Raw genomic sequence first — 57,671 nt, forward strand, 5'->3', positions numbered from 1 at the left:
GCAGGTCTGGCTTGATCTAGCCCCGGACATGATGCGTATCCAACGACAGACCGTCGAGCATCCCTTCGGCACGATAAAGGCCTGGATGGGAGTGACTCATTTCCTAACGCGCACTATCGAGCGGGTGAGCACGGAGACGAGCTTGCACGTGCTCGCCTACAACATGAGCGGGTTATCAAGCTAATCGGTTCAGAAACGGTTATGAGGGCGATGCGGGCGTGAAGCCCGCCCGGGGCGGACGGGTCCTTGCAATACGTTCAGCTCTGATCTGACCTTTGTGGTGCCGCGATCGATAAGCTGCGATCTGCTCTGAGAAAGCGTGCCGTCAAATTTCCAGCGGCTACGCGTTTTGACACATTCTGGGCCATCTACGGCCGCTCGTCGAGAGAGACATTTGGACGTTGGTTCCACCTTGGTAGAGTACGTTGGATGGTCGTGAAAATTCGCGGGCCAGTGTGCGCTTTCACGTAGGCGGCCAGCGGGCAGTTCGAAATGAGCCCGCCCAGGGCCGCCTGACAACTAACAGTGCACCCGCGTTTGTTATCTGGGAGTCCGCGATCAATGAATGTGACTGCCGCCGTTTACGTCGATGGTGGCGCCCGTCACATAACCTGAAAGATCGGATGCGAGGAAGAGACACGCGCCGGCAATCTCGACGGGTCGTCCAGCGCGCTGCAATGGGATGCTCATTTCGATCTCTTTCTGCCTCTCCGCAGTCATGCCATCCAGCATCCCAGTTTCCGTCATCGACGGACACACGACATTCGCGCGAATTCCCAAGGGGCCGAACTCGCGGGCGATAGTGCGTGTAAGGCTGATCACGCCGCCTTTGGAAGCGGCGTAGTGCGCACCGCCGACCAGCCCACCGCCACGTTGCGCGGCCACTGAAGCCACGTTGACGATCGTTCCGCTCTTGCGCTCTGCGAATACTTCCAGCGCGCTCTTGCAGAGATTAAAGGCGCCCTTAAGGTTCACGCCCATGATTCGATCGTAGTCGGCTTCCTCGATTGTCAGCATGGACTGCGCCTTTACAATCGCGGCACTATTCACGAGGCAGTCCACCGTTCCGTAGCGCGAGAGTGCCTCCTTAAACAGTTGCCTGCAATCTGCACTATTCGCAATATCGCAGCGGATACCTGATACATACGCGTTGCGTCCGGTTTTGCTGTCAATGGAAGCTTTGATCTCGCTGGTGATGATGTCGTTCATCAAAATATCGACGGCGATGATCTTTGCTCCGTGCTCCGCGAACAGCTCTGCCACGGCATAGCCAATCCCTCTGAGCGACGCCGCGCCGACGATGACACAGACCTTGTCTTGTAAAAGCATGTTTTTACACTCCAAATGCTGCCAGTGCGTGTCGCACGAGCGTTAACGTTTAATATCCAGGTGCCGTGTCTCAGGACTGGCAATGATGGCGATCAGCGAGGCGCCTATGACAACTGCGCAAAAAGCGGTAATTACCCAGGTCTGTCCGCCCGCATGCTGAAGCAGCCATGCGCAGATAAAAGGTGTGGGGCCGCCCACCAGCAGATTCGCACCGGTATATGCAGCGGCGGAGCCCGAGTAGCGGACGTTCGTCGGGAACGGTTCCGCAAAGAGAGCAGGCTGTACTCCGGACTGGATCTGAAGCGACCCGACAAACGCCGCTATCGCGAAGAAGATGACGTACCAGTTCTTCGTGTCGAGCAGCGTGAAATAAGAAAGCGCGATCGCGAGCGTCAGCACCGATGCAATCAGCATGGTCGGCTTGCGGCCAATCCGATCGCTCACGGCACCGCCCAATATCACCGTAAATATTGCTATGAGGTTCGCGCCCATCAGGCAGAGAAACGCGGTCTGAGTCGGAAGGCCCAGATTCTTTGTGATGTAGCTGAGCGAGAAGACAGTAATCACGTAGAAACATGCTGTAGGAGCGCACCAGATTATGAGCAGACGGAAAATCGTCCCCGGATATTGAGCGAATGCCTTCACGAGTGGCACGCGTTCTTCCGCGCCTTTGGCGTGCGCCTGAATGAAGGCGGGGGTCTCCGAAACCCGCAGGCGAATATAGATTCCGACAACGACGAGCAGGAAGCTCAAAAGGAAAGGGATACGCCACCCCCACGCCTGGAATTGCTCCGCACCGAGCGTGCTCGTCAGCACAAACAGCATTCCGCTCGCCAGTGCTGCGCTCAGGGACGAGCCAGTGTTAATGAACGATCCGTACAGTCCCCGGCGGTTCTGCGGAGCATGCTCCATCGTCATCAGTTGAGCCCCGGTCGCCTCGCCGCCCAGCGCGAAGCCTTGCAGGAAACGTAGGAGTACGAGACACAATGGTGCCGCGAAGCCGATGGTAGAGTAGGTCGGCAGGCAGCCAATCAAGAACGATGCGGCTCCCATGAGCGACAACGTATAGAGCAGGATGTTCTTTCGTCCAATGCGATCACCCAACATTCCGAAGAAGAGCCCACCAAGCGGGCGTGCAAAAAACCCAATCCCAAACGTAGCGAACGCGGCGAGGATTCCGATGTTCGGATCCATTTGAGAAAAGAAAATCTTGGGAAAGACGGTTGCAGCGACCGCGCCGTAGGCGGTGAAGTCGATCCACTCCAGCGCTGAACCGACGGTACTCGCGACGGTTGCGCGCTTCGCCATCGAGTTCTTTGGAGTGGTTGGCGCCTCCATGGTTAATGTGTCTGTCATCGGGATGTCTCCTGGTGGGTGATTGATTTGCTTTATAGAGAAATGGCTGAGTAATCTCGATCAGGAATGTCTGGGTTAAGCGTTGGTCACACCCAACCGGGGAAACGGGAGGACAGAGTTTCCTGCGAGAGGCGCAGCACTTGATCCTGACCGTCTACCGGAGATGGATCCGTCGCTGCACCTGGCGCAACCTAGCGCCCGAATACATTCGGTTGATGCACTTCGATCACGTTTCCATCGGGATCCTGCAGGAAAACCTGGTGCCAGCCCGCGATCGCCCACCGGCCGTAATCGGAATATCGGATGCCCTGTTGATCGAGGCGTCGCTTGAAACCCTCGATGTCATCGGTGCGGAAGCAGAAGTGTCCACGCGCCATAGGATTGACGATCTGGTTCATCTTGAAACCAGTATCCAAGTCGCGCTCGGCCCAGTGAAACTCGATGTCCCCATCGCTCAAAAAATCGACTTTGCCGTTGTAGCCGGTGGTGGTGCTCTCGGCGTTAACACGAGCGTGTTCCTCGTCGTTGATCGTGCCGAGATCGAAGAGGGTTTGATAGAACTTGGTCAGCCGCGGAAGGCTGTCAGTGCACAGATTCAGGTGGTGGAATTTGAAGTTCATGTCGGGTCCTTATCGGTTCGAAATGGGTGGCACCGCGCGTGGCGGTGCTGTGATTTGCTCCAGGGAGCTACGCACCTTCTCGTCCCTCCCGAGGCACGCTTGCCTTCAGTGAGGTGGCTGAATTGCGCCGGCCCCAGAGCGTGATGTCAAGGTAAATGGTTTCATAGGTGAAGTCAACTATGCATAGGTGCAAACACCTACAAGTTTTTTCAATGAGTGATCCTCCATTCCCCCTTAGGGCGCTGGAACCCACGCCCTACATCATCTGATGTCCAAGGCTGGGCTTTGCGCGATCAGTATGCGATGCAGCGTAGCCGACGAACTGGGCGTGAGTCGGAAATGCGGTCAATGCCGAGGGGTTGACCAATTAGGGAAGAAATCGCAGTTGAAAATCGTAATTTCACATATAAAATGACGATGATAGACGGAAGTCGTCAGTGAACCATCGCGTGCCGCAGGTGTGCCGGGACGATCGGGGACGATTGTGCGAGTTCACAAGTTCATTTCACGCGGCCCGCTTTTCCAGCCAGAGGGCTAAGCGATCCAATTGCCGCAATAGAGGAATTTGCTATGAAAGACGATTTCAGCGTGGCTGAGAAATCAACCGAAGCCAACGCAAGAAGCTATTCCGCGCCTGCGCTGGAGAAGGGCCTCGATATTCTCGAGGTGCTTTGCCGCAGTCAGAGTCCCGTGTCGCTGAAAGACCTCGCTGGGCAGGCGGGCAGGAGCGTGGGCGAGATTTACCGCATGGTCCTGTGTCTGGTAAACCGCGGCTATGTGGCTCAAGTCGACGACAGTTACACTATTACGACCAAGCTTTTTGAGCTTTCGCAGCTGAATCCGCCGACTCACAAGCTGCTGCTGGAGGCGACGCCGATCATGAACAAGCTCGCCAGCGAATTGGACGTGTCGTGCCATCTAACGGTGTATAACCATGGCAAGCAGGTGGTCGTTGCAAAAGTCGATACGCCCAGTGGCATGGGGTTCAGCCTCAGGGTTGGCTCTGATCTGGATGTGTTGATATCCGTCTCCGGTCGGGTGCTCGTTGCCTTTCAAGACAACGAGACCAGGAATCTGCGAATTGCCGAGTCGCTGCAGCGCAGGGCTGACCAAGAGGACCCACAGATTGCGGTCGTCCTCGACTTCATCCGCGAGTGCGGCTATGAATCGTCACCTAGTTCGCAGGTGCGAGGGCTGTACGCTGTGAGCTTCCCTATCCTTGACTCTCAGGGTCACGCGAACGCGGCGCTCACCGTCCCCTACGCCGAACGGATCGACCAGGCGCAACGCAAACCAATTGCAGTCATACACGAGGCGCTGGCTGAGGCAGCCAAATTGCTATCTGAAAAGATAGGGTGCCCCTCGCGATAGTCAGGCCCCGCTCGAGCGGGTCGAAACCGGTACGCGGCTGACTTATGAATGACCGATACCCTCTAACAGGAGAGCTGATCCACGGCTGTGTGCGGCCAAGATCCGCTCCGACTAGGCGCGGGACTTAGCTTGTGATGGTCCGCCAATGCGCGCGCAGAGCAGACGTGCTGTCTCTCCCAACGCATCTTCGATGTCGGAAATTGACTTGCGCCGCGCCTGGTCGATCCGTTCGGCGTAGGGAACGGTCAGTGCAGCGATGGCATGGCTTTGTGAATCAAGGATCGGGTAACTCACAGCGTATAGTCCACGAACCTGAACGCTGGGCGCGGATTCATACCCACGTTCCTTGATGAATTCAAGGAGGCCTTCGATTTGCGGATCTGTCTGTTCAGGGCGTCGACTGAGCGACTCGTCGATACGAAACTGTCGGGTTTCACGATCCTGAAACGCGAGAAGCACCCGGCCGGATGCGGACACCAGTACGTCCAGCTCGGAGCCCACCCGCACGCTGAAACCCATTCCACTTGGCGTGTCCACCTTGGCGATAACGATCTGCCGGCCTTGTCCGTACATCGTCAAGTGGCACGCCTGATCGAGCTGGCTCGCGAGCTTTTGCATAAGCGGCCGCGCCTCGGTGAGCAACCGGTGCGTGGGTGGATTGTTGTGCGAGAGTTCGAATAGCTTCGTTGTAATGTAGTAGCTATCGTCAATCTGCGTCACGTAATTGCGACTCACCAGAACGGCAAGCATCCGATAAATTTCGCCGACACTACGTCCGAGGTGATGCGCAATCTCTTTCTGTGGAAGTGGCGTTTCTGTGCGGCAAAGCATCTCGAGAATATCGAGGCCTTTCTCGAGGGCGGGCGCGGAATAGCTGCGGCCTTCCGCTTCAGGCGCTTGCGCGGTGTCAGTCAAATCATCCTTCATGGCGGCCCTTCTGGATTTTCGCGTTGCTGCCGCCCGGTTTTCCCCACATTCACTTCACGGTAGGCGGCGTTTCATCATCGAAGCCTTGGCGGCGCCTGTCAAATCGATATGGCAGCGCTCAAAGCGGAGCCGGTCACTTTACTGGATCGGCTTGCTCACTTCAATCATGTTCGCGCCCTCACTACAGTGTTGTCGCGGGCGCTACGTCGGCCTTGCGCTCCGCGCGAACGCGAAAAAAGTCAGCTGTTCAGGCCTGCATTCGTGCTTTTTCACTGTTTTCCGTCATCAGCGAGTCGTTTGTGGCCGTTTCCCGCATTCATCGGGCAATTCATCCAGCCAAAGCAGGCGCGTTGTGTTCGAGCGGCGCAGTGACCAATCGCTACGAACTTCCAACCACTCGTACATTGCTGATTTTATATACGAAACATGACATAGCGTTAACCATGGCTTACGTTAGTTCGATAAGTGAATATAATCACCAGTGAAATAATAAATTCATATATGCAATATAGACGTTGCTGGCGAGAATTGAAACACGCCGGCATAACCCTCAAGGCTAGAGAGGAATCGACAGATGTTTGATAACGGCGAATATCAGCCGGTAACGCGCAGCGAAGTCTGCTCTCTTTCCGCGGCTCGGCGCGTTGCTGCGATGCTGGACCTTCCGACCGAGTCCATCTCAGAAGGCGATCCGCTTCCGAAAGGTTGGCACTTTTTGCTAATGGCCGCCGACACGCGCCGCTCGGACCTTCGGAGCGATGGTTTCCCAGGATTGGGCGTGCCGATGCCCGACCTTGGGTTCACGCGTTTGCTGCTCGGTGGCCGAAGCACCGCGTACCACACTGAGATCCCGGTTGGCGCGAAGGTGATTCGGACCAGCGGGATCACGAGCCTGACGCAAAAGAGCAATGCGTCCGGGCCGATGGCCGTCGTCATCATTGGTCATCAAATTCGACTCGAAGGGGCCACCGAAGCCGCCGTCACTGAGACGCAGACTTATGTCCTGCTACCGGGTCAGTCACGCTTCAAGGAGTCGGTGCAGGCGGTTCAGCCCATAACAGCGGCGAGGACGCAGGTTGTTGTGCCTGACGAAACCCTGCTCTTCCAGTACTCAGCGCTGGGCTTCAACTCGCACAAGATTCACATCGAAAAGTCCTATGCGTGCGAGGTCGAGGGTTTCCCTGATCTGGTGGTCAACGGTGGTCTGACGACGCTCCTGCTTACCGAGTTCGCGCGCAGGGAACTCAAACTTGACCTGCGCAATTTCAGTATGAAAAACGTCGCGCCTCTCTTCTGCGGCCGGCCGATCACGCTTGCGGCCGATCCTCACGGTGAAGGATGGACCCTGAAAGCATACGACGACACAGGAAAACTCGCCGCTGAGATGGAGGCTAACGTCAATGAGTTTTGAACCGCTGAAGGGAATCCGGGTTCTTGATCTGACCAGTGTGGTGGTCGGCCCGGTATGCAGTGCGAGACTTGCACAATACGGTGCCGAAATTATCAAGGTCGAAAGCCCGGATGGCGATCTGATGCGTGGCCTGGGCGGACTATCGCCGACAGGCCAGCACTCTGGCGCATACCTGCATCTGAATCGCGGCAAGCGGAATATCTGCTGTGACCTGAAAAAGCCTGGTGGCAAGACGATCATGGAGAAGCTGGTCGCCTCCGCTGACGTCATCATTGCAAACATGCGTCCTCAGGCACTCAAGCGCCTGGGACTCGATGCGAACACTATCCGAGAAAAGCACCCGGACAAGATCTACTGTCTGATTACCGGTTACGGGACCAACGGCCCCTATGCCGGTCATCCCACCTACGACAGTGTGGTGCAGGCAGCCACGGGCATGACCGGCCTCACGCTTGCACGCGACGGCGTGCCCGCTTACGTGCCCATGCTGATCTGCGATCACGTCGTGGGCGAAATCGCAGCCGGGTCGATTCTTGCCGCCATCATGAATCACAAGGTGACGGGCAATGGCTCCAGCATTGAGGTTCCAATGTTTGAGACGATGGCTGCATTCGTGTTGCAGGAACATTTGGCGCAGCAGAGTTTCGATCCGCCTGTCGGACCGCCGGGCGACCTTCGTCTACTGAGTCCGCACAACAAACCGGTGAAGACTGCGGACGGCTGGGTAGCTTTCACCATCAATACCGATCAGCAGGTCCGCGCATTCTTGAAAGCGGTCGGGAGAGACGAACTCATCGATGACTCGCGTTTCGCAACGGTCGCTGCTCGTGCGCAAAACGTCGCGGAGTGGTTTGCAATTCGAGGTGCTCCACTGACCGACAGGACGACAAAGGAGTGGCTTGAGATACTTCAGGCAGCAGATATCGCCGTTAAACCGTGTCATACGCTCGAAACCCTGCCTCACGATCCGCATCTTGAAGTGGTCGGGCTGCTGCAGTACGAGCAGCATCCGACCGAGGGCAAGACAGTGGCGATCCGGTCGACCATCAGCTTCGACGACGCCTACCCGCCGCTTCGATCGTTCTCGCAGCCACGCGGGTGGGAGACGCTTGCTGTTCTTGAGGAGATCGGTTACTCGTCCGGCGAGATAGAGAGCTTGCTCGCGGAAGGGGCCGCCGTCGCGAACGTCGAGCAGCAAAGCTAACGCCGATGAAATGGGGATGGCCGGCGGTAGCCTGTGGTGATGACCGAGGTTGAGCGATCGTGCAAGCCAACTTACTATCTGGATGAGGACGAGCATGACTGAAGCATTTTTGTGCGACGCGATTCGTACCCCGATCGGCCGTTATGCGGGCGTGCTCTCGTCGGTGCGCGCCGACGATCTCGGCGCCGTGCCGCTGCGTGCGTTGATGGAGCGCAACAAGGATGTCGACTGGGACATGGTCGAGGAAGTGATCTACGGTTGCGCAAACCAAGCGGGCGAAGATAACCGAAATGTCGCGCGCATGTCGTCGCTGCTCGCGGGCTTGCCCGAAGGCGTGCCGGGCACGACCGTGAACCGCCTCTGCGGCTCGGGCATGGACGCGATCGGCATCGCAGCGCGCGCGATCAAGTCGGGCGAGGCGAGCTTCCTGATTGCTGGGGGCGTGGAGAGCATGAGCCGCGCGCCGTTCGTGCAGGGCAAGGCCAAGTCCGCGTTTTCGCGTCAGGCCGAAATCTACGACACGACCATCGGCTGGCGCTTCGTCAATCCGCTGATGAAAAAGCTGCACGGTGTCGATTCGATGCCGGAAACGGCCCAGAACGTGGCCGACGACTACAAGGTCAGCCGTGCCGATCAAGACGCGTTCTCCGTGCGCAGCCAGCAGAAGGCGGCCCGCGCGCAGAAGGACGGCACGCTCGCCCAGGAGATTGTCGCGGTGACGATTGCGCAGAAGAAGGGCGATCCAATTGTCGTCTCGAAGGACGAACATCCGCGTGAGACGAGTCTCGAAGCGCTGGCGAAGCTGAAAGGCGTAGTACGTCCGGACGGCAGTGTGACGGCGGGCAACGCGTCTGGCGTGAACGACGGCGCGGCGGCGCTGATCCTCGCGGACGAGGGCAACGCGAAGCGCTTCGGGCTTGTGCCGCGCGCACGCATTTTGGGTCTCGCAACCGCAGGCGTGCCGCCACGCGTGATGGGCATCGGCCCGGCGCCCGCGACGCAAAAGCTGCTCAAGCGCCTGAATATGACGATCGACCAGTTTGATGTGATCGAACTGAACGAAGCGTTCGCTTCGCAGGGCCTTGCGGTGCTGCGAATGCTCGGCGTTGCCGATGACGATCCACGCGTCAATCCGAATGGTGGTGCGATCGCGCTCGGACACCCGCTTGGCATGAGCGGCGCACGACTTGTGATGACTGCGAGTTACCAACTCCAGCATACCGGTGGCCGCTTCGCGCTCTGCACGATGTGCATCGGCGTCGGGCAGGGCGTTGCTATCGCCATCGAACGAGTCTGAGCGAGCCATGAAAAACGTTGAAGACGCGAAGATTGGGATCGTGGGCGCGGGAGCGATGGGTCAGGGTATCGCCCAGATCGCTGCGCTTGCGGGTTTGGAGGTGCGGCTGATGGACATCGATGCCGCCGCGTCAGCACGCGCCATCACTGCGATCGGCACCATGCTCGACAAGCTCGCAGCCAAAGGCAAGCTCACCTCGGGGCAGGCGCAGGCGGCACTGCAGCGCATTCAGCCGGAGGACTCCGTCGGCGGACTTGCCGATTGCGATCTGGTGGTCGAGGCGATCGTCGAAAAGCTTGAGGTGAAGCGGCTCCTGTTTGCCCAACTTGAGGAAGTCGTGCGCGACGACGCGGTGCTCGCTTCGAACACGTCGTCGTTGTCCATCACGGCGATTGCCGCGGGTTGTCGTTACCCTGAGCGGGTTGCAGGCTATCACTTTTTCAACCCGGTGCCGCTCATGAAAGTCGTGGAAGTGGTGCGCGGACTGCGCACCAGCGATACCACGATCGAGTGGCTCGCATCGCTCGCCGCGCAACTGGGACACACGGCGGTCCGCTGCCGGGACATGCCGGGTTTCATCGTCAACCATGCAGGGCGCGCGCTCAACACCGAAGGCTTGCGCATCGTCCAGGAGGGCGTGACCGACGAAGCGACCGTCGACGCCATCGTGCGTGAGCAAATGGGTTTTCGAATGGGACCCTTCGAACTGCTTGATCTCACAGGTCTTGACGTGTCACATCCTGTGATGGAGTCGATCTATCGACAGTTCTATGACGAGCCGCGGTTTCGGCCATCGCCGATAACGGCGATTCGTCTTGCGGGCGGTGTCCTGGGACGGAAAACCGGCTCAGGGTTCTATGAGTATGCGCAAGGCGCGAAGCTCTCGAAACCGGCCGTCCTTGAACCGAATGCCCCGCAGTGGAAAAGCGCGCCGGTCTGGGTGAGTGGTCGACACTCGGACGAAGCCCGGCTCGTGCGCGATTTGCTCGAGAAGTTAGCTGTCGAAACGGAGTCGGGCAGTGCTCCCAGCGACAACGCATTAATCCTGGTTACGCCGCTCGGGCACGACGCGACCACAACCGCAATGTCCGAATCGCTCGATGCCACACGCGTGATCGCGGTCGATACGCTGTTCGGCTTCGATGAAGGCATTAGGCGCGTCCTCATGCCTACTCCGGCAGTCCGGCCGGACATGCTCGCGAGAGCGAAAGCGCTGTTTGCAATCGACGGCTCGGCAGTTTCCGTGATCCGTGACTCTGGCGGCTTTGTCGCCCAGCGCGTCGTCGCCAGCATCGTCAACACTGCGTGCGAAATTGCCCAGCAGCGGATTGCCACGCCGGCTGATATCGACGCGGCCGTCCGTCTCGGACTCGGCTATCCGCTCGGACCACTGACGCTCGGCGATAATATCGGCTCCAAAAGGATCATTGGGGTGTTGCAGGGGCTTGTCGAGGTCTATGGCGATCCGCGGTACCGCCCGGGCGTCTGGCTGGCGCGCCGAGCGGCGTTGGGACTGCCCCTCTCGCTAGTGGACTGAGGCGGCACCTCGATTGCCAGCCATTTGGGTACCGCATGGGCGGCATATATTGCAGCGCAGGCTGCCAGGCCACGGTGAAGGAGAACGGCGCATATCTGGACCTTGTCTGGTTCGTCTGCGTCGAACATGCGGACTGTGGACCGAGACTCGGCTCTTGGCGTAACCAGCCAAACCGGGGACGAGCTCGAACGGCCAGTTCAGCCAGTTAGCCGCCGCTGATTCGCTCCCGGCTTCAACGTGTCAGATGGTCAATTCTGTTAAGAGGTCTTTTTTATCCCAATGATTAGGTTCGTTTAAATATTGAAGGACGAGAATTAAACCGTCATGACGGGTCAACTGGATAGCGGACAGGGCAAGGTTTTCTAATCGTTCAATCTCGATAATCACGTTCCTCACTGCCACCTGCTGCGAGGCATCGACCGGGCTATCGATCTCGGCGACTTGCGTCAACATCTCGCGCCGTTCTACAGTTCGATCGGTCGCCCTTCGATTCATCCAGAATTCGTGATCCGCATGCTCATGCGTGGGCTACTGCTTCGGCATTCGCTCCGAGCGCAGGCTGTGCGAAGAGGTCCCTATCGGAGATTGAACTCACCTATGTATCTGTGGACAGGCGGACCCGCTTCGCCGGGGGAAGCTGCAGCGCCGAAAGATCTATTGATACGCTTCAGGATCTCCGCATATTCAAGCAGGTGGTCAAATATGCGAGCTTCACGGCCGCGGGAGTGCCGCCGGATGTAGCTAAGCGAAGGTTTCGCGCGCCGGTCTTAGAGTGCGCTTGCGCACCCGTCTTCTGCATATAACAACCCGTCGTATCGCGCTTACCGAAGCTGGCGAGTGATGCCGTGCGCCTTGCAACATATTTATTTGTTCACGCTATCATGACCATTTCAATATCAAACGAAGAAGCCATGCCTCGATTAAATACTGTCTCTGATTTCGTACTCTCAGGTGTTTCATTACGCCAGTCCCTTTACAAGGGAGAGTCGGCGTTCGAATTGAAGATGCTGTCCTCTTCCTACCAAGATCCGGCGAAGGAACAACTGAGCGATCGAGACTTCATGGCATGGCTCCCGATTGATTTTCGCAACGGGACAATAGAGGTCGATCTCGCCAGCGACTTGGCGCCCGACGCGCCCGACTATGCAAGGGGCTTCATTGGGCTTTCATTTCGAATTGACGACGCAGCGCGATTCGAGAGCATTTACCTGCGCCCGACAAATAGCTTGGCTGACGATCAGGTTCGGAGGAACCATACGGTGCAATATGCTGCCTACCCAGACTTTAGGTTTACTCAACTTCGGACTGATTCCCCGGAGAAATATGAAACTTATGCCGATATCGCTCTCGGGCAATGGATTCACATGAAAATCGTGGTGGACGGCAATCGGGCGCAACTTTACCTCGATCACAGCGACAGGCCGGCGTTTCTCGTAAATGATCTTAAATTCGGGAGCGCACAGCGCGGTGGCGTCGGCGTTTGGATCGAATCCGGCACGGTCGCGCATTTTAGAAATCTGCGCGTCACGAATTTCAACTAGGGCCGCGACCGTACATATCGAACGGGGAATGCGGTTCGAAGACAGAAGCAACGCTGGTGACGATATTCTTCATTACAGGGTCCTTTGTTGTCGGAAATTTTTGCGCCCACGTGTGTCACACTGACGATCGCCCACCACAACAAATGCTTTTCAATTAGGATAACTTTGTACGTGAGACGAAGCTGGTCGTACCCAATGACCGTTGGGCTGGTTTTAACGGGAGACGATGACGTGCTGTTAGGCGCGCTTGGGTGCGATCCGTGGGATTGGAACGAGTAGGCCGGATGCGATGTAGCGGTCGTCTGACCAGGCGCAGCCTGGCCTCGGGGAAGCATTCAGACAGGCAACTTAGGTTATTCAGGCGACCGCGAAAATCGGCTTGGACGAAGCATCAAGGGATACCTTGCTAGCTGGTGCCATCCCCGCCATTTGCTGCCGGTAGCGGATGAGATCGCGGATAGTGATGAGGGGCAGCCCATGGAGTCGCGCAAAGCTCTCCAACTGTGGACGGCGCGCCATACTGCCATCGTCGTTCACTATCTCGGCAAGTACACCGCCTGGTTGCAAGCCGGCCAGACAAGCTAGATCGACGGCAGCTTCCGTGTGTCCGGGCCGCTTCATCACCCCGTCGCGAACTGCACGAAGAGGAAAAACATGGCCTGGGCGAGTGAAGTCGGCGGCACGGCGTGCGGGATCGACAAGTGCCCGAATCGTCGCGGCGCGCTCGCTTGCCGAGATTCCGGTAGTGGTCCCGTGACGGAGGTCGACCGATACAGTGAAGGCAGTGCGCATGGAATCAGAATTCTCTTGCACCATCGGCGGAAGTTGGAGTTCCGATGTCCGTTCGCGGGGCAAGGCTACGCATAGAATGCCACTCGTCCAGCGTATCATGAAGGCAACGGTCTCAGATGTCGCCATCTCTGCTGCGACGATCAGGTCGCCTTCATTCTCGCGATCTTCATCATCGACAACAATCAGTGGGGTGCCGTTGGCCATGGCCGACAGCGCTTCTTGAATTGTGGTACTGGTCATTTCGCCATCGCTGGTGACGCGTGCAAGGTCCATCATGTCTCCTGTTGAGGTGTGTTTATTCTCAACAGGAACATTGCAGATAACATGCCAGTCGGTAGTTCCTTGAAAATCAATGGGTAGAGTGGGGCAGCACTGTTGCAGATGACGCTCATTGCGACAGTCACTGTCGCGTCATCCCCTTACGTCGGTGCGATTTCGTCATCGGGACGATCGATCCCGAGTGCTCTCATTTGCCGATGTAACGTGGATCGCGAGATGCCGAGACCAGTTGCTGCTTCGGACACGTTCCACTGACTGCGTTCCAATGCTGTCTCAATTGCATTTCGTCTACCGCGGCCCGTTGCCGACATATCTGTGCCACCGTGGGCATTCAAGGGTGGCGGCAGATCACGTTGACCGATCACACCATCGGTATCGACTGCGATGGCGAAGCGGGCGGCATGGTGCAATTCACGGAGATTTCCCGGCCAGCGATGTGCCGAAAGCGCACGCCGAGCTTGCTCATCGATGCATGGCGTGCGTTTCCTTGCATTCTGCGCGGCCTGTTTAAAAACCTGCTCGAACAGGTGGTGCCGGTCATCGCGCTCCCGCAGGGCGGGCAACCGAACAGTCGCCCCGGCCAACCGGAAATACAGATCTTCTCGAAACTTCCCTTCGCGAACGAGCTGGGGAATGTCATGCAGGCTTGCCGCCACCAGTGCGAAGTTCACTCTCACCGGACGTGTAGCACCGATTGGAACGAACTCTCCATCGGATAAGACCTGCAAGAGTCTCGTCTGCAGCCCGAGGGGCATGTCGCCGATCTCGTCAAGAAAGAGCATTCCACCATCGGCATCAAGCAAGCGCCCTCTGAAACCTTGGCGAGAGGCGCCCGTGAACGAGCCCGGGCGGTAGCCAAAGAGCTCGCTTTCGATCAGCTCAGCCGTGATTGCAGCGCAGTTGATAGAAACGAACTTCGCATCGTCGCCACCCGTGTCCATATGAATGGCGCGTGCCAGAGCACTCTTTCCCGTTCCCGTCTCGCCTTGCAGCAGAATTGGAACGCGGTTGGCAACGAGCCGACGAGCAATCTCAGTTGATTCTCGAATCCCTTCATCGTCTCCAATCAGCTCGTCCAGAGATGGACGAGCTGATGCAATTTCATTCCCTGGACGCTGAGCTCGCAGGGGAGATGCAACTGACGAGGCGCGGCGTCTGTTCTCCTCCATGCGCAGATATACGCGGCCGTTCACAGTATCGAGCGCGGCGGTCGGCTGAGCCGCGGCGTCGAGCCACGCCTCCATGCCTTGTACGCTCGATAAAGGTTGTCCTATGAGCGGGAGCGCCCGATTGCGCAACAAGAGATGCGCGGAAGGCGTCGCTTCGACAATGTGACCAGTCGCATCCAGCGCCACACGCACTTCGGCGGCTGTGTCACAAAAATCGTTGTGCTTGGATAATCGTAGGATGAAATTATCTGCGTTACGTCGGTCGAAATAGAGATTTTCGATGCGACGCGCGGATGCCGAAACGATGTTTCGTACTATCGCCTGCGCCAGATGGTCAGAAGGTCGCAATGTTGTGACATTGAGCACGGCGATAATCTCGCCAGTCCCGCCGAAAATTGGGGCAACGGTACAGCTCACCGTTTCCAATGACGATGCGAAATGATCTCCCATCACGACGGACACCGGGCGTTGTTCCCGGAGGCAAAGGCTCACGCCATTGGTGCCCTGAGTTTCCTCCATCCACATGGAGCCTGGTAGTACCCCTGCAGCATCGCAGGCATCGAACGTAAACACATTGGAGCGAAAATCTAGCGCTACGCCATTCCCGTCGGTCAACATTACGACGTAGTCCTGCTCCGCAAGCACCTCGAAAAGTCGATGCACTTCTCCCTGCGACAAGGCGAGCAGATCTGCGACAGGCTCCCGGTGATCCTTGAGTTCCGGCGCGGTCAGCACAAGGGGACGCCCGATCCGATCAGGACTCAGGCTATGCAGCGTAACGCAGCGTTCCCACGACACAGGGACGCTGCCGTCAGAATGTGGTCCAGCTTGCAATGGGTGACGCTCGACGGCCGTCAACACCGCGCGATTATGGCGATCTGGCTCCATTGACATTGTCTCCCTATCCGAGCCTTGTGGCTCGTGTCGTGTATAGGCATGATACATGCCCGCCGGCATTTCTTCTCGATGCTGACAAACGCCACGTTGCATGCTGGTTCCGCTCAGAACGGCCAAACGGCCGTTGATATTCGTTTCTTCTTTGGAAGGACCCTTGTTGTGCTCATCTACGACCGCTTAAATGCCGCAATCGCTAACATTAAGCTTAGCGAACGGCTCTGTTGGGGTTCGCCGCAGGTGATGCTTCGTCATTAAAGATGCTCAAACATTCGCGATGGTAATTGCTCGTACGTTCAAGTACTGGTCCAGAGCTTCAGGACCGCCTTCGGATCCGAACCCTGAGTCCTTCACTCCACCGAACGGCATCTCGGCGGAGGTCGCAGCGGCCATGTTGATCCAAAGCATTCCAATCTCCAGGTTTCGCGCAAGCAAGTCTGAGTTTTTCAGCGAGTTCGTAAACGCGTAGCCCGCAAGTCCGAACGGAAGGCGATTGGCCTCCGCTATCGCATCCTCAAGCCTGCAAAATGGACGAACCGCCGCGATTGGACCAAAAGGCTCGTCATTGAATATCGCCGCAGATGTCGGTACGTTGTCGATAACGGTAGGCTGCCAAAAATTACCCGTTTTGCCGATGCGCTTGCCACCTGCCACTATTTCCGCACCTGCGTGGATGGCGTCCTCCGTGAACAGGGCCATTGCGTCAAGTCTACGCCCGTTGGCCAGCGGTCCCATGTTTGTGTCCAGGGCCAAACCATCCCCGACTTTCAAACTTCCGGCGTATGAAGCCAGCGCGCACACGAAATTTCTATGGACGCTCTCATGCACGAGAAAACGCGTTGGCGATATACATACCTGACCTGCATTACGGAACTTGGCGGCGCCAACCGTCCTGACCGCTAGGTCGATATCAGCGTCCTCGCAGATGATCACTGGCGCATGGCCGCCGAGCTCCATGGTCACGCGTTTCATATGTTGGCCCGCCAGCCCCGCAAGCTGTTTGCCCACGGGAGTCGAGCCCGTGAACGTTATCTTGCGAATCACGGGGCTGGCAATGAGATGGCGGGAGATTTCTGCCGGGTTACCATAAACGAGACCTAACACGCCTGGCGGAATCCCGGCGTCAACGAACGCTCGGATAAGCGCCGCCGGTGAGGCAGGCGTTTCCTCCGGTGCTTTTACGAGGATAGAACACCCAGAGGCAAGAGCGGCACTTACCTTTCGCACCGTTTGGTTGATCGGGAAATTCCACGGGGAAAATGCCGCAACTGGGCCAACCGGATCCTTCACTACCATCTGCCGAACGGAGAGACTCGTTCGTGAAGGAACGATGCGTCCATAAATGCGAAGGCCTTCTTCAGCGAACCAGTCGATGATGTCCGCCGCCGCGAGGCACTCGGCTCGTGCCTCAGCCAGCGGCTTCCCTTGTTCGAGGGTGAGGTGCCGGCTAGTCGCGTCGACTTGACTGCGCAAGGACGAAGCGGCGTCGTGCATGATCCTGGCTCTCTCTGAGGCCGTCATCGAGCGCCAGCGTTCGAAACCTCCCTGGGCGGCCGCGAGCGCTCTGTCGAGATCGGCTGTGCCCGCGTAGGCAACTTGCCCGATCTCTTGGTCGGTGGCTGGGTTTAAGACGGCCTGGGTTCGCCCGTCTTCTGCATCCTGCCACCGCCCGTCTACATGGAGTTGTGTGTTCAAGTAGTTCATGAATTATGCATCGGGAGGAGGACGTTGAAGCGAGAGCCATCCTGACCAGCTTTCGTGTTGCTTCTGGGCGAACAACAAGCTGACAGGATGACCGTGTGACCGAGACCCGGATACGGCTGATCTGCCAGGTACACCCATTGCGTTGTCGGAAACGATCGCATCGTCGTATCGCGGTCAGACAAACAACATGCCGCCGTCGATCAGGAGCGATTGTCCCGTCATATAGTTCGAGTCAGGTCCTGCGAGCCAGGAAACGAGCCCGGCAACATCACCGCCCGTCGAGACGCGGCCCAGAGCGATTGCTTGAGCCATGGCTTTCATCGATTCGCCCTTGCCAAGCTTGTTGATGGTGCCGAGGTCGCGATCAACCTCAACCCACATCTGCGTGTCGACGATACCAGGACAGTAGGCATTGACAGTAATGCCATGACTCGCCCATTCCTGCGCGGCCGTTTGAGTTAGCGCGCGGACGCCGAACTTCGACGAACAATAAACGCCAAGAAGCGGAAACCCTTTATGCCCAGCGATGGAACAGGCACCAATGATCTTGCCGCCCGTACCTTGCTTGATCATGTGCCGGGCCGCTTCCGTGTAACACAAAAAGACGCCCCGACCATTGACGGCATGTACCTTGTCATATTCTTCGGGCGAGACATCGAGAAGGGCCTTGGTCTGCACAATTCCCGCGTTAGCGACCATCACATCGAGCGATTCCAACCGCTTGGCCGTATCTTCAATCATAGTTCGGACCGACCGATGGTCGGAGATATCGCCGTACAGACTGATTGCTTTGACGCCTATTGACTCGATCTGATTGCGGGTGTGCTCGAGTTCCTTTTCCATCGAAGGAAGATCTGAGACCGCAATGTGGAAGCCATCTTTGGCAAGCCGAAGAGCAATGGCTTTTCCGATGCCGCGCGCGGCACCGGTAACGTGTGCAACTGTCATGGTTTGTCTCCTTGATTCGAATAGATCGAACTTGACGGCTTGATAACGACCAAAGCGCAGGAATCACGCCGTTGGATCGACGAGCACTTTCATCCTTCGCCCGGCGCGCAATTCCGCGAAGCCCTCCGTCAGAACACTCGTCAGCGGAACAGTTTCCACCCAGCCGGTCGTCTCGTAGTGGCCTTTCGACATGAGGTCAATAACGGCCCTATAGTCGTCGCTGGTGTAACAGATCGTTCCTTGGATGCGTCTTTCACGTAGCACTGCGCTGAGTAACGGCGTCTGTATGGGCTTGTCATAGATTGCAACGCTGACCAGAGGCCGACGTTCGCCCAAGCAGTCAAGGGCTGAAGCGACGGCTGCCGGGACCCCTGCTGCGTCATATGCAGCGTCCACGCCATCCCCGTTCGTCTGTTCAGCAATTAACTCTGTGACGTTCACGCGGTTCGGATCGAGTGTGCGGGCGCCAAGCGTTTCAAGGGTCTTACGACGGAATTCGGATGGTTCGACAATCTCAATCTCGGTGAGACCCATACTGCGAAGTGCGAACCAGAGACCAATACCTATTGGACCACCCCCAAAAATAAGCGCCCGGCTTTGATCGTTGACCTCACCGAGCTTTGCTGCGTGATAGGCGACAGACATGGGCTCTACGAGAGCACCCATTTCCACCGGCACCGTTTCGGGAAGCTTGTGGACCATATTGCGTGGAACGACCGTGTATTCGGCCATTCCGCCGTCCGCCATCAACCCATGGAAGCCTATGCAGTTGCATAGGTTGTAGTAGCCGCCTCGACACGGTCGACATCCTCCGCACCGATAGATGGGTTCGATCGTAACGCTGTCACCTTCGTGTAGGTCGGTTACACCGAGGCCTACCTCAGTGACGATGCCAGAGAACTCGTGGCCGAGGACAATCGGGATTTTCTTTCCAGTCAGTGGGTGTGGGTCCACTTTCGGCACGAATATTGGGCCGTCGTAGTACTCGTGCAGATCAGTTCCGCAAATCCCGTTGCGACTTACCTTAATCTTGACAGTCCCTTCAGATACTGACGGCTCAGGAACATCCTCAATCACCAGGTTATTGTTGCCGTAGTAAACCGCTGCTCGCATGCTGTCTCCTGTTTCCGTGCCCCGGTGCTAGAGGCAATAACTTGAACGTTGTGCGAGAGGTCCATTCAAACTGGGCCTCTCGCAACGTGCTCATTGCAAAAAGCATCATTCAGGTTCTGATTCTTTTATGCCGGCTGTGCGGCTTTATCCGATTGAGTTGCGGCACTACGCAGACCAGGCATGACTTCGGTCGCCAGACGCCGCATCGATTCCCATTCCCACTCACGGTTCTTCCCAGATCCGTCCATCGAAGCCATCATCAGGCCGCCAAACGGACCCACTCGCTCCCTGAAAGCGACGAGCTTGTCGAGAACGGTCTGCGACGATCCATAGATAACCATGCTGTCGATCAGTTGTTCTACTGTCACCTCATCGTCTGGCTGTTTCGGGTCGTCCTTCATCACCGCCGTATAGTCAACGGCCTTCAAGATTCGCCACATGTAGTCGAAGTAGTAGTAGCTACTTCCTTTGGGATCCATCACGCGATCACGCGCTTCTGCGTCGCTTTCAGCAATCACCAGATTGCGCGCCACACGCCAGACATCACCCGATGGCTCACGACCGATCGCGTCACAACCTTCCACGTATTTCTTCCAATGGCTGGCAACGACATACTCTGGGCAGAAGTTTGCTGTCATTGCGCCGAAGCCCCGCATTGCAGCAACCTTGACACTGCCTGAGAAGGGCGACATCGCTGTCATCGAGATCTCTGGATGAGGCTTCTGAAACGGCTTGGGCATGAAACCGACGCCTAATTCGGGGATCACCGACTTCTTCAGCGAGACGTTCCAGTGTTTCCCCTGGATGTCATAGGGGGGATCCTGCGACCAGATCTTCAGGATCGTGTCGATCGATTCCATCATCCGTTCGGTGCGATAGGCAGTATCCTCGACGTCAAACATTTCCATGTCGCTGGAGAGACCACCGGGGCCGATGCCGAAGATGAACCGCCCCTGTGACATATGGTCGAACTGTGCGACTTCAGCTGCAACGAGCGCGGGATGATGGTTCGGCAACGCGATGACGCCAGTGCCGAGCTTGATCCGCTTCGTTTGGCGAATTACTGAAGCCAACAGGATGAGCGGCGAAGCAATCGGCTCAGTGGTGCAAGAGGTGTGTTCGCCAAAAAAAGCCTCGTCAAAGCCGATCTCGTCGGCGTAGATCACCTTCTGAGCGTTTTCTTCGGCGGTATCGCCCAACGAACGAGTGGGGGGGTGAAGCGGCATGCCAAACAGACCGAGTTTCATATCGTCTCCTTCTCAGTTGTAGCGAGGCGGTTTGCCTCGAAAATCAAGTCATGAATCTTGGGAAATAAATCAGGCGATTGCTGCTTCACGCGAGACGCCTGCGCTGGCACCGTTGAACCAGAGAAGCGGATCAACGTCCTGGTCGAAAAGACGAACACCGGTGACTCGGCCGATGAAAAGCGTGTGCGTGCCGTAATCGACGTGGTGATCGAGTTCGCAGAAGATGGCCGCCGGTGCACCGGTGAGGTAGAGCAGGGAGCTGGTCCCTTCGCGCCATTCGTCCGAGGCAAACCGTTCGCTGCGTCTGGAGGATTGCGAGAACGGCGGCAGAAGATCCAGGTGCGATTCGCCGAGGAGGTTGATGCAGAAGTGGCCCGTTGACTGGACTACCGGGTGCAGGCCTGAGCTGCGATTGGCGGCGACCAGCATTGAGGGCGGGTCCATCGACACGGGTATGACGGCCGAAGCCGCCATGCCATGAGGATTGCCATGACTGTCTCGGCTCGTTACCAAGGTCACCGATGAGGCGATACGGCGCATTGCAATGCGAAAGTCACCTGCAAGCGCCGGATCAAACATGGCGTCGTTAAGATTGGAGGTCTGGCTCATGAGGTCACCTCGTCAGTGAAGGGGTTGAAGGCCCACCACATAGAGCACGACCCTTGCCAACTGGTTCTGTCTTGTTAAATCAATGACTTGGGTTCTTCCGATATGTCGCAGATGCGACACCATGCGACACCGCGGGACACCGCTGTCGCGCGCCAAATTCGGCCGCCGCTTTAGCTCTGATGCACCCCCGTTCATGCTCGACCATTAGGTGTTTAATGGTTAACCAGGAATACGCTTTGAGCCCTGATGGGAGCTTGCTGCACACACAAAGCATCCACGTTCTTCGTCAAAAGTCGCGGTCGTGCTCCGTGCTTAGTGGCCACCACTACACTGCTCAATGTTCAGCACAGAAAGCCGCGACTATGAGCGCGGGGTCGAGGAGAATCTCAAATGGGCATTCGGTATCGGCGGGTGCGGCCGGAAAAGTGATCGCAGCGTCCACCGTTGGAGCTAGAAAATCCTTGCTACGCGAAGTCGTATGCTCGAACTGTCTGACTTCGCGGCCACCTCGGCTTCGAACCGGTGCTGAAGTTGGGGCATGCAGAACTGACGTCCTGGCCGCTAAGGGGTGCAGTGGGGTTGGAGGATCCAACTGCGCATCCAAAACCGCTAGTTCAAGCGGAAACTCTCCGGAGTGAGTCTGCTCTCGTGGGGGTCGGCCTTGCGACACCCGATCCCGCACGAATCAAACTTTAGACGCGCATGTCTGCTCCCGAACGAGAGGACTAGCTTTGTTTGAGGTACTGGCAACTACGGCATGTTCGGCGAGAAGTTGTTCGATTTCGATTGAGAAGTATCCAATCTCTTCCAGAACTTCGGAGGTCTCCCATCCGCGCGGCTGTGAAAATGTTCCTGGAGAGGGATAGGCGTCATCGGAGCTGATGGTCGACCGGATCGCCATTGTCTTGCCCTCGGTGGGATGGTCTTCGTGTTTAAGTAACCCGACCGCATTCAAATGCGAGTCCAGAGGTAGGGTCTTGAGCGTGTGGCAGGTCTTGACAGGCATGTCCGCCCGCTGGGTCTTCTCCCACAGTGGCCATGTGCGCGCCACTGACCGACAGCATCCTTTCCCTTGCGTCTGCGGCACTATCGCGGGCATCGGTGTTCTCATGGGACGGGCGACCACAGATGTAGATTTATTTGCTACCTGGGTGGCGACTATCTACCTGCGGCCCGCGCTATGAGCTTTGTCAAGCATAAACTCTATGAAGGTTAGCGTCGCGCGGGTGTGGTGGCGATTGGGCATGTAAAGCATGTACATGTGAGTGCCGAAAATGCTGAGGCGCCACTGGTCCAAGGCAGTGACGACGTCGCCTCTAATGATGTCTTCCTGGACCACATAGTCCGGCACGATACCAACGCCAAGTGCAGCGAGAATTGCCTTACGCAGGAACAAGAAATTCTCCGAAATAAGGCCCGGCTCAAGCAATACCTCGTGCCTATCATCGTGCAGATAAGCAGCGACGCGAAGTTGGCGTCCGACGACAGCAGAAGTGATCAGGGGCGCAGTGCGGAGGTCTTCGAGACGGACCGGCATGCCGTGTTGCTCCGCATAAGCAGACGAGGCGCAAGCGACATAACGCACTGGCCCCAAATCGCGCGCGACGAGGTTTTGTGGTGGGTCTGACATGACGCGTACTGCAATGTCCACTTCATCACGCAACAAGTCTTCGACCCGGTTCTCGAATATCACGTCGAGCACGATGCCAGGGTATTGACGTCTGAACTCTATCAACCAGTCGGACATGACGATCTGCCCGTAGCCGCTTGGCACTGAGAGGCGAACGCGTCCCTGGAGACTTTGGCCGAGTGTTGACACAGATTCGTTTGCCGCAAGCAAAGCGTTCTGGATAGTCCGGCCGTGTTCGTAAAGCTTCAGCCCGATCTCGGTCGGTTCGACCCGCCGCGTTGTCCTGCGCACCAACTGTAATCCGATCGACTTCTCGAGATTGATGAGGTGATAGCTGACATTTGCTCGGCTCATTTTGAGTCGGCGCGCGGCCTCGCTGAGGTTGCCGGCATCAAGAATCTCGACCAACAGGGTAAGGGAGTGTACGTCCACCATCTACCTCAGTGTCAAAAAATACTTGACAGTCTGTCAATGACTGATGTGATTGTCAATTCCTGCCGTCGACGTGAGAATCATCGAAACGCTTCGCAAGCTAGGGATACACGGCCGATGACGCCATCCATCGCTTCTCAATCAGTCGTCGTTACGCACGAGCTCCATGGAAATATTCTGCTTGTCATCGTCGACAATCCGCCCGTCAACGCACTGGGCGTCGAAGTGCGACAAGGTCTCCTGGCCGCGGTCGAAGCAGCAGAAATGAACGATGCCGCGCGTGCAGTGTTGATCATCGGTGCGGGCCGCAATTTCATAGGTGGCGCGGACATTCGCGAGTTTGGCAAGCCATCGCGACTCCCGACGCTGCCGGACGTCTGCAATGGCATCGAGTCGTGCCGTAAGCCGGTTGTCGCGGCGATTCATGGCGCAGCGCTTGGCGGAGGCCTGGAGGTGGCTCTGGCATCACACTATCGGATCGCGGTGGATGGTGCGAAGCTCGGCTTGCCGGAGGTGAAACTGGGACTGTTGCCCGGCGCGGGAGGCACTCAGCGCGCACCACGCCTGATCGGCGTTGAGGCCGCATTGTCCTTGATGCTGAGCGGACGTCACGTTGGTGCACAGGAGGCCTTGAGCCTCGGTCTCGTCGACCGTGTTGGCCAGAGCGACGACATCCTCGCGGAAGGACTCGCATACGCGCAGGAGTTGCTTCTGGCACACGCACCGGTTCGTCGCACACGTGATGCACTGGGACTCGCGCATGGAGAGTCAAGCGCTCCCGCGCTCTCCGCGGCACGAGCAGACATTGCAAGGAGTTCGAAGGGTCTTTTTTCGCCGTTGAAGATTGTCGATTGCGTCGACGCCGCCGTAACAATGCCATTTGAAGAAGGTCTGCGCTTCGAGCGGGAGCAGTTCCTCGCATGTCTGAACAGCCCGCAACGTGGCGGCCTCGTGCACGCATTTTTTTCTGAACGCGAAGTGCAGAAGGCGCCTGAGACCCGCACCGCGGTGCCACGCCCGATTCATGCTGTCGGCGTGGTCGGCGGCGGCACGATGGGCGCAGGCATCGCAGTTGCATTGCTCGATTCAGGATTGCCCGTCACGATGATCGAACGTGACGACGCATCGCTCGCACGCGGTCGCGCACACGTCGAAAAAGTCTACGACGGACTTATTGCAAAAGGTCGCCTGACAGACAGCGAGAAGGGAAAGAAGCTTGCTTGTTTTACCGGCAGCATCTCCTATGACGCGCTCGCGGGCGGCGATATGGTGATCGAGGCCGTATTTGAGGATATGGCTGTCAAGCAGGCGGTCTTTGCGGAGCTAGAGCGCGTGTGCAAGCCCAGTGCGGTGCTCGCGACCAATACGTCATATCTGGACATCGACGCTATCGCCGCCAGCATTTCTCGCCCTCAAGATGTGGTGGGCCTGCATTTCTTTTCTCCGGCGAACATCATGAAGCTCTTGGAGGTCGTGGTGCCAGCACGTGTCAACGCTGAGGTCGTCGCAACTGCGTTCGACCTTGCGAAAAAGCTCCGCAAGATTCCGGTGCGAGCCGGAGTGTGTGATGGTTTCATAGGAAACAGGATTCTCGCGGTCTACCGCGCGGCCGCTGACCACCTGATGGAGGATGGCGCCTCGCCGTACCAAATCGACAAGGCGGTGCACGACTTCGGCTTTCCGATGGGCCCTTACCAGGTCATGGACCTTGCTGGCGGCGACATCGGCTGGGCTACCCGCAAGCGCCGCGCGGTCACGCGAGATCCGAACGCGCGCTATGTGCAGATCTCGGACCGGCTGTGCGAACGTGGCTGGTTCGGCCAGAAAACCGCGCGCGGTTTCTATCTCTATCAACAAGGCAGTCGCACGGGTACGCAGGACCAGGAAGTCAAGGCCATCATCGCTGCGGAGCGCGAACGCGCGAGCGTCACGCCGCGCACTTTCAGCCATGAGCAGATCATTCGCCGCTACATGGCCGCGATGATCAACGAGGGTGCGAATGTTGTGCACGAGCGAATCGCGCTGCGTCCACTCGATATCGATGTCACGCTGATCAATGGTTTCGGCTACCCCCGGCATCGCGGGGGGCCGATGAACTATGCGGACACCGTTGGTCTCGCGAACGTGCTTGCCGACATCCGCGAGTTCGAAAAGGAAGACCCCTTGTTCTGGCGTCCGTCGCCGCTCTTGGTGAAGTTGGTCGAAAGCGGAAATAACTTCGCCAGTCTGAACCAAACTGCGTGATTGTTGCGCGTTCACATCTTCGAAGAGACTTATCCAATGGACCTGAATTTTAATCCCGAAGAAGAAGCATTTCGGCTAGAGGTACTGCGTTTTTTGAGCGAACGGCTGCCGCGGCGCATCGCCGACAAGGTACATGCGGGAAAGCGCCTTACGCGCGATGACATGGCCGAGTGGCATCGAATTCTGAATGACAAGGGCTGGCTCGCAAATCACTGGCCACGAGAATATGGTGGCCCCGGCTGGAACGCGGTGCAAAAGTTCATCTTGGAGAACGAATGCGCAATCGCCGGGGCTCCACGCATCGTGCCCTTCGGCGTCAACATGCTCGGACCAGTGCTTATCAAATATGGAAGTGAAGCGCAGAAGCGCTACTGGCTACCACGCATTCTCGATGGATCTGACTGGTGGTGTCAAGGTTACTCCGAGCCCGGTGCAGGGTCCGATCTCGCGTCGGTACGCACGACAGCAGTGCGACGAACCGATAACTGCGGAGACTACTACGAGGTGAATGGCCAGAAGACCTGGACGACACTCGCGCAGTACGCAAACATGATCTTCTGCCTCGTGCGGACCGCCACGGACGTGCGCAAACAGGAAGGCATCAGCTTCCTGCTAATCGATATGAACACGCCGGGCGTCGAAGTGCGGCCAATTATCACCCTGGACGGCGAACACGAAGTGAACGAAGTGTTCTTCACTGACGTCCGGGTGCCGGCAGAGAATCTCGTTGGAGAGGAGAACAAGGCCTGGACTTACGCGAAGTACCTGTTGACGTACGAGCGAACGAATATTGCGGGCGTCGGCTTTTCTGTAGCTGCGCTCCAGCGCCTTAAGGGAGCTGCGCAAACGGTCAAGCGCAATGGCCATCCTCTCCTCGATGATCCGCAATTCGCTGCGCGGCTGGCGCGCGTCGAGATAGACCTTCAGAACATGAAGACGACCAACCTTCGGGTGATTGCAGCCGTCGCAGGCGGCGGAGTACCCGGCGCCGAAAGCTCGATGCTGAAGATCCGCGGCACCGAGATCCGCCAGGAGATCTCGTCGCTCCTACGTCGCGCGATGGGTCCTTATGCGCAACCGTTGATCGAGGAAGCGCTTGAGGAGGGCTATGACGGTCCGCAGGTCGGCCCAACTGAGGCCGCTAGCGCCGCATCGCAATATTTCAACAATCGCAAGCTGTCGATCTTTGGCGGCTCCAATGAAATTCAGAGAAGCATCATCTCGAAGATGATTCTCGGGCTGTAAAGGTACCTCAATGAATTTCCAGCACACTGAAGAGCGCCGGATGCTCGCGGATTCGCTTAACCGTTTCATCGCCGAACAATATGGCTTTGAGACACGCGACCGGATCGCGACTTCCGATGAGGGATTTAACGTCGACATGTGGCACCAGTTCGCCGAGTTGGGCGTGATAGGGGCGTTGTTTGATGAGGAGGACGGCGGCTTTGGCGGAGACGGCTTCGACGTTGCCGTTGTATTTGAATCCCTTGGGCGCGGACTTGTCGTTGAACCCTTCCTGGACGTGCTGATCGTCGGGCGTGCGATTGCGCAGTGCGGCAATGAAGCACAGCGCATGCAGATTGGGCGGATGATCGAAGGAACGCGCATTGTCGCTCTAGCGCATGACGAGCCTGGTTCTCATTATGAGGCGTCGCAGGTAGCGACTCGTGCGGAGAAGTACGGTGAGGGCTGGCTTTTAAATGGCGCGAAGGGTGTCGTCCAACATGGCGAGCACGCAGATATGCTGCTCGTTTCCGCACGGACCTCTGGGAGTGCCGGCGACGAGACAGGGATTTCTTTATTTCTTTTGCCCAGCGACTTGGAAGGAATGCACGTGCGCGGGTATAGGAAGATTGACGGCGGGCGCGCGGCGGAGATCGTACTTGAAGACGTGGAAGTCGACTCTGGCACTTTACTTGGAAGCGAGGGGCAAGGTCATGCCACGCTTGAATACGTTATTGGTTACGGCCTAGTAGCGCTCGTTTCTGAAGCGGTCGGCGCAATGGATGTCGCGAAGGACCAGACGCTGGACTACCTCCGTACACGCAAGCAGTTTGGCGTTCCTATCGGCAGTTTTCAGGCCCTTCAACACCGTATGGCGGACCTGTTACTTGAGATTGAGCAAGCGCGATCGTCAGCGATCAATGCCGCTGCGGCGCTAAGCGCAAATCGCACCGACCGTGAACGTTCGCTTTCAGCTGCGAAGTACACCATCGGTCGGGTCGGTGCGCTTGTCGCCGAAGGATGCATTCAGCTTCACGGTGGAATCGGAATGACGTGGGAGCTTCCGGTTTCGCATTATGCCAAGCGTCTCGTGCTCATCGATCATCAACTAGGCGACGAGGACCATCACCTTGATCGCTACATCGCATTGTGCCGTGCGTCGAGAGAATCCTTCATGGCAGGCAATCGATCGCAAGAAGTGGACAAATAGCTTTCGCTGCTACTGTCAGTACCGGAGTTGAGCAATGAAGATGCTGATCGCTGCGAGGCGGTTGATCGACTATCACGCGAAGATTGCGTGAAATCGGACAATTCGAATGTCGAGTTCGCGAATGAAAGATATCAATGAACCCCTTCGATGAGACCAGCTGTTGAGGAAGCGGTCCGCTTGCGCGAAGCCGGTGTGACGGCTGAGGTCGTTGCTGTGTCGTGCGGCGTGACGTAAATCAGGAGATGCAGTGTGCCGCGATGGCGACCGCCGCGGATCGAGCGATCCTAGTCGAATCGGCCAGGGCACACCAGTCCATTGGAGCTAGACATGTCGATTGTCCGTCCCGGACAGGTGCGGTCTGACGCAGCGAAGATTGCTAACGAGGAAGACGCATCTCTTTGGCGGTGGTTCTCCGGCCTTTACGATGAGGGCCGTATAAGGTGGTGTAGATCAGCTCAGGGGTGGCTTGTGAGTGTAGATCACAAGCACCTCGCGACCGAACCGGACTTTGACTCTGCTATTCGAGTGTCTCGGCGCCGCTATTTCTCTCGAGGTCGGCACCGACTGACAAAGCCCCCTTAATCCCTTGCCGGAACTGCCACTCAACAGTGTGCGATTTGCTGCGGCATCCGGGATCAGAAAGGGACGTGGCGTAGCCAGATTGCGGGAAATGCCGCGTCGTTCAACGTCTTCGCCACCGCGCGTGATTTTCCAGCGAGGATCATTGCGTAGTTGGGGCGTTCGCCACAGGGGATGAAGCCGAAAGTCAGCCATGCAGCACACGACGTCCAGTGCGATCGATGCAAAGTACAATGTCGACGTAAGGTGCGATTCGATTGCCGATCGTGAAGCAGCCAGGCTCCGGTTAGTCCAGAGCCACGTGCTGACTAACCCAGCGGCAGAAGTCGCTAATAATGTCCGCTGCCTGATCGATTGCCTGTCGGATGCGTTTCGCGCGCCGCCACGGGAGACGCAATTGCTCGTGCCGAGGTGCGAGCACGGCGGCATATGCGCAACATGTCGAGCTCAATCGAAACGTCCCTGACTTCCTAGCTCGATGAGCGCATCGACGACATGCCGGACTTTCGGCCGCAGGTGAGCCACCTTCGGCCATATAGCATGGACATCTACGGGATCGGGCCGATAGTCGTCGAGGACCGTGACGAGGTGGCCCGCTTCGATAGGCTTGCGGAACAGCGACAGTGGCATTTGGCACAGACCGAGCCCGGCCGCGGCAGCGTCGATCATCGCCTCGCCATCGCTTATCTGATGCGTCGGTGGAGGATGCAGCCGGAATGACTGGCCATCTTGCTTGACTCGCCACGATAAGGGCAGGCCGCGGCGGTAGCCAACAACGCATCGGTGCTCGTCGATATCGTCGAGGTTCTGTGGCGTGCCATGACGTGCCAGATACGCGGGGGATCCACAAATCACCCATTGTTGCGATGCCAGTCGCCGTGCCACCACGCCGCTCGAGTCTGCCAGTTCGCCGAAACGAATGGCGAGATCGACTCCCTCCTCGACCGGATCGATCACGTGGTCGGTGAAGGTCATCGTGAAGTGCAACCCGGGGTAAGCGTTCCCGATCTCCAAGAGGATCGGCAGCATAAACTGCCGGCCGAATGCAGACGCCATGTCGATCCGCAAGCGCCCAACAGGCTCACGGGAGCGCGGGCCGAGACCGGATTCTGCCGCGGCGATTTCATCGAGCGCCGACGCGCATGCGGCAAAGTAAGCCTCGCCGTCGGCGGACAGGGTTATGCGCCGAGTCGTCCGGTGAAACAGATTGGCGCCGAGCCGCTGCTCCAACCGGGCAATCGATTTGCCGACCGCCGATTTAGAAATGCCGAGTTTTTCCGCGGCTTCGGTGAAGCTGTTCGAACGTGCCGTCGCGACGAACGTGGCGACCCCGTTGAGCGATTCTAATGGAATCATAGGATGGCCTAGGACGAAGATAGTCGACATATTTTCTACAGAATGTCGCATTTTAGCGTGTTTATCAGCGGTCAATTCGCCGATAGCATGATAGCCGTGTCAGCTGCAACGAATTCGATGCAGTGACCGCTTGCGCCCGATCCGCCCGAGATTGCGATGCAGTCAGCCTTTCTTTGGTCTACCATTCTTGAGGTGCCGTATGTCTGAAGTTCAATATCAACCGTCTATCCTAATTGTTGGCGCATCGCGCGGCATCGGTCTGGGTCTTGTTCGCGAATATCTCAGCCGAGGATGGAGAGTGATTGCGACCGAGCGCAGGCCCTCAGTCGCACTGGCTGGCTTGGCGGCGAATGCGGACAGCAGACTGGTCGTCAAAACGCTCGACATTAACGATCGCGATCAGATTTCCGCGCTGGCCGACAGCCTGCGCGGCGAGTCGCTCGACGTCCTGATCGTGAATGCTGGCGTCAGCGATAACGCAAACCAGACGATCAACGAAATTACCACGGAGGAATTTGCGCACGTGATGGTCACGAATGCGTTGAGCCCACTGCGCGTGATCGAAACGCTGAGTCGCGTTGTAAAGGCCGAGGGACGCGTGGCCGCTATGTCGACAGCGCTCGCCAGCATCTCCACCAACACGGATGGCGGCTATGAAACGTACCGCGCCAGTAAGGTCGCGCTCAATATGTTACTGCGCAGCCTCGTTGTGCGCGCCGGCGGTCAGCGTTCGTTCCTGGCCCTGATGCCGGGTTGGGTGCGAACCGACATGGGTGGACCGGATGCGCCAGTCGAGGTGAAAGAAAGCGTGCGTGGCCTCGCCGATGTGATCGATCAGCATGCTGGCAAGCCGGGTCTTGTGTTCGTCGACTATCAGGGCAACACGATCCCTTGGTAAGGACGCTGTAGCCGCGAGAAGCAGGGTGTCGGCGGTCATACTTCGGGCGGCGACCGGTATTTCCTGGGGCATTCGCGATCATCGCGGCGCTGTGGGCGGTATTGACTGTCCTTAGCCCCGCTTGCGTTTGCGCTCTCGTCGGTGGAATGAGCGTTGCAGGGCCACCTTGCGGTCAATCTTTCAGCCGGAGGGAGGGGTCGTGATGGAGGGCTGTTGTTCGATCGTATCTGAATGTGGGGGAGAGCCTATTACATCGGCTCGCGCAAACCGGCGCTGACGAAGTATTGACCGACGCTCGTGTCAAGGCGTCAAGCATCACGATGCCGATCTCTATCGCTGGCATCCAGATACATGGCAGATTTGCTTAACTAGCTGATGTCATGTCTGTTCGAGGAACACCGCCGCGCCCACACGGTGGGGACAAAGCGTGGCAATCCTATCGAATTGTCGCGAGCGGCGAGGGGAATATTAATCCCAGCGCTTGAAACCGTCGAATTGGGAGAGGTAGATTGGGGCGAACGCGTTGAGTTTCTGGCGTGCCCCAGTGTCGGGATTGCCGTAGACGACGAGCCCCTTGACCTTTACGAGGGATAGAAACCGCTCGGCGTAAGGTCCGAACGTCTGTTCGACGTGTTCGACGATCGCCCGGGAGTCCCGATAACGCTCGACGATATGTGCGGTATTGCCATCGTGACTCGCGCTGTATTCGTACATGATCGTACCGGGCTCAGCTCCGGCGAGCGGGACTATTTGCGCTACCAGTTGCTTGAACTCGTCGAATTTCCCGGGTTGGACTTCGAGGGAAAATACACAGGTGATTTCGTTATGCATGGTATCTCTCATCGCGTTAAATTTTGCCGCTCGTCACGGCATCGAGGCGTTGCCAACCTGATCCGAATGTCTGCGAAGACTCGCGCTATCGACCTGTTGTCGGAGAGGGCATCGCATTTAAAGATACGGCTGCCGACTTTTCAAAGGCGAAGAGCGCGATAAACGCGAACTCTCGCGTCCCAGCGAACGCAGAGACGAGAGAAACGGCGGCCGGACAAACCCGCCCGTTCTGCAGTGATGGCGTCAGGAGGACTTTGGACCTTCTCCAAACAGTTGACCAGCACCAGCCCAATCTGACGGGGCGATGTCTTCGAAGATGACATAGATATACTTCGGATCGGTACCGGTGTTCTTGACAATGCTTTCGGTGATTTCGGCGGCGACTGCCTTTTTGGCGGTAGTGTCCTTGCCTTCGAACCAGCTCACACGTACGACGGGCATGACGGAGTCCTCAAAGAATATGCGGTGGATGTTGCGCAGTAGCAGCGGTATGGGTGAGCCGCCACGCCAGCGGGTGAACTTCGAGAAGCAGTCTATCGGAGTCGTCAACGAGGATAAACAACCGGAATATACGATTAGAGTAGAAAAAAAGTCGACAATGAGCGTTTTGAGATTGAAAATCACCTGGGCAGTTTGATAACAGCCGGCCGGTAGGTTGCGGGTCAGCCACGGCCAACGCGGCTCCGAGCGCGTTTCGTACGAGTGATCAGATTGATTGTGTCCGCATATCGTCGGCCTGCGATGAAGTTCTGCCAACGACGATATCAAGCTCGCCGCGTTTGGGCTGTTGAATCAAGGCTACTGTCGCAGATCGTCAGCGCACTGCCGATGGATTGCGATTTGATAACTTATCCGTGCGGCACGGGCGTGTGATAGCACGCGCTGAAAGTGAGCAGAGGGGTCCATAGGCCGAACGCCATACGTCCTAGTAATGGCGCTTAACTCCGCCCAGGTGCGACTTTGTCATTCACCGGGAACCAGTAGAAAACGGGCGCTCCCTTGCCCACTCTCTAGTTGCTGGTGGCCGAGTGCGGCATCACGTAGCGGCAACGTACGATAGGGGATCGAAGCGAGTTTGCCGGAAAGCACCGCCGATACGATCATTTCGATCGCAAGGCGTAACCCGTCACCGTCAAGGCTCTCGGTCGAGTAGCCGGTCAAAACGATGGGCTTGATGAGGTGCCAAGCGTCAAAGCCGACGTTGCCACCACCCACCGCGCCCACGAGCGACAACCTACCTTTTGGGCGCAACGCGGCGCATAGTTTCGGGAACAGAACACCACCTACTGTATCGAGCACACCGTCGAACTGATCTTGTCCGAGCGGTAGATCGTCCCCCTTCGGTATGACAACCACGTCTCGTGCGCCCAGTCGGCGTACATGTTCCTCCTGCTCCTGTCGCGCGATTAGCGCAACGACCTCTGCGCCGGTTGCGCTGGCGATCGCGGTGGCGGCGGAACCCACGCCGCCCGCCGCACCGGTCACAAGGATGCGCCGATTCGTCGAAGTGCCGATGCGCTCCAGTCCATGAAACGCCGTCACGGCAGCCAGACCAAGTGCCGCTATTTGCAGAATATCGATATCGCCCGGCAACGGGGCAATCGATCCTTCCGCCACGTCGACGTATTCCGCATACGCGCCTGGACGCCACGCGCGAACGCCACCCAGCCCCTGCATCATTGTAATGACACGCTGGCCAACCCTAAGACCCGTCACGCTCTCGCCGATGGCCTCGATCGCCCCCACCACCTCGACACCAGGAACGTAGGGAAACGGAGCCACCTTTGCAATTGGCCAGTTCCCAGCGCGGATTTTGAGATCCGTGTGATTGATGGCGGCCGCCATTGTCCGGATCCGGATGTCGTTGGGAGCGAGCGGGGGCAAACGGGTGGTTTCGAATCGCAATACGGCCGGGGGGCCGTATTGGCGCATGACGATCGAACCGCTGACTGATTGCATGACATACCTCACTACATTGCAGGTTATGGCTGCCAGAAATGGTTGCCTGTACTCTATGGGTTAGCAAGGAATTGTCAGGCTGTAAATCGAAGAATTTTCTATCACGATAGGAACACCGTGGCCGACGCCAATGCACATTGTGCACAATGCGAAGCTCCCTTGCGTGCGTTGCAATTGATTCGTCGCGGTCGTCACCAGACGAGCGTCGCTCATGCTGAGCAGATGCCCAAGTGCAACTCCGTCGCCGTTCGGGTTCACGCGAGCGGCGCCATCCGCGACATTGAGTGTGAGCATCATAGCGATGCATTGCGATGCGAACGGCTTCGTTGAGTTCGATCTCGTCGAACTGGTCGATCGTCATGTTCAGATCCGACAATGACTTTCGCGTCGCGTCGCGGGCGCCGGGCCGATCTCTATCACGCGCGACGCATCCGCGGCCGTTGGCATGCCGTGCAAGCGTGTACGCGGCGTGAAGCAAGGCTCTTCGCGGTTTTCTCGTTGGCGAGCAGCGACGCCGCCGCGCCGTCTTTGACGCCCGACGCATTACCCGCATCATTGGAGCGCGATTTTCTGGCCTTTTCTCCAGTAAGTAATTGGTAAGTGCATCAGACATACAGTCGATCCCGTCTCGCTTCATTTTGTCAGGAGCGACTGTGAAAAAAAGATGTTACCGGAAGCAACCTTTACTGTCGGCCATGGCATTGGCCATTCTGTGTTCGGGAACAGCTGCGGCCGAAGCTGAAAATGCGGAGCTCGTCGGCAGGCCGGGAGACGGATTTACGTGGTTAAGCGATGCACCGAATGTCACCCATTGGAGCCTGGGTGCTGGACTTGGCGTAATGCCTTCTCGGTACGAGGGCGATCGTATGCGGTACCTTCCGATTCCCCTCCTCGTGTTCGATAGCAAATGGACGCGCGTTGCTACCACGAAGGCGGATCTGAAGGTCGGCACCTGGAGCGGCGCGAGCCTCACGTAGCCTCTCCACTGGCAAGGTGCCGCACATTACTCCGCTAGTCCAACGGACCATGAAAGCAACAGTTTCAGCTGTCACTTTCTCTGCACCGACAATCAGGTTACCTTCACTCTCTTGATCCTCATCATCGACGACGGTCAGAGGCGAACCGTGCGCCATCACCGGTAATGCGCGCAAGATCTATCGCCGATCTTGTTGGGGTTGTGCTTTTCTTCGTGCACAGTCGAGGCTAGAGGGCGAATTCGTCGAACACAAGTTGGCGCAGCCATTGATTGCTCGGCTCGCGATGATTTCTCGCGTGCCACAAAACATTGATAGTGATGTCCGGAATTTTGACCGGGCATGGCGCACTCAGCAGATCGAACGGCGCGAGGGTTCGGTTCGCATATGCCTCTGGGACGACGGCGACTAAGTCAGTTGTCTGCAGGATGTGCCCGACAGCTACGAAGTGGGGCACGCGCAGTCGCACGTTCCTCTGTATGCCTGCCCGCTGGATCGCAGTATCGACCATGCCATGTCCGGTGCCCTCCGCAATGATTGAGACATGCTCAGCGTTGAGAAATGACTTCATTGTCAGACCTGCTTCCGCGAAAGGGTGCCCTTTCCGGAACAGGCAGACGTAACGCTGCCGAAATAGTCGCCGCTGAAAAAAGGCTGTCTTGAGATCTGGTAGAAACCCGATCGCTAGATCGACCGCGCCGCGCTCCATTTCGTCACGCAGCGTGTCGGATTGATTCCGTACCGTGCTTATCTTGATTCCTGATGCCTCGAGTGCGAGTCGTTTCATTAGACCGGGAAGGAAATAGATTTCGCCGATGTCGGTCATCGCAATGGTGAAAGCGCGAGAGGTCGTGACGGGGTCGAACTCAGGCGTCACGTTCAGCGTGTTGTGGATCGTGCCCAGCGCATAGCCGATCGGTTCAGCAAGTGTCTCGGCGAACGGCGTGGGCACCATGCCTTTGGAGGTGCGAAGAAAGAGCTCGTCGCCTAGTACCTTTCTGAGCCGGTTTAGCGCGTTACTGATAGCCGGCTGAGATATCCCAAGGCTAGCCGCAACGGCCGAAACGCGCCGCTGCCGCAGTAGTTCATTGAAGACGACGAGCAGGTTGAGGTCGATTTCCTGAAGTTCCATCCCTTGTCTCCGAAAGCATGTCATATATTATTGATCCTGGTGATATCAAATATCAAGAATGTTCTATTTATCAATTTTGTCATTCGAAGCATCATGGGGCCATAAGTTGTCCAGATCGGAGACACTGGTTCCATGGAAGTTTCAATCCTGCCGCTTCAGCGCACGCTTGATGTACGTCCGGGCGAAAATCTGCTCGAAGCCTTGCGTAGCAATCAAATTCCGGTTTCATACAGTTGCATGGCCGGCCGATGCGGTACGTGCCGGTGCCGTGTCGTTTCGGGAAACGTCCTTGTAACTGGCGCGACTGATTCCAATTTGCCTGCCGCCAACGGGCAATCGGTGCTGGCCTGCCAGACGACGGTCGTGGAAGACTGTGTGATAGAAATCCCGGAGGTCGACGAGATCGTCGCGCATCCAGCGAAGATCATCAAGACGACCGTTGTGGGGATCGAGGACCTGACGCACGACATAAAACGGGTGCGGCTCGCACTGCCCAAGTTATTCGAATTCTCGCCGGGACAGTACGCCACCCTGCAATTCACGCCGCAGCATATTAGGCCGTACTCGATGGCGGTCACAGCGAATTCGGACGAAGTCGAATTTCACATTCGTCTGGTGCCGGGCGGCCGCGTCACCTCGTACGTGGCGACAGATCTCACAGTCGGAAAGACAGTGCGTCTCAGCGGCCCGCTCGGAACAGCGTACCTACGGAAGAAATATACCGGTCCGATCGTATGTATTGCAGGAGGGACGGGGCTAGCGCCTATTCTCTCGATCCTGCGTGGTATGGCCGATGCCCGCATGCGCAACCCCGTGCACGTCTATTTCGGCGTTCGTTCGTCCGAGGACGTATATGGCGTTCGTTGGCTCAATGAGATTCGCGAGGCGCTGCCGGACCTCATCGTGCACGTCGTGGTCGCGGCCGGCACAGCGGGTAGCCCGTATCGCGCAGGCGTTGTCACGGAAGCGGTGAACGCTGACTGGAAAAACATGACCGGCTGGCGCGCCTATCTGGCGGGAGCACCGGTGATGGTGGATGCTGCTTCCATCCTGTTGCGCCAAAAGGGTGTCGATCCCGACCATATCTACGCGGATGCTTTTTACGCGAGCGGTGTGTAGACACCGACGTTGTCAATTAATTCCGTATCAGGAGACAAGCCATGAATGAGGCCCCCATTGTCTTTACACGGCCCGAATGGAAGGGAGACGGCTCAAGCCGCATCCCGTTCTGGGCATATACCGACGATTCAACCTATCGCAAGGAGCTTGAGCGCTTCTTCTATTCGGGCCACTGGTGTTACGTAGGGCTTGAAGCAGAGATTCCAAATGCGGGTGACTTCAAGCGCACCGTGGTCGGTGAGCGCTCGGTTATCGTCACGCGGACTAACGACGGAGAGGTCGCCGTGGTGGAGAACGTGTGCGCCCACCGAGGCGTGCGCTTCTGTCGCGAGAAGTCTGGCAACCGGAAGGATTTTACATGCCCGTATCACCAATGGAACTACGACCTGAAGGGCAATCTCGTTGGTGTGCCTTTCCGTCGTGGTGTGAAGGCAGACGGAAGGGTCAACGGTGGAATGCCGGCGGACTTCGATCCTAAGCAGCACGGTTTGACGAAGCTGAAGGTTGCCGCGCGTAATGGCGTCATTTTCGCGTCGTTCGATCACGACGCGCCTTCGCTTGAAGACTACCTAGGTCCAATCATCCTTAGCTATTTCGACCGCGTATTCGACGGTCGCAAACTCAGGATCTATGGCTATAACCGGCAGCGCATTCCAGGAAACTGGAAACTGATGCAGGAAAATATCAAGGACCCGTACCACCCGGGCTTGCTGCACACGTGGTTCGTTACGTTCGGGCTGTGGCGCGCGGATAACAAGTCCGAACTCAAGATGGACGAGCAGTTCCGCCATGCTGCGATGATCTCGACCCGGGGTTCTGGCGGGAAGGGAGACGTCACGAACGGCGTGTCCAGCTTCAAGGAGCAGATGACGCTCAACGACGACCGTTTCCTCGACGTGGTGCATGAGACCTGGTGGGGCGGCCCGACTGCAGTTCTGATGACCCTGTTCCCGAGCGTCATCATCCAGCAACAGGTCAATTCGCTTTCCACACGGCACATTCAGCCGAATGGTCACGGCTCGTTCGACTTTGTCTGGACGCACTTCGGGTTCGAGGACGATAACGAAGAAATGACCCGCCGGCGGCTGCGCCAGGCCAACCTGTTCGGCCCAGCGGGGTTTGTTTCCGCCGATGACGGCGAAGTCATCGAGTTTTCGCAGGAGGGCTTCGAGCAGAAGCCATTCCATCGAACCATCGCTGAACTCGGGGGGCGAGAAGTCGCGGACTCGGACCACATGGTCACGGAGACCCTGATTCGTGGGATGTACGCCTACTGGCGCCGTGTGATGGAGGTCTGAGATGCTCGATTTCGAAACCTGGCAACAATTGCTTGCGCTATACACCGACTATGCCCTTGCTTTGGATAGCAACGATTGGGATCGTTGGCCGGAGTTCTTCGTGGACGATTGCGTCTACAAGATTCAGCCGCGCGAAAACTATGATCGTGGCTTCCCGCTCTCGACGCTCGCGTTCGAAAGCAAGGGCATGTTAAAGGACCGTGTCTACGGCATGACCGAGACCATCTTCCATGACCCGTACTACCAAAGGCATGTAGTTAGTATTCCAAAGGTAACAGCAGTCAATGCGGGGCACATCGAGGCGCAGGCCAACTACGCGGTATTTCGTACGAAGCCTGACGAACTCACGAGTGTGTTCAATGTGGGCCGCTATATCGACTCAGTCCGACGCACGCCTGACGGACTAAAGCTCGCCAGCCGCATCTGCGTGTTCGACAGCGAAATGATCGCGAACTCGATTATTTACCCGATTTGAGGTGAAAGATGGCAAAGCAGTGGACGAAGGTCATCGAACTGGTCGCCATACCGGCGGACGATGTGACGGCTGTAATCGCCGCCGGACGCGAGGTCGCTATCTACAGCGTCGATGGAGCGGTCTATGCAACTGACAACGTCTGCACGCACGGACACGCCCGTCTGTGCGATGGATTCCTCGATGACCACGAGATCGAGTGCCCGCTGCACCAGGGCAAGTTCGACGTACGCAGCGGTAAGGCCATGTGCGAACCGTTGACCGAGGATATCCAAACGTATCCGATCAAGGTCGAGAACGGTTCGGTCTACATCGAAATTTAGCCCGACACCGGGCGCTGAAGAAACTGTCGCTCGGCGACACATTCCGTGAGCTCTCGCACCGCGAGAGCGTAGATGCAGGGACGACCATCATCAGGAGACACGCATGACTGCTAATACGGTCAAAGAACAGCGCGCTGCCTATTATCAGCAACTCTCGACACAACAGCTATCTCCGCTCTGGGAGTCGTTGCACAACCTCGTGCCCAAAGAGCCGCGACCGCAGGCCAAGGCAGCTATCTGGAAGTACGCTTCAATTCGCGATCTGGTCATGCAGGCCGGCTCGATCATCAGCGCCGAGGAAGCGGTTCGGCGAGTACTTGTGCTCGAAAATCCAGGCCTGCCGGGCAAATCAAGTATTACACCGGCGCTCTACGCCGGCCTGCAGTTGATCCTTCCCGGCGAGGTTGCGCCGAGTCATCGCCATACTCAGTCGGCGTTGCGCTTCATCATGGAAGGCCGGGGTGCTTGGACCGCGGTCAACGGCGAACGCACCACCATGCATCCCGGTGATTTCATCATCACGCCTTCCTGGACCTGGCATGACCACGGGAACCCGGGCGTCGCCGACGGTGGCGAGCCGGTTGTGTGGCTTGACGGTCTGGACATTCCTGTCGTTGGGGCGCTTGACGCTGGATTCGCTGAAAGCTATCCCGAATCCAGCCAACCGGTGCTACGCCCGGAGGGCGACAGCTTTGCGCGGTTTGGGCACAACATGGTTCCTGTCCGTCATGTGGTCAGCGATCCAACGTCGCCGATCTTCAGCTATCCCTATGAGCGCAGCCGGGAAGCACTCGATACTCTCCATCGCAATGGCGAGCTGGACGCATGGGACGGCGTCAAACTCCGCTACCTCAATCCTGTGACGGGTGGCTGGCCGATGCCTACCATTGCGACATTCATGCAGTTTCTGCCAGCCGGATTTTCCGGGAAGACTTATCGCACGACCGACGCCACCATCTTTTGTGTCGTGGAAGGCAAGGGTAGCGTGCGTATCGGCGATGCACACTTCGAGTTCGCACCACACGATATCTTTGTCGTGCCGTCGTGGCAGCCAGTGAGTCTGGAGGCCAATGACGACAGCGTGCTTTTCAGCTATTCAGATCGCCCCATCCTTTCAGCGCTGAATTTGCTGCGTGAAAAGCGCGACTAAGTTTTCGCCTTCGGTGCGAGGGATGCGCTGAGCGTTCTTCGCACACATTCGTCCAGTCAGTTAGCTATCAGGAGACTCTTGTTATGGAATTCGTTTTTCAACCTGACGCACCCGTCGCTGTGCCTATTGTGGGTAGCGATGCGCATTATGCTGTGCGCCGCGTCTATTGCGTCGGCCGTAACTATGCTGCACACGCGCGTGAAATGGGCTTCGATCCCGATCGCGAACCGCCGTTTTTCTTCTGCAAGCCCACAGACGCGGTGGTGCCGGTGGCCTATGGCGAGTCGCTGGAGTTGAACTATCCGCCTCAAACTAACAACTTCCACTACGAGGCGGAGCTGGTCGCGGTGATCGGAAAAGGTGGGTCCGACATCGCGGTAGCCGATGCACTCGATCACGTCTGGGGCTATGCCGTCGGCCTCGACATGACGCGCCGCGACTTGCAGATGAAGATGCGCGAAATGGGGCGTCCGTGGGAAATCGGCAAGGCCTTTGATCGCTCCGCGCCGATTGGCCCGATTCACAAGGCGGGTGACGTCGGGCATTTTGAAAACGGCGGCATATGGTTGACGGTGAACGGCGAAACGAAGCAGCAGAGCGACGTCGCGCATCTGATCTGGTCGGTTGCTGAGACCGTCGCCGACCTATCGAAGTTCTTCCGCCTTGAGCCGGGCGACGTCATCTACACAGGAACGCCAGAAGGCGTTGGCGCAGTAAACGCAGGGGATTCGATCACGGTAGGCGTTGAGAAGCTGGGCGAGCTTCACGTCCGCGTGGTGTAGAGGGGGGCGTCATGGAACTGCACAGTTTTTTCAATAGCTCGACCTCGTATCGGGTACGTATCGCGCTTGAGCTCAAGGGCGTTTCGTTTGACTACGTTCCGGTCAACATCCGGACCGGTGAGCACCGCAAAGAAGCGTATGTCGAAGGGGTAAATCCCTCGGCTGCCGTTCCGGCGTTGACGGATGGTGAGTTCAGCCTGGGCCAGTCACTTGCGATCGTCGATTGGCTCGACACCCGCTATCCGGAGCCGCAGCTCATTCCTGCAGAGCCCGAGCAACGTGCGCGTGTGCTGGAAGTGTCACAGCTGATTTCTTCCGATATGCATTCGGTCAACAACCTTCGTGTGCTCAAGTACCTCGATACTGTTCTGAATGTCACGCCGGAGCAGAAGAGCGAGTGGTACAAGCATTGGGTAGCCGAGGGGATGAGCGGCGTTGAACGGCTGCTCTCGAAATATGGCAGACTCCCCTGGTGCTTTGGTGAACAGCCTACGTTGGCCGACTGTTGTCTCGTTCCACAGATTGCGAACGCGCTGAGGATGGGGTGCAACCTGGATGCGTACCCAACGAGCATGGCCGTTTATCGCCACGCGATCTCTCATCCGGCGTTTGATGCAGCGCAACCTGGACTTCAGCCCGATTTTGTCTCGCCGTAACAGAAACATGGCCAGGCGCTTGCCCTGGCCTGGTTTAGAGCTCCCATGGAATGGGGCGCGAGGACAATGTTATTTATCCTCGCGCCAGTTGGGCTTGAAATGCTAATCAGAATGGGTACGGCTGTCCCGCTGGCTCGATCGTAATCCACTTGAGTTCGGTGAATTCGTCGATGACCGCACGTCCGTCGAAGCGGCCGTACCCGCTTTGCTTCATTCCCCCGTACGGCGCCTGCGCTTCGTTTTGCACCGTAGCACCATTGATGTGTACGCAGCCGGCATCGATTCTGCGTGCGACAGCCAAGGCACGGGTCACGTCGCGCCCAAAGACGGCGGACGACAAACCATACGCGGTATCATTGGCTACTCTCACTGCCTCCTCGACTCCAGATACCCGTACAACCGTTGTGACGGGACCAAAGGTTTCCTCGTCGTAAATCGCCATCGTCGGATCTACGTGGTCGACGATCGTGGGTCGCATGACTGCGGCGGCTGCTTCGCCCCCTGTCACCACCTTCGCGCCTTTCGACAACGCATCGTTGATGAGCGAATTGATTCGCTTACCCGATTCCGCGCTGACCAACGGGCCAACTACGCATTCGGCACCGGTGGCCGGGTCGCTGACCGGCAGTTCGTTTGCGCGCGCGGCAAAACGGGTAACAAACTGGTCGGCGACCTTTTCGTCGACGACGAATCGCTCGGTCGACATGCAGATTTGACCCTGGTACAGAAACGACCCGAATGTTGCCGCATTGACGGCCGCGTCGATGTCCGCGTCGTCGAGTACAACAAATGGCGCTTTGCCGCCCAGTTCAAGCAGGCAGCGCTTTAGCTGGCTCGCCGCTTTCTCTGCAATGATTCGACCTACTCGCGTTGAACCGGTGAAGTTGATTCGGCGAACTGCGGGGTGAGCGATTAGCGCGTCGATGACTTGTGGTGAATCTTCAGTAGCGCAGGTGACAAAGTTCAGCACGCCAGGGGGAAAACCCGCTTCGTAGAGACTCTGTGCGACGGCTAGGTGAGTCGCCGGACTGGTCTCGGACGCCTTGAACACGACGGTGTTGCCGCAAATCAACGGGTATGCGATCGCGCGGGCAGCAAGGAGTACTGGACCGTTCCACGGGACGATGCTTAAGACGACACCTACTGGATGCCGCTCCGTAAAGGAGAGCGTGTCAGGCTTATTAGTAGGAATTGTTTCACCTTGAATTTGCGTCGCTAACGCGGCTGCCTCGCGAAAGAGAGCGGCGGACCCCATGACGTTGAAGTCGGACCACAGGTTAGATGCGCCTATCTCGTTGGCCATTGTCTCGCGCAGAGAGAGAAGCTTGCCTTCGAGAATGTCCGCTGCCTTCAATAGTAGGCGACGACGCTCTGAAGGGCCCACCTTACTCCAACTGCCTAACGCTGCTCGCGCCGAGTCCGCTGCGGCGATCGCGTCTGCAACGGTCGCCGCTGCGCCTACCGTGACCACGCTGCCCGAAACCGGGTGGTAACGTGAGAATGTTTTACCGTCTCCAGCGTCTTTGGTTTCGTTATCTATGACGAGTTGCGTCTTCAAGTTTCTGCTCCTGTAACCCAGATTGAGCCAGTTTTACTGGCCTTCAAACATCAGTACCGGCTTGATCGTCGCTCCGCTCTCACTGTCCTTCATCGCCTCGTTGACTTGGTCGAAACGATATTGCTTGATGAGCCTGTCGAACGGGAAACGTCCTTGGCGGTACAGCTCGATGAGAGTGGGGATGAAACGGTGCGAAAGGGCGTCGCCCTGAACGATGCCCATGATTCGTCGGCTGGGAATCATGACGTCGTTAATATTCAGCGAAACCTCAGTGCCGATTTTGGTGGCACCCACGATTCCACACGTGCCGAAGATTGACAGACTGTCAACTGCTTGACGAAGCACCTCGGGCCGCCCACTGCATTCCAGTGTAAAGTTCGCACCACCCCCGGTGAACTCGCGGATCGCCTCAACCGGGTTAGCCAGTTTCGGGTTGACAGTGTGTGTGGCGCCAAGCTGAAGTGCCAATTCGAGCCGATTTGGCACGATATCGACGGCGATAATGGTAGTCGCGCCTGCTACTCTGGCAGCCATGATGGCGGCCAGTCCGACTGCCCCTGTCCCGAACGCCGCAAAGCTTGAGCCCGCTGATACTTTCAGAGAGTTCAGCACGGCGCCGGCACCCGTCTGGATACCGCAACCCAAAGGGGCGAGCAGTTCCAGTGGGATGTCTTTGGGAACCTTGATAACGTTGCGATCGCTTGCGAGTGCATAGGTTGAGAATGAAGATTGGCCAAAGAAATGACCGTGGACGGAATGTCCCGCGCAATCGCAGAGGCCACTCGTACCATCTTCTCGCGCTCCTCCGAAATTCAGAGGTGCCATGTTTTCGCAGTATGCAGGGTGCCCGGACACGCATGTATCGCAATGTCCGCAAGACATGTATGTCATCACGACGTGATCGCCCGGCACAACTCGCGTTACCTCGCTGCCGACGGCCTCGACAATTCCGGCACCTTCGTGACCGAGTACAAGTGGGAGTGGCGTGGTAAACAACTGGTCACGGATGACCATGTCCGTGTGGCAAACACCAGTGGCAACTATCTTGACAACTACTTCGTGTGGTTGCGGATCTCCGAGAGTGAGTTGTTCGAGCGTGAGAGCACCGCCCGCGGTGCGGACGATGGCTGCAGTAATCTGTTGTGGCATGAAATGTCTCCTGGGGAATCGCGTCGGGTCGGCTTTCGGGAGCAGTAATTTTTTTGCGAATAGGCTGCCGCCGCTGCTCTGTTTCTTCGAGAGATCACTGACCGAAGTTTGACGCATCAATCGTTTTATGCATGCACGGCGTCAGCTTTGCTCGGTGGTGTCGACTTACAAATAATGGACGACAGTGGACGTTGGGCCAATAAAGCCACGCTTAATTGGCATATTCACGGGGTGAATATTGCTTCGTCGGGAGGAGCGCGATGGATAGGCCTCGCAAGGTTCGCCGTACCTTCCTGGCTGGCAGGTTTGGCGGTAATGACGCACGAGGCAAGCGGGACCTTGGAAGTAACGCGACCAGCCGAATTTTCAAGGATAGCGACCAAGTGAACCGATGAGCCTTTTCGTCTAGTTCAGGTATCTCGGCGTAGACGTCGACACATTGCCTCGTGCACCTAGCGGGTGAAGCTGCTGGCTCTAGTCGGCTCACCGCTCTGCTAGGTTGGCAGTTCGGGAGATGCACATGGGCCGCCCCATTGCAGGTACTGGTGTAGAGCCGCTTCCATATCTTGTGGCGATGATCTGCTGCGGTTCGTTTTAGTTTTCGACCCAATCCACCATCCGCAGCAGCATATCGTGAGCTTCGTCAGGTGGCACGAAACACGGATAAGGTTGACCTAGTCTCATGCCTAGACTATGGCCGAAATCGCTGCGGAGGTGGGTGAGGAAGACGTCTTCGTCGTCTGATCACGAAAGGGATACGTGTCGCGTTTCGCGCATGCAAAGCATGCCAATAAGGCCTACCGCTGAGGCTACGGATACATACGCGCCTACCCAACTCAAACCGCCGTGTGCGGCTAGCAACTGAGCGATATATGGCGCGACCGACGCTCCAAGGATACCGCCCAAGTTGTAGGAAACGCCCGCCCCGGTGTATCGGACGTTTGTCGGAAAGAGTTCTGGTAGCAGGGCGCCCATCGGGGCGAACGTTGCACCCATCAGGAACAACTGAATGACGAGGAAAAGCAGGATCAGCGTAGTGGAGCCACTTCCGAGAAGCGGCTCCATCAAGAATCCCGACAGAATAGCTGCAGTAATGCCCGCGATCATCACAGGTTTTCTGCCGCAACGGTCTGATGCCCACGCCGCGAGCGGTGTAGCGAGCGCCATAAATACCACTGCAATGCAAAGCAGGCCGAGAAAGGTCTGACGTGGCATGTGCAGCACCGACACGCCGTACGAGAGGGAAAACGTGGTGGAGTTGTAAAACAACGTGTAACAAGGCACCATCGCCAACGCCCCGAGCAGAGTGGGGAGCCAATGTTTCGAGAGGAGTTCTGCGCTTGGGACCTTTATACATTCGCGCTTCTCAATTGCGGCGCGGAAGGCGGGCGTTTCGGCAATCTTGAGACGGACGTACAGACCCAACACAACGAGGACTGCGCTGACGAGAAAGGGAACTCGCCACCCCCAGTCGCGAAACTGGTCGTCAGTCAGTGTCAACGATAGCGCAAAGAAAAGGCCGTTCGAAGCAAGGAAGCCGATTGACGGGCCCAGTGCGGGAAACATGCCGTACCAGCCACGCTTACCCGCGGGAGCGTTTTCTGTGGCGAGCAGTGAGGCACCTCCCCATTCACCGCCCAAGCCTATACCTTGACCGAAACGGAGCGCGCATAGCAGAACCGGTGCGAGACTCCCGATCGAGTTGTAGCCAGGTAAAAAGCCGATCAAAGTGGTTGACGTGCCCATCACCAGGAGTGAACCAACTAACGTCGACTTCCGGCCGATGCGATCACCAAAGTGACCGAACAAAAATGATCCTATAGGACGGGCAATGAAGGCGATCCCGAACGTCACAAATGCCGACAGGGCTTGCGCGGTTGCCGATCCCCGTGGGAAAAATACCGGGCCGATAACTAACGCAGCGGCTGTCGCATAGACGTAGAAGTCATAGAATTCGATGGCTGTACCTATAAAGCTCGCGAACAATATCTTCGTACTCCTATTTTGTTGTTTGACGGAGTTTACTTTTGTAGTAGGTACAGATGAGACTGACATTTTTAGGTTCTCCGAGGCGTGGCTACGTCTGTTCTTGTGGTGGTGTAGAGGTTGTCCGACCGGCGTGCCAGTGACAACGGTCTGCGATCGAATCAGGGCTGAACGAGGCAGATGTCGTCGACGGCGGATTCAAGTGTTCGCAGCGTTAAATTTATACATGAAATATATTGTGCATATGTAGAAATATGATCAGGATAGTTCCTGATAGGGTAAATGCGTATAACTGGCGCAGGCCTCGTTTTCCATGAAATATGGCGATTAGGTCTTGCCAACGTGCAAAGGCAGTGCCAGCAACTATTTCTTCTGGATTGGTATGAAACATAGAATTCGTATGTGAATACTTACCGTTTTCAAATGTTCGCGCAGTCTTCCACATGAGACGGCGATCTTGTTGGCGCGTGTCTTGCAGCTGTTGCACTGGCTCAGAAGGAATGCACCAAGTGGACGCCAATAGATAACCGCTAACCCTGCAGTGTGCGACGCGTTCATCTGACCAGTGTCTTACTAGAGGCGCGAAAGACGGGTTCAGAAACTTGCCGGCGCGTCTCGCGCTGCTCGACGATGTCAATCATTGATGGGGAGGCAGTGGTCGCAAGATCGAGCCGACGGAATCATTACGGTGGACTTGACATCCGGTTTCCGAGAACACTACCTGGCGCCCTGCATCAGACCGTTAGTGGCTTGTCAACGACTTCCTGGTTAGCGCTGAGCCTGTGGTTGCCTCTTCGCTGCTGATGGCGGAAATGGCGCGCGAACATCTGTCACACGGTTGGTTGCTTATTGTGTCGCACCCGATGCGGTGTTTCTAATCGGATTCGTGGTACCGACGATCGTCATTCACGTGGACGAATCGGCTCTTCCAGTGGTGAGCGACGTATAACCCCGTGCTGCGTCGAAGCCAGAGATGAGAGGCGTCCGTAACGAGCGTCGTCGATTGCGCGACGCAGTCTTGACGGTTTCTCGCTGTCGTCGTGCATCGACAATAGCAGCATTCCGCTGGCAGAAATCGCGTCGCACGTGTTTGTTCAACGAAGCACATGCCCACGTCGGACAGCGGTAATACGCCGGTCGACGTGGGGGTAAGGAGAGCCGACCGGCGGTTCAGAAACCAGCATGTCCTTTGGCGACTCGCCATAAGGCGTCGGAGCCATGTCCTATGGTAGATAGCCGCTTTCTTCCGGGCTCAAAGCGAATCAGATCGGGACCCAATTTCCCGCCGGCCGAAGTAGATCGAACGATGACGCATGCTAGTCGCAGCCCGCGACTAGCAATCTTCAATCAGACGATGTTGCGACGAGGTCGAAGTGCTCGACCTGAGGTGCGCAGGCGAAGTAGGGGTCGACAATGCTTCGCCACTCAACGGCTGCGAGGGTGCCCCGAAAGCCGAGTGTGTGGTCCTCCAAGCTATCCCATTCGATCTGAAGGATATAACGCTCCGGTGATTCGACGCTTCGCCGCAATGAGTAGTGGCGAAAGCCCCTTGCTTTTGCGATGACCGTCTCGACACCGCGTCGCACGGCTTGCTCAAACTCTGCTTGTTGGCCGGGATAGGTGAGCAGATCCGCTAGTTCGAGAATCATGGAGGGTCCTATTTGGTTCATGGGGACAGATGGGAGTCGTGTCGTGTGGGCATTTCGTTCAAGATCCACGATGTGACCGACGCGTGTTGAGGCGACCATCCCAGATCGTGCCGCGCGCGCTTGGCGCGGACGCGGCTGTTGCTGCCGAGCGAGTAGAAGGCAAGCGGTTCGCTCCAGCGGCTTGCGGCTTCTTCGGCGTCGAGCGACTCAACGGTGCCTAGCCCGAGCCTTGTCGCGATTGCCGCCCCAATCTCGGCGAAGGAAGCCTCTCCGTTCTCCACAAAATAGAATGCGCCGCTCGTCGCGTTGTCAAACGCGAGCAGATAGAGCGCGGTGACGTCGTCGATATGGACATTCGACCACCGATTTGCGCCTTTGCCGACGATCTGCACCACGCCATTTTCGCGCGCGTTCTGGACCAGAGAAGGGATCTGTATGCTGAGCGGATTGATTCCACGCCCAACTCCATAAATGAGGCTGGGACAGATCACAGCCGACCGGATGCCGCGATCTGCCGCGCCGAGAATGAACTGGTTCAGCGCATGCCTGGGCTGTTTGAGCGGCTCGACGACGAACGGCGTGTCTTCATCAAATATCGCATCCGCGGTCCACTCGCCGCGGGCATCGTCGCCGATCACACTTGACCCGCTCGTATGCAGAAATACTTTGCCCGACCCTTGTAGGGCTTCGAGCATGGCTTCTACCGATTCAAGGTCGTCGGCACTTGCGGTGTTGATCACACCGTCGGCGGCTCTTGCTTCGAATTTGAGCAGATCGACATCGGCAAGCGATCCGAAGACCGGCTCGATTCCGGCGTTACCGACCAGTTCGGCGTTAGCTGGCGAACGAACGAGTCCGCGCACACGATGCCCCGCGTCCTTCAGCGCCGCGGCGACGCTGCCACCGATGTATCCGGTTGCGCCTGTAAGGAAGATGTTCATTGGTGAGAATCCTTGATGAAGTTGCGGACGGGCCGCGCGCGGCAAATCTATGTTCGGGTCGGCAGACTATCAGCGTCCGTCGACAGCGTATGTTGACGCTGCTGCCTCCGCCCGCGCACCGCAAATGCCGCAGTGCGGCGGACCCGATTCCGCCGCCTCCGCCCGTGACGACCGCGATCTTGCCTCTGAGCCGCGGGCCATCAAGTTTCCTTGTTCTGTGTATGCAAGCCTCTCGAACGTTGGTCGGACGTTCGAGTCATCCGACACGTTAAAGTCTACATTAATTTATATGTGAAGTATTAAGTGTACTGGCAAACAGATCGGCAAGTGCGGATCGAAAATGTGGCGACATTGATGTTTTTATGCGAATTCCCTATTGTGCTCGGAGAGCGCAGCAATCTGGATGTCGGCCGGGTAGTACAGATCGCTGCCGCGGGCTGGGCTATAGCCGGCCTTTTCGAGTTGGGCCAGCTCGGCGTACTTGCGGGTGACAAGCAGGTCCGACTGTGCGAACGAGGCGACCGGAGCGGTGAGCACCGCGGCAATACGGCGGCTTGAATGAGCAACTTCACGATGACTTACTTCTGAATTCTTTCTGTTCATGCTGCGAACACGCTTGTTGGTAGCCAGTGAGCCATTCTATTAATTCATTTGATGCGGATAAACAGCTGTCGCCTAGACAATGAAACGAATGGTTCGCCGCCTCGCACATGGCCGTGACAATGCTCATTAAGGCTGCCGTCTTGCGCCACGTCAATTCCGTTGAACAGAGCGTGGGGTGTTTCTACACCCACCGATCCATCTTTTACTTTCCCGTTCACGTGACAGTCGGTGCGCTACGCGTCACTGATCATGAAGCCACAGAGGGTCGTTTTCGACGATCGCGCGGGCGCCAATCGTCGCCCGATTGCCATCCGCTCGCGCGGTTCGTCACAAATTCGAGCGCGTCCGGCACGACAGTCGGCGCGACTCGCATCTCCCTTCGCAGCACCTCCCCGTCTCATGGCACCTCTGCGTATGTAGTACCAGTTTCACAAGCGAAGCGCTAACCGAGCCCGCTCAGAACGCGATGCGCCGTCATCTCGCGGCACTTTTCGTTGTCGTCATAGGGTTTGCCCTAGCCGGTTCTCCACCTATAGAGTGTTTTATATGCGCACACTATATTTCTTCCGTAAAACTTGCATTGCTGGCCATCGCCTCATGTCTGTTCTGTCGGGTCGACCGATAACAAATAAATAGTACGAACATTATGGGATACCTGCCTATGTCTGCATTGCCCTTTTTCGACAACGCAGGCTGGGCTGTCGTGGGTAGGCGCACGTATCGATTGCATCGGCCGCCGGATTACTCGGCATGCTCGCAATGAACGAAACGAAGACCGTCTCCCTTTCCTGAAGCGGGAACGTTCAGCCATTGCTCTCGTATGCGTATCTTGCGCAGAGGTCATCTAGCCTCTCACTTATTGCCGCATCATCCTTCCGCATTCATCAACGTTCTAAATCGACGTAGGCCGAAATTTGCTGACGTCTGCTCCCAAGAAAATACCGAATTAAGTCAGCCTCAAGGAGACGACATGAACATGAGAAAGAGTGGCCAGGTTTTCGAGGCATCGCGGCAGATGGTGCCTGCTGTGATGGCATCATGCGTGGCCGCAGCAGCAATCGTTTTATCTGGCTGCGGAGGGCACGGCGACGGCGCGCCCGTCGTTAGTCCCGCAGGCCCCGTAACGAGTGCGCAGGTGCCATGCGAAACGCTTACAAACACGGCGATTCCTGACGGTATTGTGCAGAGTGCACAATCAATTGCAGCCGGAAGTTTCACTCCACCCGGTCAAGCAAGCGCGATTACGGGATTACCGGCTTTTTGCCGCGTGACGGTGCTGATGCAACCAACGCCGGATTCTGACATCAATGTCGAAGTCTGGCTCCCACAGACAGCTTGGAACCGCCGCTTCCTGGCTACGGGCAACGGAGGAGGTGCCGGATCAATCGCTTACGTCACAGGCATCGCGCAAGGACTTCAGCGTGGCTTCGCGTCAGCCAATACCGATTTGGGCACATCACCAAACATAAACAATATGATTGGTCATCCGGAGCGCTGGAACGACTTCGGTTACCGCGCGAATCATGAGATGACAATTGCCGGCAAAGCGCTCGTCAATGCTTTTTACAAGACAGGCCCGCAGACTTCCTATTTCTCTGGTTGTTCCACCGGAGGACAGCAGGCACTCTCCATTGCCCAGCGGTATCCGACCGACTACAACGGAATCATCGCGGGTGCACCAGCGTTCAACCGAACGCACCTGAATGCCATGTTTTCCTGGAACCTGAAAGCTCTTAACGCGACTGGAGCTCAGATGACACAAGGAAAGCTGAACATGGTCACCGCTAACGTTGTCGCATCGTGTGCGGGTAAGGACGGTGGAGCGCCGACAGACGGATTCCTCACTGATCCGCGCCAGTGCAACTTCAATCCAGACACGTTGCCGAAATGCTCGAGTAGCAACGACGACACCTGCCTGACGCCAGCACAGCTAACAGCGCTGGAGGCGACATACGCTGGCCCGACGAATCCTCGCACAGGGGAACGGATTTTTTCCGGCATGCCTTTCGGTACCGAGAACCTGCCCTTGGGTCTCGTAAATCAGCAAGACGCTTCCGCGTGGCCGTCTCAACAACTCTACGATTTGTTGTGGACGTTCGGCGCCGGCTACGACTACCTGTCTTTCGATTTCGACCACAACATCGACACGGTTGATGCATTGCTCGCGCCCCCGCTGAATGCCAATAGCGCTGACCTCAATGATTTCAAGTCCAACGGCGGAAAGCTGATCATGTACAACGGCAGTTCGGACCCAGGTGTTCCACTCCCATCTGAGATCGAATATTACGAGCGCGTCGTACAGGACCAGGGAGCCGATCTTAACGCGACGCAGAACTTCTTCCGCTACTACATCGTACCGGGCATGGGACACTGCGCCTCTATCGGCGGAGGAGCTGGGGTTGGTGAGTTCGGGCAGTCCTATGCTACTTACCTTCCTCCGGACAAGGCGCACGACGTACTTTTACAGCTGGTAGATTGGGTTGAGAATCAAACGCCCCCTATACAGCTTATAGCGAGCAAGTACAGTACGGGAGCAAATCCTCAGCCGGTGATGCAGCGTCCGCTTTGTGCTTATCCGCAACTGCCGGTATACCAGGCTGGGGACCCCACTGCGGCCAGTAGCTTCATTTGCAAAGATGGCCCTCGTGGCGGAGTTCCTACACCCGCGCCCCGCTACCTGAACTGAGTGCGCACATCGTGCCTCAATACCCGTGCATGAAGCCGTCGCGAGTATTAGGGCTCGCCTTGATCTTCCACGCCACGCGTATAAGTTCCTTTTACCGAAGTCCGCGAACGGTATTTGTACGGCAAGACGCTTTATCTGAAGCAATGACGACGATGAATTGCTCGCTAGATCAGCGACCACGGGTATCCTCGCGGGCTCCGCAGTTTCCGACACTTGCACTACAGTCATGATCGGGCCAAGTGTTTCCTCGTGGTAAGTCGCCATCGATGGAGTTACGTGTTCGATGATCGTAGGCTGCATCGTGTCGGCGGCCCTGGTTTGACCGCCCGTCATACCACCTTCAGCCTTTCGACAACGCGACACTGATTAGCGAACGGGTTCGCCTACCCGATTGTGTTAAGGGTGTCACTCTGGCCACTGATTCACGCTGCGGACTTTTGTCCGCACTCTCCAAACGGTGTGTTGATCCATTTCGGTAATGAAAAGGTAGCCGCCGTGAATGGTGACGTTCGACGGAACCATGCCGGCGCCAGCGGGCATACGGATGGCCCCGTAATAAAAGCCGTGGGAATCGAAGACATCGACCTCGCCGGCGCCATAGTGCGCGGCATAAACATTGCCGTCAGAGTCAATGGTCATGCTATCCGGGCCACGACCGCCGTTGAGATAGGCAAAGACCCAGGCTGAATCCACATCCAGTTCTCCCGGACTTCTGACCGGAACGGCAATTATCCGATTCGAGCCCCAGTCGTCGATGTACAGCGTTCGCTCATCCGGCGACAATACAATGCCGTTAGGAAAAGCAAGATTTCCCGAGATTAGCTTACGTACGTCGCCGTTTGTTGCGAGATAGAAAACCTGACCTTGTGGATGAAGCACACTCGATCCATATGCGTCGGTTAGATAAAGTCCTCCTGCGCGATCGAAATAGAGATCGTCGAGACCGTGAAAGTTCTCGGTTCGATATCTGTTTGTTACGTAGGTTACCTTTAGTGTCTTTGTGTCAAGCCAGAAGACACCAAGCTTGTTGTCTACGCCAAATAGACGACCATCGCGTGCGAATCGCGTTGCATTTGGAGCCGGAGTCTGAGCAACTACCTCACAGTGTCCGCTGGGCGTTACGCGAAAAATGCTGCCGGTTGCCGGGCTGACCATCCAGAGATTCCCATCTCTATCAAAACTCGGTCCCTCGAGGCGCCCAACGCATTCATCGGTGAACTTCTCAAGCTGACAGGAACCGCAGATAGCTTCCAGTCCGAGAGAGCGGCCCGGCATGCCTATCTGACTACCGAGACTGACGCTGGGTTGCGGCGATGTATAGGTAAAGTTCGACGACGGCATTGGATAAGCCGACGGTTGCGCCATAAGCAGTCGTGGCGAGGGCAAAAGGGCAATTAAAAAGCCTGCCACACCGGCAATCGCCCGATAATTGAGTGTCATGGAATTTCTCTGAAGACATGTCGGTAACGGGAAAACCCAGGATGAACGAGATGGAAAGACCCGGCAACGAGTCAACGAACCGTGACGGGTCTCAGCTTCGCTTAGAACTTGTGCCTTATCCCCATGATCACCGAGAGTTCATGATCGTTTCCAGAAGGCGCTGTACCGCTCGTGAGATCAGCTACAGCGCTCTTTCCAAGCGAGTTTGTACCGGAAGCTTTTTGATATGCAGCCGTCGCATAAAGTGAAGTTCGCTTTGAAACTGAATAAATGGCGCCCAGATTCATTTGTTGATACTTCGCGCCTTCACTATTATTCGCCCCGCTATCTCTCGTCTGACTGTAAGCAGCGCCGAGCAGTAGCGCTGGATTCACCTGATACGTTACGTTAATTTCGCCAGTGTTGAACGACGCCGAACCACGATACTGTGCCGCCGCGCCTGTCGTCACGCCTGTAATACTGCCGAGCCCACCGAATTTGACGTTGCTGTAGAGCAAAGAGACAATAGCGGGACCTAAGGTATATCCTCCACCGACCACAGCTATCTGTTCTGATTCGGCAGACGCGTACCCCGCGACTGTGACGTACGGGATGTTGCTTCCTGTCAGACTGTCGCTGGGCTTACCCCCCCAGAAAGAGAAGTTGGGATCCTTCGCAAAAAAATACGATGCTCCCATTTTGAGCAAACCATTGTCGTAACCTACTGCAACGTCATAAATATTATTTCGGGTGAAGTTACCCGCCACGCCCCCCAGGCTGTACATACCGGAAAAGATCAAACCGCCGAAGTTTGGGGACTGGTATTTGACGGCGTTGCTGATGATATTGATGCCGTCGAGGTTGTCGACATCCACTGCATGGGTACCATCCGCAGTTCCGCTTGATGCCCACGTGCCGCCCGCTGACAGGCGTAGATAGCCCGTCATCGTGCTGTAAGAAGCGTCATTCTGTCTGCCGAACGTCACCGTCCCATATTGATCGCTGCTAATGCCAACAAAGGCTTGGCGGCCGAAGAGGCTACCACCTTGCTTAAGTGCACCCGTGGTCGCACTGAACCCATTCTCGAGCGTGAAGATGGTTTTCAACCGGTTCCCTAGATCCTCCACACCAGTCAGTCCCCATCGACTTCCTGTCTCGCCGCCGCTTGTCAAAGCGACTTGATGAGATCCACCTACGTTCGATGTATATGTGATGCCAACGTCAACAATGCCGTAAAGCGTAACGCTGCTCTGAGCGTATGCGCTACCGGCAAAAAGTGTCCCAATGACGGAAGTTATGAGCGTTTTTTTCAACTTCTCCTCCTTTTTATTTTGTACACGGCTATAAAATATTCGTATTCCTAATCAACCTAAAAACTCGAGCAAGCGCGACCGTCTGGATATGGTCTACGTTTATCGAAATACCAACAACTCCCTTGCTAAATCTCGCGTTCCATTTCCGGGCTTTGACTCAACAGGGCGAACGAATGCCCCGCTTCATGGTTAAGTTCTAAGCTGCTTCGCTCCAGCGGCGGCCCTACTGCGCAGCGATGTACAAAGCCACCACATCTTTGAGATGGGCGATCTGAACGTCAACGCGTATCGTGTCGTCTTCAACCTTATTGTCGGAACGGACAACCACACCTGATGCATCTCCCGTTAGAACCTCAAAGGAATGATATTTACGTGCCGGAAGGTCCAAGGCGATCGATATATCCCTGACCGGGACGAGATCTACAACGGGACGCCGGGGCGAGGACGTGACGTTAATGACGTGCAGCAAAAACCCGCCTTCGTCATTGTCAACTTTCGAAATCGTCATCTGAACGCTAGCCGGCGCATTCGTGCTCAACCTGTTGGCATCGCCAAGCATGTACGACACCGTATTTCCCAGCAGCATCGAGTAATCCGGGTGTCCGTGATGCCAGACATTTCTGTCCACTTCGGTGGCGAAGTAAATGGACCGTCCGTCGCCGAATACGTTTTCGATGACAGTTGCGTACGGAGTCTCCATCGACGTTAGCCATGCTTTTTCCGGTGGCTGCGGATAAATGGCCGGAACATATGTGGCCAGTGATTGAGCGCCGCTTCCTTGATGCACTTCGACCAGCAAACATTCACCCCAATTAGCGATGAGTTGAGTTTGCTCGAAATCGCGCATGACCGGGTGCTCCCGTTGCCTGATCCACTGATATCCCCACTTCGATGAATCTTTGGACAGACCTGAGTAAGAGCAGCCGAAGACGTCGGTCAAGGCAAAATCGTCCCGAAGCTCCCCAACCTCATTGCGAAGCGCTGTAGATCCCGTCGAGATAACATGTCCGCCAGCGGAAACGAAAGCGCGAATAACTTCAGCATGCGTGTCCGATAGCAATTCACAATGCGGAATTATCAATAATTTCTTATTCGTAAGCTTCTGGGCCGAGAAATCAAGATCGAGAACGAAATCATATTGAAGGTGTCTATCTTGCAGAGTTTGCTCTAGACCGAGAATATTAGTGAGATAGTGGTCTTCCGCCCGATTTTGTCTGCGATGTTTTATATTTGTCTTTTGTGAATAGAATATTCCGACTGGCGCGATCGACTTCTGAGAGTGCAGCTTACCCTCGTGTCTCTTCATTACTCTGAATACGTCGCGAACCACAGCTTCGTTGCGCCGATCGTAGGTTGCGCCCGGGTGTTGACCGTTGAAGATAACATCCCACAGCGAGCCGCCAGCACTCAGTGCCTGCCACATCCATATCTTTAGTTCTGCCGGCGAGTTTGAGACGTAACGAAGTTGATTATCCATGCCCAAGTGACCGAAGAGAACGACCGGTGTCTTTTCTTCATCTAACGCCTTCAGAAACTTGGTGAGGGTCCCAGGTCCATTCAACGGCTCATGATTTCCTATAAAGAGCGGAGTAACCAGAAAGTCCATTGCGTCTTTTATGTTGTAGAGATCATGCCCCGCGGAGTTGTAGAAGTCATAGAACAAGCCGAATATTTCGGCGCAAAAAGCCTTGTCGTCTCCGAACTTCTTGATCTCCCGACGAAAAGCGGAGAGATGGCGGTGTAGCATTCGGGACTTCCACGCCCTATATGTATCGTATTTCGATTCAGCGAAGTGTCCGCCACGTGGCAATTCATCGTCATGGTCTTCCATAAACGCTGCCTGGCATCGCTTGCAGTAGCACACTCCCTCGTGCATTGAGGCGTTTTCCCAAATTCCGTCCACGTTGTATTCTTCGAACAGATGCCGCGCGAAGTCGAAGGCATGCTCATTGCGATACCAGCCAAGGTAGCACGGCGTGTATAGGGTTTCTGGAAGTGGATGCCCCAGGTAGTTGAACACTTGAGGTTGGCAAGCTTCGTCTACCGCAAACGCATCAGGTCGCTGTTCGAAGACTCTTTTTTCGGCGCCCCGAAAATCAACTCGCGCAATGACTCTAATGCCGCGCGAGTGGCACTCCTCTGTTAGCTCTTGAATGATGTCTTTCGAGCCGACAAATTTGCTAATATTTGCGAATTCGAGTTTATTCTGAAAAAAATCAATCACTCCACCTGCGTTGATGACGAGGCAGTTAGCATCGGCCGAGACGAGATACTCCACTACGCGTGCAGCGTCGTAATCGATTAGATCCACTTCACGCAGTACTGTCTGATATATCCTGAGCTGCTTTTTGTACCAAAGCTGTTCTTTCATGGATGCACCCTAATGTGATGTTTCTTCGTAAATTGCTTTTACGTGTGTATATCGAGAAGCACGCGCTTTGCAGCGTGCTCTCACACGTTATTTTCTTGAACTTCACTGATGGCTGTTTCTCCTACAACGTTCTTGACGAGAAGAAAAAGACTGAGGCCCGCAAGCATGCAGATGAACGCACTCAAAAATAGCGCGGACCGAAATGATCCTGTAATGTCGATCGACAGACCGGTGACCAGTGGCGAAAGGGTTGCGCCGAGGAACGCTGCGAATGTCGAAGTAGTAATCGCAGATCCCACCAGACTCTTCGGGAAGAAAATCGTCACAGCGGCCCATTGAGCGGTTCCTGCCATCTGCATGAAAAAGAGGGCACAGAAGC

The 57,671-nt window shown here is 56.7% G+C and carries 45 protein-coding genes and 7 pseudogenes (1 of these 52 running past the window's edge); 22 read left to right on the plus strand and 30 right to left on the minus strand.

Going from position 1 to position 57,671, the window contains the following annotated elements:
* Positions 1–222: pseudogene (locus EOS_RS16815) on the plus strand (transposase); the annotation flags it as partial.
* 336 nt (positions 223–558) lie between these two features.
* Here the strand turns inward: EOS_RS16815 and EOS_RS16820 are convergent.
* From EOS_RS16820 to EOS_RS16830, 3 genes are all read right to left on the minus strand, one after another.
* The gene (locus tag EOS_RS16820; protein WP_047847803.1) at positions 559–1,329 is read right to left on the minus strand and encodes an SDR family NAD(P)-dependent oxidoreductase; all 771 of its coding nucleotides are present in this window, start codon (positions 1,327–1,329) and stop codon (positions 559–561) included.
* A gap of 42 nt (positions 1,330–1,371) precedes the next feature.
* Entirely contained in the window at positions 1,372–2,685 is a 1,314-nt protein-coding gene (locus EOS_RS16825; RefSeq protein ID WP_047847804.1) for an MFS transporter, read from the minus strand.
* 191 nt (positions 2,686–2,876) lie between these two features.
* Positions 2,877–3,305 (minus strand): VOC family protein, encoded by a 429-nt coding sequence (locus tag EOS_RS16830; protein ID WP_047847805.1) that lies wholly within the window; start codon positions 3,303–3,305, stop codon positions 2,877–2,879.
* A gap of 570 nt (positions 3,306–3,875) precedes the next feature.
* Here EOS_RS16830 and EOS_RS16835 point away from each other — a divergent pair.
* Positions 3,876–4,676, plus strand: a complete 801-nt coding sequence (locus EOS_RS16835; protein WP_047847806.1) for an IclR family transcriptional regulator — start codon at positions 3,876–3,878, stop codon at positions 4,674–4,676.
* 111 nt (positions 4,677–4,787) lie between these two features.
* On the opposite strand, the gene EOS_RS16840 is transcribed toward EOS_RS16835, so the two are convergent.
* Positions 4,788–5,603, minus strand: a complete 816-nt coding sequence (locus EOS_RS16840; RefSeq protein ID WP_047847807.1) for an IclR family transcriptional regulator — start codon at positions 5,601–5,603, stop codon at positions 4,788–4,790.
* 574 nt (positions 5,604–6,177) lie between these two features.
* On the opposite strand from EOS_RS16840, the gene EOS_RS16845 reads away from it, so the two are divergent.
* The 7 genes and pseudogenes from EOS_RS16845 to EOS_RS16870 all read left to right on the plus strand — a co-directional run bounded on the left by EOS_RS16845 (position 6,178) and on the right by EOS_RS16870 (position 12,593).
* Positions 6,178–7,014 carry a hypothetical protein gene (locus EOS_RS16845; protein ID WP_047847808.1) on the plus strand — a complete coding sequence of 279 codons (837 nt, stop codon included), beginning with the start codon at positions 6,178–6,180 and terminating at the stop codon, positions 7,012–7,014.
* On the plus strand, positions 7,004–8,218 hold the full coding sequence (locus EOS_RS16850) for a CaiB/BaiF CoA transferase family protein (RefSeq protein ID WP_047847809.1): 1,215 nt from the start codon (positions 7,004–7,006) through the stop codon (positions 8,216–8,218). The genes EOS_RS16845 and EOS_RS16850 overlap by 11 nt, the downstream gene beginning before the upstream one ends.
* 94 nt (positions 8,219–8,312) lie before the next feature.
* On the plus strand, positions 8,313–9,515 hold the full coding sequence (gene pcaF, locus EOS_RS16855) for a 3-oxoadipyl-CoA thiolase (RefSeq protein WP_047847810.1): 1,203 nt from the start codon (positions 8,313–8,315) through the stop codon (positions 9,513–9,515).
* A gap of 7 nt (positions 9,516–9,522) precedes the next feature.
* Complete coding sequence (locus EOS_RS16860) at positions 9,523–11,052, plus strand: 3-hydroxyacyl-CoA dehydrogenase (protein ID WP_047847811.1); 1,530 nt, start codon at positions 9,523–9,525, stop codon at positions 11,050–11,052.
* Positions 11,053–11,376: 324 nt separating this feature from the next.
* Positions 11,377–11,626, plus strand: a pseudogene (locus EOS_RS48135) (transposase); the annotation flags it as partial.
* A gap of 82 nt (positions 11,627–11,708) precedes the next feature.
* Positions 11,709–11,890 (plus strand): annotated as a pseudogene (locus EOS_RS48140) (LysR family transcriptional regulator); the annotation flags it as partial.
* A gap of 43 nt (positions 11,891–11,933) precedes the next feature.
* Complete coding sequence (locus tag EOS_RS16870) at positions 11,934–12,593, plus strand: LamG domain-containing protein (RefSeq protein ID WP_047847896.1); 660 nt, start codon at positions 11,934–11,936, stop codon at positions 12,591–12,593.
* A gap of 357 nt (positions 12,594–12,950) precedes the next feature.
* Here EOS_RS16870 and ribB read toward each other — a convergent pair whose 3' ends face one another.
* The 8 genes from ribB to EOS_RS16925 all read right to left on the minus strand — a co-directional run bounded on the left by ribB (position 12,951) and on the right by EOS_RS16925 (position 23,410).
* Positions 12,951–13,661 carry a 3,4-dihydroxy-2-butanone-4-phosphate synthase gene (gene ribB, locus EOS_RS16875; RefSeq protein WP_082163388.1) on the minus strand — a complete coding sequence of 237 codons (711 nt, stop codon included), beginning with the start codon at positions 13,659–13,661 and terminating at the stop codon, positions 12,951–12,953.
* 143 nt (positions 13,662–13,804) lie between these two features.
* Positions 13,805–15,721: a sigma-54-dependent Fis family transcriptional regulator gene (locus tag EOS_RS16880; protein ID WP_075645357.1), complete on the minus strand. Its 1,917-nt coding sequence runs from the start codon at positions 15,719–15,721 to the stop codon at positions 13,805–13,807.
* A gap of 270 nt (positions 15,722–15,991) precedes the next feature.
* A complete protein-coding gene (locus EOS_RS16895) occupies positions 15,992–17,431 on the minus strand; it encodes an NAD-dependent succinate-semialdehyde dehydrogenase (protein ID WP_047847816.1) in 1,440 nt (479 codons plus the stop codon).
* Between the two features lie 174 nt (positions 17,432–17,605).
* Complete coding sequence (locus EOS_RS16900; protein WP_047847817.1) at positions 17,606–18,379, minus strand: acetoin reductase; 774 nt, start codon at positions 18,377–18,379, stop codon at positions 17,606–17,608.
* Positions 18,380–18,442: 63 nt separating this feature from the next.
* Positions 18,443–19,492, minus strand: coding sequence for a 2,3-butanediol dehydrogenase (locus tag EOS_RS16905; RefSeq protein WP_047847818.1), 1,050 nt, complete (start codon positions 19,490–19,492; stop codon positions 18,443–18,445).
* Between the two features lie 125 nt (positions 19,493–19,617).
* Positions 19,618–20,739 (minus strand): LLM class flavin-dependent oxidoreductase, encoded by a 1,122-nt coding sequence (locus EOS_RS16910; protein ID WP_047847819.1) that lies wholly within the window; start codon positions 20,737–20,739, stop codon positions 19,618–19,620.
* A 69-nt stretch (positions 20,740–20,808) separates the two neighbouring features.
* Positions 20,809–21,348: a flavin reductase family protein gene (locus EOS_RS16915; protein ID WP_053063913.1), complete on the minus strand. Its 540-nt coding sequence runs from the start codon at positions 21,346–21,348 to the stop codon at positions 20,809–20,811.
* A 1,162-nt stretch (positions 21,349–22,510) separates the two neighbouring features.
* Positions 22,511–23,410, minus strand: coding sequence for a LysR family transcriptional regulator (locus EOS_RS16925; RefSeq protein WP_047847899.1), 900 nt, complete (start codon positions 23,408–23,410; stop codon positions 22,511–22,513).
* A 117-nt stretch (positions 23,411–23,527) separates the two neighbouring features.
* Here EOS_RS16925 and EOS_RS16930 point away from each other — a divergent pair, with 117 nt between their 5' ends.
* From EOS_RS16930 to EOS_RS49240, 4 genes and pseudogenes are all read left to right on the plus strand, one after another.
* Positions 23,528–25,654: a 3-hydroxyacyl-CoA dehydrogenase NAD-binding domain-containing protein gene (locus EOS_RS16930; protein ID WP_047847821.1), complete on the plus strand. Its 2,127-nt coding sequence runs from the start codon at positions 23,528–23,530 to the stop codon at positions 25,652–25,654.
* 36 nt (positions 25,655–25,690) lie between these two features.
* Positions 25,691–26,899: an acyl-CoA dehydrogenase family protein gene (locus EOS_RS16935; RefSeq protein WP_047847900.1), complete on the plus strand. Its 1,209-nt coding sequence runs from the start codon at positions 25,691–25,693 to the stop codon at positions 26,897–26,899.
* A gap of 10 nt (positions 26,900–26,909) precedes the next feature.
* Positions 26,910–28,088 (plus strand): acyl-CoA dehydrogenase family protein, encoded by a 1,179-nt coding sequence (locus tag EOS_RS16940; protein ID WP_047847822.1) that lies wholly within the window; start codon positions 26,910–26,912, stop codon positions 28,086–28,088.
* Between the two features lie 34 nt (positions 28,089–28,122).
* A pseudogene (locus EOS_RS49240) lies at positions 28,123–28,384 on the plus strand (electron transfer flavoprotein subunit beta/FixA family protein); the annotation flags it as partial.
* Between the two features lie 730 nt (positions 28,385–29,114).
* Here the strand turns inward: EOS_RS49240 and EOS_RS16945 are convergent.
* Entirely contained in the window at positions 29,115–30,053 is a 939-nt protein-coding gene (locus EOS_RS16945; protein WP_235442847.1) for a LysR substrate-binding domain-containing protein, read from the minus strand.
* 169 nt (positions 30,054–30,222) lie between these two features.
* Here EOS_RS16945 and EOS_RS16950 point away from each other — a divergent pair, with 169 nt between their 5' ends.
* Positions 30,223–30,921 (plus strand): SDR family NAD(P)-dependent oxidoreductase, encoded by a 699-nt coding sequence (locus tag EOS_RS16950; protein ID WP_047847824.1) that lies wholly within the window; start codon positions 30,223–30,225, stop codon positions 30,919–30,921.
* 468 nt (positions 30,922–31,389) lie between these two features.
* Here EOS_RS16950 and EOS_RS16955 read toward each other — a convergent pair whose 3' ends face one another.
* From EOS_RS16955 to EOS_RS16985, 6 genes and pseudogenes are all read right to left on the minus strand, one after another.
* The gene (locus tag EOS_RS16955) at positions 31,390–31,752 is read right to left on the minus strand and encodes a putative quinol monooxygenase (protein WP_047847825.1); all 363 of its coding nucleotides are present in this window, start codon (positions 31,750–31,752) and stop codon (positions 31,390–31,392) included.
* A gap of 243 nt (positions 31,753–31,995) precedes the next feature.
* Positions 31,996–32,508, minus strand: coding sequence for a tautomerase family protein (locus EOS_RS48145; RefSeq protein ID WP_235442848.1), 513 nt, complete (start codon positions 32,506–32,508; stop codon positions 31,996–31,998).
* Positions 32,509–32,715: 207 nt separating this feature from the next.
* Positions 32,716–33,711: a quinone oxidoreductase family protein gene (locus EOS_RS16970; RefSeq protein ID WP_047847828.1), complete on the minus strand. Its 996-nt coding sequence runs from the start codon at positions 33,709–33,711 to the stop codon at positions 32,716–32,718.
* A gap of 60 nt (positions 33,712–33,771) precedes the next feature.
* A pseudogene (locus EOS_RS43980) lies at positions 33,772–34,262 on the minus strand (3-oxoadipyl-CoA thiolase); the annotation flags it as partial.
* Positions 34,263–34,739: 477 nt separating this feature from the next.
* A pseudogene (locus EOS_RS49245) lies at positions 34,740–34,844 on the minus strand (3,4-dihydroxy-2-butanone-4-phosphate synthase); the annotation flags it as partial.
* Positions 34,845–34,914: 70 nt separating this feature from the next.
* Positions 34,915–35,817, minus strand: coding sequence for a LysR family transcriptional regulator (locus EOS_RS16985; RefSeq protein ID WP_047847829.1), 903 nt, complete (start codon positions 35,815–35,817; stop codon positions 34,915–34,917).
* Positions 35,818–35,949: 132 nt separating this feature from the next.
* Between EOS_RS16985 and EOS_RS16990 the strand changes: the two genes are divergently transcribed.
* The 7 genes from EOS_RS16990 to maiA all read left to right on the plus strand — a co-directional run bounded on the left by EOS_RS16990 (position 35,950) and on the right by maiA (position 41,617).
* Positions 35,950–36,936, plus strand: a complete 987-nt coding sequence (locus tag EOS_RS16990) for a 2Fe-2S iron-sulfur cluster-binding protein (RefSeq protein WP_047847830.1) — start codon at positions 35,950–35,952, stop codon at positions 36,934–36,936.
* A gap of 41 nt (positions 36,937–36,977) precedes the next feature.
* Positions 36,978–38,234 (plus strand): aromatic ring-hydroxylating dioxygenase subunit alpha, encoded by a 1,257-nt coding sequence (locus EOS_RS16995; protein WP_047847831.1) that lies wholly within the window; start codon positions 36,978–36,980, stop codon positions 38,232–38,234.
* A 1-nt stretch (position 38,235) separates the two neighbouring features.
* The gene (locus EOS_RS17000) at positions 38,236–38,709 is read left to right on the plus strand and encodes an aromatic-ring-hydroxylating dioxygenase subunit beta (protein ID WP_047847832.1); all 474 of its coding nucleotides are present in this window, start codon (positions 38,236–38,238) and stop codon (positions 38,707–38,709) included.
* 8 nt (positions 38,710–38,717) lie between these two features.
* Positions 38,718–39,029, plus strand: a complete 312-nt coding sequence (locus EOS_RS17005) for a non-heme iron oxygenase ferredoxin subunit (RefSeq protein ID WP_047847833.1) — start codon at positions 38,718–38,720, stop codon at positions 39,027–39,029.
* Between the two features lie 103 nt (positions 39,030–39,132).
* Complete coding sequence (gtdA, locus tag EOS_RS17010) at positions 39,133–40,179, plus strand: gentisate 1,2-dioxygenase (RefSeq protein ID WP_047847834.1); 1,047 nt, start codon at positions 39,133–39,135, stop codon at positions 40,177–40,179.
* Positions 40,180–40,262: 83 nt separating this feature from the next.
* Positions 40,263–40,961, plus strand: a complete 699-nt coding sequence (locus EOS_RS17015; RefSeq protein WP_047847835.1) for a fumarylacetoacetate hydrolase family protein — start codon at positions 40,263–40,265, stop codon at positions 40,959–40,961.
* Positions 40,962–40,972: 11 nt separating this feature from the next.
* The gene (gene maiA, locus EOS_RS17020; RefSeq protein ID WP_047847836.1) at positions 40,973–41,617 is read left to right on the plus strand and encodes a maleylacetoacetate isomerase; all 645 of its coding nucleotides are present in this window, start codon (positions 40,973–40,975) and stop codon (positions 41,615–41,617) included.
* Between the two features lie 106 nt (positions 41,618–41,723).
* On the opposite strand, the gene EOS_RS17025 is transcribed toward maiA, so the two are convergent.
* The 6 genes from EOS_RS17025 to EOS_RS46305 all read right to left on the minus strand — a co-directional run bounded on the left by EOS_RS17025 (position 41,724) and on the right by EOS_RS46305 (position 49,503).
* Positions 41,724–43,175 (minus strand): aldehyde dehydrogenase, encoded by a 1,452-nt coding sequence (locus EOS_RS17025; RefSeq protein ID WP_047847837.1) that lies wholly within the window; start codon positions 43,173–43,175, stop codon positions 41,724–41,726.
* A gap of 33 nt (positions 43,176–43,208) precedes the next feature.
* Complete coding sequence (locus EOS_RS49250; RefSeq protein WP_407639149.1) at positions 43,209–44,441, minus strand: NAD(P)-dependent alcohol dehydrogenase; 1,233 nt, start codon at positions 44,439–44,441, stop codon at positions 43,209–43,211.
* 627 nt (positions 44,442–45,068) lie between these two features.
* Positions 45,069–46,379, minus strand: a complete 1,311-nt coding sequence (locus EOS_RS17035; RefSeq protein ID WP_047847839.1) for an MFS transporter — start codon at positions 46,377–46,379, stop codon at positions 45,069–45,071.
* A 1,274-nt stretch (positions 46,380–47,653) separates the two neighbouring features.
* Positions 47,654–47,959, minus strand: coding sequence for an antibiotic biosynthesis monooxygenase family protein (locus EOS_RS17040; RefSeq protein ID WP_047847902.1), 306 nt, complete (start codon positions 47,957–47,959; stop codon positions 47,654–47,656).
* Between the two features lie 17 nt (positions 47,960–47,976).
* A complete protein-coding gene (locus EOS_RS17045; RefSeq protein ID WP_047847840.1) occupies positions 47,977–48,900 on the minus strand; it encodes an NAD-dependent epimerase/dehydratase family protein in 924 nt (307 codons plus the stop codon).
* Positions 48,901–49,260: 360 nt separating this feature from the next.
* Positions 49,261–49,503, minus strand: a complete 243-nt coding sequence (locus tag EOS_RS46305; protein WP_407639150.1) for a DUF4148 domain-containing protein — start codon at positions 49,501–49,503, stop codon at positions 49,261–49,263.
* Positions 49,504–50,473: 970 nt separating this feature from the next.
* On the opposite strand from EOS_RS46305, the gene EOS_RS17055 reads away from it, so the two are divergent.
* Entirely contained in the window at positions 50,474–52,189 is a 1,716-nt protein-coding gene (locus EOS_RS17055) for a tannase/feruloyl esterase family alpha/beta hydrolase (protein ID WP_053063915.1), read from the plus strand.
* 207 nt (positions 52,190–52,396) lie between these two features.
* On the opposite strand, the pseudogene EOS_RS49255 reads toward EOS_RS17055, so the two are convergent.
* The 5 genes and pseudogenes from EOS_RS49255 to EOS_RS17075 form a co-directional block, all read right to left on the minus strand.
* Positions 52,397–52,522: pseudogene (locus EOS_RS49255) on the minus strand (aldehyde dehydrogenase family protein); the annotation flags it as partial.
* A gap of 72 nt (positions 52,523–52,594) precedes the next feature.
* Positions 52,595–53,629 carry an SMP-30/gluconolactonase/LRE family protein gene (locus EOS_RS44615; protein ID WP_082163390.1) on the minus strand — a complete coding sequence of 345 codons (1,035 nt, stop codon included), beginning with the start codon at positions 53,627–53,629 and terminating at the stop codon, positions 52,595–52,597.
* Between the two features lie 101 nt (positions 53,630–53,730).
* A complete protein-coding gene (locus EOS_RS17065; protein ID WP_047847843.1) occupies positions 53,731–54,921 on the minus strand; it encodes a porin in 1,191 nt (396 codons plus the stop codon).
* 223 nt (positions 54,922–55,144) lie between these two features.
* Positions 55,145–57,292, minus strand: a complete 2,148-nt coding sequence (locus EOS_RS17070; protein WP_047847844.1) for a beta-galactosidase trimerization domain-containing protein — start codon at positions 57,290–57,292, stop codon at positions 55,145–55,147.
* Positions 57,293–57,372: 80 nt separating this feature from the next.
* Positions 57,373–57,671: the 3' portion of an MFS transporter gene (locus EOS_RS17075; RefSeq protein WP_047847845.1), read on the minus strand. 1,045 nt of this gene lie beyond the right edge of the window; 299 of the gene's 1,344 nt are visible here — the last part of the coding sequence; its start codon lies off the right edge, out of view; the stop codon is at positions 57,373–57,375.

This window comes from Caballeronia mineralivorans PML1(12), from assembly GCF_001028175.1.
In the GTDB taxonomy this organism is placed as follows: domain Bacteria; phylum Pseudomonadota; class Gammaproteobacteria; order Burkholderiales; family Burkholderiaceae; genus Caballeronia; species Caballeronia mineralivorans.

Excerpts from the sequence above, each read along its gene's own strand:
- EOS_RS16970 (WP_047847828.1), bottom strand. The coding sequence starts at position 33,711 with ATGCAATCAGTCAGCGGTTCGATCGTCATGCGCCAATACGGCCCCCCG.
- EOS_RS16820 (WP_047847803.1), bottom strand. The coding sequence starts at position 1,329 with ATGCTTTTACAAGACAAGGTCTGTGTCATCGTCGGCGCGGCGTCGCTC.
- EOS_RS17040 (WP_047847902.1), bottom strand. The coding sequence starts at position 47,959 with ATGATTCTCGAACTAGCGGATCTGCTCACCTATCCCGGCCAACAAGCA.
- EOS_RS16880 (WP_075645357.1), bottom strand. The coding sequence starts at position 15,721 with ATGGAGCCAGATCGCCATAATCGCGCGGTGTTGACGGCCGTCGAGCGT.
- EOS_RS17035 (WP_047847839.1), bottom strand. The coding sequence starts at position 46,379 with ATGTCAGTCTCATCTGTACCTACTACAAAAGTAAACTCCGTCAAACAA.
- EOS_RS16900 (WP_047847817.1), bottom strand. The coding sequence starts at position 18,379 with ATGACAGTTGCACACGTTACCGGTGCCGCGCGCGGCATCGGAAAAGCC.
- EOS_RS16955 (WP_047847825.1), bottom strand. The coding sequence starts at position 31,752 with ATGCATAACGAAATCACCTGTGTATTTTCCCTCGAAGTCCAACCCGGG.
- EOS_RS16950 (WP_047847824.1), top strand. The coding sequence starts at position 30,223 with ATGTCTGAAGTTCAATATCAACCGTCTATCCTAATTGTTGGCGCATCG.
- EOS_RS16910 (WP_047847819.1), bottom strand. The coding sequence starts at position 20,739 with ATGAAACTCGGTCTGTTTGGCATGCCGCTTCACCCCCCCACTCGTTCG.
- EOS_RS17045 (WP_047847840.1), bottom strand. The coding sequence starts at position 48,900 with ATGAACATCTTCCTTACAGGCGCAACCGGATACATCGGTGGCAGCGTC.
- gtdA (WP_047847834.1), top strand. The coding sequence starts at position 39,133 with ATGACTGCTAATACGGTCAAAGAACAGCGCGCTGCCTATTATCAGCAA.
- EOS_RS16935 (WP_047847900.1), top strand. The coding sequence starts at position 25,691 with ATGGACCTGAATTTTAATCCCGAAGAAGAAGCATTTCGGCTAGAGGTA.
- EOS_RS16905 (WP_047847818.1), bottom strand. The coding sequence starts at position 19,492 with ATGCGAGCAGCGGTTTACTACGGCAACAATAACCTGGTGATTGAGGAT.
- EOS_RS16835 (WP_047847806.1), top strand. The coding sequence starts at position 3,876 with ATGAAAGACGATTTCAGCGTGGCTGAGAAATCAACCGAAGCCAACGCA.
- EOS_RS16840 (WP_047847807.1), bottom strand. The coding sequence starts at position 5,603 with ATGAAGGATGATTTGACTGACACCGCGCAAGCGCCTGAAGCGGAAGGC.
- EOS_RS46305 (WP_407639150.1), bottom strand. The coding sequence starts at position 49,503 with ATGAACAGAAAGAATTCAGAAGTAAGTCATCGTGAAGTTGCTCATTCA.
- EOS_RS16830 (WP_047847805.1), bottom strand. The coding sequence starts at position 3,305 with ATGAACTTCAAATTCCACCACCTGAATCTGTGCACTGACAGCCTTCCG.
- EOS_RS16895 (WP_047847816.1), bottom strand. The coding sequence starts at position 17,431 with ATGAACTACTTGAACACACAACTCCATGTAGACGGGCGGTGGCAGGAT.
- EOS_RS17000 (WP_047847832.1), top strand. The coding sequence starts at position 38,236 with ATGCTCGATTTCGAAACCTGGCAACAATTGCTTGCGCTATACACCGAC.
- EOS_RS49250 (WP_407639149.1), bottom strand. The coding sequence starts at position 44,441 with ATGCGTCAAACTTCGGTCAGTGATCTCTCGAAGAAACAGAGCAGCGGC.
- EOS_RS16915 (WP_053063913.1), bottom strand. The coding sequence starts at position 21,348 with ATGAGCCAGACCTCCAATCTTAACGACGCCATGTTTGATCCGGCGCTT.
- EOS_RS16985 (WP_047847829.1), bottom strand. The coding sequence starts at position 35,817 with ATGGAACTTCAGGAAATCGACCTCAACCTGCTCGTCGTCTTCAATGAA.
- EOS_RS16850 (WP_047847809.1), top strand. The coding sequence starts at position 7,004 with ATGAGTTTTGAACCGCTGAAGGGAATCCGGGTTCTTGATCTGACCAGT.
- EOS_RS16845 (WP_047847808.1), top strand. The coding sequence starts at position 6,178 with ATGTTTGATAACGGCGAATATCAGCCGGTAACGCGCAGCGAAGTCTGC.
- EOS_RS17015 (WP_047847835.1), top strand. The coding sequence starts at position 40,263 with ATGGAATTCGTTTTTCAACCTGACGCACCCGTCGCTGTGCCTATTGTG.
- EOS_RS16995 (WP_047847831.1), top strand. The coding sequence starts at position 36,978 with ATGAATGAGGCCCCCATTGTCTTTACACGGCCCGAATGGAAGGGAGAC.
- ribB (WP_082163388.1), bottom strand. The coding sequence starts at position 13,661 with ATGATGGACCTTGCACGCGTCACCAGCGATGGCGAAATGACCAGTACC.
- EOS_RS17070 (WP_047847844.1), bottom strand. The coding sequence starts at position 57,292 with ATGAAAGAACAGCTTTGGTACAAAAAGCAGCTCAGGATATATCAGACA.
- EOS_RS16945 (WP_235442847.1), bottom strand. The coding sequence starts at position 30,053 with ATGTCGACTATCTTCGTCCTAGGCCATCCTATGATTCCATTAGAATCG.
- EOS_RS16860 (WP_047847811.1), top strand. The coding sequence starts at position 9,523 with ATGAAAAACGTTGAAGACGCGAAGATTGGGATCGTGGGCGCGGGAGCG.
- EOS_RS17005 (WP_047847833.1), top strand. The coding sequence starts at position 38,718 with ATGGCAAAGCAGTGGACGAAGGTCATCGAACTGGTCGCCATACCGGCG.
- EOS_RS16825 (WP_047847804.1), bottom strand. The coding sequence starts at position 2,685 with ATGACAGACACATTAACCATGGAGGCGCCAACCACTCCAAAGAACTCG.
- EOS_RS16990 (WP_047847830.1), top strand. The coding sequence starts at position 35,950 with ATGGAAGTTTCAATCCTGCCGCTTCAGCGCACGCTTGATGTACGTCCG.
- EOS_RS16870 (WP_047847896.1), top strand. The coding sequence starts at position 11,934 with ATGACCATTTCAATATCAAACGAAGAAGCCATGCCTCGATTAAATACT.
- maiA (WP_047847836.1), top strand. The coding sequence starts at position 40,973 with ATGGAACTGCACAGTTTTTTCAATAGCTCGACCTCGTATCGGGTACGT.
- EOS_RS44615 (WP_082163390.1), bottom strand. The coding sequence starts at position 53,629 with ATGACACTCAATTATCGGGCGATTGCCGGTGTGGCAGGCTTTTTAATT.
- pcaF (WP_047847810.1), top strand. The coding sequence starts at position 8,313 with ATGACTGAAGCATTTTTGTGCGACGCGATTCGTACCCCGATCGGCCGT.
- EOS_RS16930 (WP_047847821.1), top strand. The coding sequence starts at position 23,528 with ATGACGCCATCCATCGCTTCTCAATCAGTCGTCGTTACGCACGAGCTC.
- EOS_RS17055 (WP_053063915.1), top strand. The coding sequence starts at position 50,474 with ATGAACATGAGAAAGAGTGGCCAGGTTTTCGAGGCATCGCGGCAGATG.
- EOS_RS16940 (WP_047847822.1), top strand. The coding sequence starts at position 26,910 with ATGAATTTCCAGCACACTGAAGAGCGCCGGATGCTCGCGGATTCGCTT.